The sequence below is a fragment of the Sphingomonas abaci genome, from assembly GCF_014199625.1.
In the GTDB taxonomy this organism is placed as follows: domain Bacteria; phylum Pseudomonadota; class Alphaproteobacteria; order Sphingomonadales; family Sphingomonadaceae; genus Sphingomonas; species Sphingomonas abaci.
On the sequence record NZ_JACHNY010000008.1, the window covers coordinates 1 to 55583 of the forward strand.

The 55583-nt window shown below is 65.6% G+C and carries 58 protein-coding genes (1 of these 58 running past the window's edge); 44 read left to right on the forward strand and 14 right to left on the reverse strand.

What is annotated here, in order from left to right; translation table 11 throughout:
* The coding region (locus tag GGQ96_RS16220) for an IS3 family transposase (RefSeq protein WP_246360682.1) at nucleotides 1–625 on the forward strand (625 nt) is incomplete at its 5' end.
* A gap of 428 nt (nucleotides 626–1053) precedes the next feature.
* Here GGQ96_RS16220 and GGQ96_RS16225 read toward each other — a convergent pair.
* Nucleotides 1054–2028: a zinc-dependent alcohol dehydrogenase family protein gene (locus GGQ96_RS16225; protein ID WP_343059092.1), complete on the reverse strand. Its 975-nt coding sequence runs from the start codon at nucleotides 2026–2028 to the stop codon at nucleotides 1054–1056.
* Nucleotides 2029–2303: 275 nt separating this feature from the next.
* Complete coding sequence (locus tag GGQ96_RS16230; protein ID WP_107327974.1) at nucleotides 2304–3317, reverse strand: AraC family transcriptional regulator; 1014 nt, start codon at nucleotides 3315–3317, stop codon at nucleotides 2304–2306.
* Nucleotides 3318–3736: 419 nt separating this feature from the next.
* Here GGQ96_RS16230 and GGQ96_RS16235 point away from each other — a divergent pair, with 419 nt between their 5' ends.
* The 3 genes from GGQ96_RS16235 to GGQ96_RS16245 are packed head-to-tail and all read left to right on the forward strand — an operon-like array spanning nucleotide 3737 to nucleotide 6671.
* Nucleotides 3737–4561, forward strand: a complete 825-nt coding sequence (locus GGQ96_RS16235; RefSeq protein WP_126013732.1) for a chromate resistance protein ChrB domain-containing protein — start codon at nucleotides 3737–3739, stop codon at nucleotides 4559–4561.
* Complete coding sequence (gene chrA, locus GGQ96_RS16240; RefSeq protein ID WP_126013730.1) at nucleotides 4558–5955, forward strand: chromate efflux transporter; 1398 nt, start codon at nucleotides 4558–4560, stop codon at nucleotides 5953–5955. Before GGQ96_RS16235 ends, chrA begins: the two co-directional genes overlap by 4 nt.
* A 17-nt stretch (nucleotides 5956–5972) precedes the next feature.
* Nucleotides 5973–6671: a superoxide dismutase gene (locus tag GGQ96_RS16245; protein ID WP_116463011.1), complete on the forward strand. Its 699-nt coding sequence runs from the start codon at nucleotides 5973–5975 to the stop codon at nucleotides 6669–6671.
* Here GGQ96_RS16245 and GGQ96_RS16250 read toward each other — a convergent pair.
* From GGQ96_RS16250 to GGQ96_RS16270, 5 genes are read right to left on the reverse strand one after another with little or no spacing between them, the layout of a single operon-like run.
* Nucleotides 6668–9889, reverse strand: coding sequence for an efflux RND transporter permease subunit (locus GGQ96_RS16250; RefSeq protein WP_116463010.1), 3222 nt, complete (start codon nucleotides 9887–9889; stop codon nucleotides 6668–6670). The genes GGQ96_RS16245 and GGQ96_RS16250 overlap by 4 nt on opposite strands.
* Nucleotides 9886–11046, reverse strand: coding sequence for an efflux RND transporter periplasmic adaptor subunit (locus tag GGQ96_RS16255; RefSeq protein WP_116463009.1), 1161 nt, complete (start codon nucleotides 11044–11046; stop codon nucleotides 9886–9888). Before GGQ96_RS16255 ends, GGQ96_RS16250 begins: the two co-directional genes overlap by 4 nt.
* The gene (locus tag GGQ96_RS16260; RefSeq protein ID WP_116463008.1) at nucleotides 11043–12302 is read right to left on the reverse strand and encodes a TolC family protein; all 1260 of its coding nucleotides are present in this window, start codon (nucleotides 12300–12302) and stop codon (nucleotides 11043–11045) included. Before GGQ96_RS16260 ends, GGQ96_RS16255 begins: the two co-directional genes overlap by 4 nt.
* Nucleotides 12303–12355: 53 nt before the next feature.
* The gene (locus tag GGQ96_RS16265) at nucleotides 12356–12691 is read right to left on the reverse strand and encodes a hypothetical protein (RefSeq protein WP_126013726.1); all 336 of its coding nucleotides are present in this window, start codon (nucleotides 12689–12691) and stop codon (nucleotides 12356–12358) included.
* A gap of 47 nt (nucleotides 12692–12738) precedes the next feature.
* Nucleotides 12739–14064, reverse strand: a complete 1326-nt coding sequence (locus tag GGQ96_RS16270) for an MFS transporter (RefSeq protein ID WP_116463006.1) — start codon at nucleotides 14062–14064, stop codon at nucleotides 12739–12741.
* Between the two features lie 88 nt (nucleotides 14065–14152).
* On the opposite strand from GGQ96_RS16270, the gene GGQ96_RS16275 reads away from it, so the two are divergent.
* A complete protein-coding gene (locus tag GGQ96_RS16275) occupies nucleotides 14153–14422 on the forward strand; it encodes a metal-sensing transcriptional repressor (protein ID WP_116463005.1) in 270 nt (89 codons plus the stop codon).
* Nucleotides 14423–14777: 355 nt separating this feature from the next.
* Here the strand turns inward: GGQ96_RS16275 and GGQ96_RS16280 are convergent, their stop codons facing one another.
* On the reverse strand, nucleotides 14778–14960 hold the full coding sequence (locus GGQ96_RS16280; protein WP_018250462.1) for a CsbD family protein: 183 nt from the start codon (nucleotides 14958–14960) through the stop codon (nucleotides 14778–14780).
* A 164-nt stretch (nucleotides 14961–15124) separates the two neighbouring features.
* On the opposite strand from GGQ96_RS16280, the gene GGQ96_RS16285 reads away from it, so the two are divergent.
* The 16 genes from GGQ96_RS16285 (at nucleotide 15125) to GGQ96_RS16360 (ending at nucleotide 30290) form a co-directional block, all read left to right on the forward strand.
* The gene (locus GGQ96_RS16285; RefSeq protein ID WP_184116614.1) at nucleotides 15125–19360 is read left to right on the forward strand and encodes a strawberry notch family protein; all 4236 of its coding nucleotides are present in this window, start codon (nucleotides 15125–15127) and stop codon (nucleotides 19358–19360) included.
* A gap of 69 nt (nucleotides 19361–19429) precedes the next feature.
* Nucleotides 19430–19789, forward strand: coding sequence for a hypothetical protein (locus tag GGQ96_RS16290; RefSeq protein WP_018250460.1), 360 nt, complete (start codon nucleotides 19430–19432; stop codon nucleotides 19787–19789).
* 114 nt (nucleotides 19790–19903) lie between these two features.
* A complete protein-coding gene (locus GGQ96_RS16295; RefSeq protein ID WP_018250459.1) occupies nucleotides 19904–22135 on the forward strand; it encodes a ParB/RepB/Spo0J family partition protein in 2232 nt (743 codons plus the stop codon).
* A 141-nt stretch (nucleotides 22136–22276) separates the two neighbouring features.
* Nucleotides 22277–23227 carry an ArdC family protein gene (locus GGQ96_RS16300; RefSeq protein WP_018250458.1) on the forward strand — a complete coding sequence of 317 codons (951 nt, stop codon included), beginning with the start codon at nucleotides 22277–22279 and terminating at the stop codon, nucleotides 23225–23227.
* 30 nt (nucleotides 23228–23257) lie between these two features.
* Nucleotides 23258–23869, forward strand: a complete 612-nt coding sequence (locus GGQ96_RS16305; RefSeq protein WP_020493463.1) for a DUF6927 domain-containing protein — start codon at nucleotides 23258–23260, stop codon at nucleotides 23867–23869.
* A gap of 44 nt (nucleotides 23870–23913) precedes the next feature.
* Nucleotides 23914–24105 (forward strand): hypothetical protein, encoded by a 192-nt coding sequence (locus tag GGQ96_RS16310; RefSeq protein ID WP_018250456.1) that lies wholly within the window; start codon nucleotides 23914–23916, stop codon nucleotides 24103–24105.
* A complete protein-coding gene (locus GGQ96_RS16315) occupies nucleotides 24096–24629 on the forward strand; it encodes a thermonuclease family protein (protein WP_018250455.1) in 534 nt (177 codons plus the stop codon). The genes GGQ96_RS16310 and GGQ96_RS16315 overlap by 10 nt, the downstream gene beginning before the upstream one ends.
* 106 nt (nucleotides 24630–24735) lie before the next feature.
* Nucleotides 24736–25380, forward strand: coding sequence for a DUF7007 domain-containing protein (locus GGQ96_RS16320; RefSeq protein ID WP_051076120.1), 645 nt, complete (start codon nucleotides 24736–24738; stop codon nucleotides 25378–25380).
* 68 nt (nucleotides 25381–25448) lie between these two features.
* Nucleotides 25449–25928, forward strand: a complete 480-nt coding sequence (locus GGQ96_RS16325; protein WP_018250453.1) for a hypothetical protein — start codon at nucleotides 25449–25451, stop codon at nucleotides 25926–25928.
* Nucleotides 25929–25987: 59 nt separating this feature from the next.
* A complete protein-coding gene (locus tag GGQ96_RS16330) occupies nucleotides 25988–26287 on the forward strand; it encodes a CCDC90 family protein (protein WP_018250452.1) in 300 nt (99 codons plus the stop codon).
* 83 nt (nucleotides 26288–26370) lie between these two features.
* Nucleotides 26371–27012 carry a hypothetical protein gene (locus tag GGQ96_RS16335; RefSeq protein WP_018250451.1) on the forward strand — a complete coding sequence of 214 codons (642 nt, stop codon included), beginning with the start codon at nucleotides 26371–26373 and terminating at the stop codon, nucleotides 27010–27012.
* A 13-nt stretch (nucleotides 27013–27025) separates the two neighbouring features.
* Nucleotides 27026–27322, forward strand: coding sequence for a hypothetical protein (locus GGQ96_RS16340; RefSeq protein ID WP_018250450.1), 297 nt, complete (start codon nucleotides 27026–27028; stop codon nucleotides 27320–27322).
* Between the two features lie 16 nt (nucleotides 27323–27338).
* The gene (locus GGQ96_RS16345; protein WP_018250449.1) at nucleotides 27339–27650 is read left to right on the forward strand and encodes a hypothetical protein; all 312 of its coding nucleotides are present in this window, start codon (nucleotides 27339–27341) and stop codon (nucleotides 27648–27650) included.
* Nucleotides 27651–27728: 78 nt separating this feature from the next.
* Nucleotides 27729–28232, forward strand: a complete 504-nt coding sequence (locus tag GGQ96_RS16350) for a hypothetical protein (RefSeq protein ID WP_018250448.1) — start codon at nucleotides 27729–27731, stop codon at nucleotides 28230–28232.
* 52 nt (nucleotides 28233–28284) lie between these two features.
* Nucleotides 28285–28983, forward strand: coding sequence for a hypothetical protein (locus GGQ96_RS16355; RefSeq protein WP_018250447.1), 699 nt, complete (start codon nucleotides 28285–28287; stop codon nucleotides 28981–28983).
* Entirely contained in the window at nucleotides 28980–30290 is a 1311-nt protein-coding gene (locus GGQ96_RS16360) for a hypothetical protein (RefSeq protein WP_097352037.1), read from the forward strand. Before GGQ96_RS16355 ends, GGQ96_RS16360 begins: the two co-directional genes overlap by 4 nt.
* Here GGQ96_RS16360 and GGQ96_RS16365 read toward each other — a convergent pair.
* Nucleotides 30287–30580 (reverse strand): hypothetical protein, encoded by a 294-nt coding sequence (locus tag GGQ96_RS16365; protein WP_097352038.1) that lies wholly within the window; start codon nucleotides 30578–30580, stop codon nucleotides 30287–30289. The genes GGQ96_RS16360 and GGQ96_RS16365 overlap by 4 nt on opposite strands.
* 125 nt (nucleotides 30581–30705) lie before the next feature.
* On the opposite strand from GGQ96_RS16365, the gene GGQ96_RS16370 reads away from it, so the two are divergent.
* The 5 genes from GGQ96_RS16370 (at nucleotide 30706) to GGQ96_RS16390 (ending at nucleotide 34702) form a co-directional block, all read left to right on the forward strand.
* Nucleotides 30706–31245, forward strand: a complete 540-nt coding sequence (locus GGQ96_RS16370; RefSeq protein ID WP_018250444.1) for a hypothetical protein — start codon at nucleotides 30706–30708, stop codon at nucleotides 31243–31245.
* Nucleotides 31246–31336: 91 nt separating this feature from the next.
* A complete protein-coding gene (locus GGQ96_RS16375) occupies nucleotides 31337–31621 on the forward strand; it encodes a hypothetical protein (protein WP_018250443.1) in 285 nt (94 codons plus the stop codon).
* Between the two features lie 42 nt (nucleotides 31622–31663).
* Nucleotides 31664–32182, forward strand: a complete 519-nt coding sequence (locus GGQ96_RS16380) for a hypothetical protein (protein ID WP_018250442.1) — start codon at nucleotides 31664–31666, stop codon at nucleotides 32180–32182.
* A 22-nt stretch (nucleotides 32183–32204) separates the two neighbouring features.
* A complete protein-coding gene (locus GGQ96_RS16385) occupies nucleotides 32205–33431 on the forward strand; it encodes a helicase HerA domain-containing protein (RefSeq protein ID WP_018250441.1) in 1227 nt (408 codons plus the stop codon).
* Nucleotides 33428–34702, forward strand: a complete 1275-nt coding sequence (locus tag GGQ96_RS16390) for a hypothetical protein (RefSeq protein WP_018250440.1) — start codon at nucleotides 33428–33430, stop codon at nucleotides 34700–34702. The genes GGQ96_RS16385 and GGQ96_RS16390 overlap by 4 nt, the downstream gene beginning before the upstream one ends.
* Here the strand turns inward: GGQ96_RS16390 and GGQ96_RS16395 are convergent.
* On the reverse strand, nucleotides 34684–35037 hold the full coding sequence (locus GGQ96_RS16395; RefSeq protein WP_097352039.1) for a hypothetical protein: 354 nt from the start codon (nucleotides 35035–35037) through the stop codon (nucleotides 34684–34686). The two genes, GGQ96_RS16390 and GGQ96_RS16395, sit on opposite strands and share 19 nt — an antisense overlap.
* An 83-nt stretch (nucleotides 35038–35120) precedes the next feature.
* On the opposite strand from GGQ96_RS16395, the gene GGQ96_RS16400 reads away from it, so the two are divergent.
* The 8 genes from GGQ96_RS16400 (at nucleotide 35121) to GGQ96_RS16435 (ending at nucleotide 40549) form a co-directional block, all read left to right on the forward strand.
* Nucleotides 35121–36797 (forward strand): ATP-binding protein, encoded by a 1677-nt coding sequence (locus GGQ96_RS16400; RefSeq protein WP_018250438.1) that lies wholly within the window; start codon nucleotides 35121–35123, stop codon nucleotides 36795–36797.
* Nucleotide 36798: 1 nt separating this feature from the next.
* Nucleotides 36799–36993 (forward strand): hypothetical protein, encoded by a 195-nt coding sequence (locus GGQ96_RS16405; protein WP_018250437.1) that lies wholly within the window; start codon nucleotides 36799–36801, stop codon nucleotides 36991–36993.
* Nucleotides 36990–37952, forward strand: coding sequence for a hypothetical protein (locus GGQ96_RS16410; protein ID WP_026189049.1), 963 nt, complete (start codon nucleotides 36990–36992; stop codon nucleotides 37950–37952). Before GGQ96_RS16405 ends, GGQ96_RS16410 begins: the two co-directional genes overlap by 4 nt.
* Before the next feature lie 41 nt (nucleotides 37953–37993).
* Nucleotides 37994–38353, forward strand: coding sequence for a DUF3768 domain-containing protein (locus tag GGQ96_RS16415; RefSeq protein ID WP_018250435.1), 360 nt, complete (start codon nucleotides 37994–37996; stop codon nucleotides 38351–38353).
* Entirely contained in the window at nucleotides 38350–39174 is an 825-nt protein-coding gene (locus GGQ96_RS16420; protein ID WP_018250434.1) for a Mom family adenine methylcarbamoylation protein, read from the forward strand. The genes GGQ96_RS16415 and GGQ96_RS16420 overlap by 4 nt, the downstream gene beginning before the upstream one ends.
* Before the next feature lie 18 nt (nucleotides 39175–39192).
* Complete coding sequence (locus GGQ96_RS16425) at nucleotides 39193–39600, forward strand: response regulator (protein ID WP_018250433.1); 408 nt, start codon at nucleotides 39193–39195, stop codon at nucleotides 39598–39600.
* A gap of 190 nt (nucleotides 39601–39790) precedes the next feature.
* Entirely contained in the window at nucleotides 39791–39985 is a 195-nt protein-coding gene (locus tag GGQ96_RS16430; protein WP_018250432.1) for a hypothetical protein, read from the forward strand.
* Nucleotides 39986–40348: 363 nt separating this feature from the next.
* The gene (locus tag GGQ96_RS16435) at nucleotides 40349–40549 is read left to right on the forward strand and encodes a hypothetical protein (RefSeq protein WP_097352040.1); all 201 of its coding nucleotides are present in this window, start codon (nucleotides 40349–40351) and stop codon (nucleotides 40547–40549) included.
* 122 nt (nucleotides 40550–40671) lie between these two features.
* On the opposite strand, the gene GGQ96_RS16440 is transcribed toward GGQ96_RS16435, so the two are convergent.
* Complete coding sequence (locus GGQ96_RS16440; protein ID WP_018250429.1) at nucleotides 40672–41166, reverse strand: hypothetical protein; 495 nt, start codon at nucleotides 41164–41166, stop codon at nucleotides 40672–40674.
* A 42-nt stretch (nucleotides 41167–41208) separates the two neighbouring features.
* Between GGQ96_RS16440 and GGQ96_RS16445 the strand changes: the two genes are divergently transcribed.
* Nucleotides 41209–41643, forward strand: coding sequence for a hypothetical protein (locus GGQ96_RS16445; RefSeq protein ID WP_018250428.1), 435 nt, complete (start codon nucleotides 41209–41211; stop codon nucleotides 41641–41643).
* A 9-nt stretch (nucleotides 41644–41652) separates the two neighbouring features.
* Here the strand turns inward: GGQ96_RS16445 and GGQ96_RS16450 are convergent, their stop codons facing one another.
* Together GGQ96_RS16450 and GGQ96_RS16455 are read right to left on the reverse strand one after the other, a co-directional pair.
* Nucleotides 41653–42228: a Ros/MucR family transcriptional regulator gene (locus GGQ96_RS16450; protein WP_018250427.1), complete on the reverse strand. Its 576-nt coding sequence runs from the start codon at nucleotides 42226–42228 to the stop codon at nucleotides 41653–41655.
* Nucleotides 42218–43150 carry a hypothetical protein gene (locus GGQ96_RS16455; protein WP_145957898.1) on the reverse strand — a complete coding sequence of 311 codons (933 nt, stop codon included), beginning with the start codon at nucleotides 43148–43150 and terminating at the stop codon, nucleotides 42218–42220. Before GGQ96_RS16455 ends, GGQ96_RS16450 begins: the two co-directional genes overlap by 11 nt.
* A gap of 55 nt (nucleotides 43151–43205) precedes the next feature.
* Here GGQ96_RS16455 and GGQ96_RS16460 point away from each other — a divergent pair, with 55 nt between their 5' ends.
* From GGQ96_RS16460 to GGQ96_RS16475, 4 genes are all read left to right on the forward strand, one after another.
* Complete coding sequence (locus tag GGQ96_RS16460) at nucleotides 43206–44282, forward strand: competence protein CoiA family protein (RefSeq protein ID WP_184116615.1); 1077 nt, start codon at nucleotides 43206–43208, stop codon at nucleotides 44280–44282.
* Nucleotides 44283–45071: 789 nt separating this feature from the next.
* Nucleotides 45072–45590 carry a DUF736 domain-containing protein gene (locus GGQ96_RS16465; RefSeq protein WP_018250423.1) on the forward strand — a complete coding sequence of 173 codons (519 nt, stop codon included), beginning with the start codon at nucleotides 45072–45074 and terminating at the stop codon, nucleotides 45588–45590.
* Between the two features lie 81 nt (nucleotides 45591–45671).
* Nucleotides 45672–46736, forward strand: coding sequence for a DUF2493 domain-containing protein (locus tag GGQ96_RS16470; protein WP_018250422.1), 1065 nt, complete (start codon nucleotides 45672–45674; stop codon nucleotides 46734–46736).
* 586 nt (nucleotides 46737–47322) lie between these two features.
* Nucleotides 47323–47904 (forward strand): hypothetical protein, encoded by a 582-nt coding sequence (locus GGQ96_RS16475; protein ID WP_018250421.1) that lies wholly within the window; start codon nucleotides 47323–47325, stop codon nucleotides 47902–47904.
* A gap of 135 nt (nucleotides 47905–48039) precedes the next feature.
* Here GGQ96_RS16475 and GGQ96_RS16480 read toward each other — a convergent pair whose 3' ends face one another.
* Nucleotides 48040–48264 carry a hypothetical protein gene (locus GGQ96_RS16480; protein WP_018250420.1) on the reverse strand — a complete coding sequence of 75 codons (225 nt, stop codon included), beginning with the start codon at nucleotides 48262–48264 and terminating at the stop codon, nucleotides 48040–48042.
* 533 nt (nucleotides 48265–48797) lie between these two features.
* Here GGQ96_RS16480 and GGQ96_RS16485 point away from each other — a divergent pair.
* The 5 genes in view from GGQ96_RS16485 to GGQ96_RS16505 are tightly spaced (at most 8 nt apart) and all read left to right on the forward strand, a layout consistent with a single transcriptional unit that may run on beyond the window.
* Nucleotides 48798–49088, forward strand: coding sequence for a ribbon-helix-helix protein, CopG family (locus GGQ96_RS16485; RefSeq protein WP_066667201.1), 291 nt, complete (start codon nucleotides 48798–48800; stop codon nucleotides 49086–49088).
* Nucleotides 49075–51405, forward strand: a complete 2331-nt coding sequence (locus GGQ96_RS16490; RefSeq protein ID WP_066667199.1) for a type IV secretion system DNA-binding domain-containing protein — start codon at nucleotides 49075–49077, stop codon at nucleotides 51403–51405. Before GGQ96_RS16485 ends, GGQ96_RS16490 begins: the two co-directional genes overlap by 14 nt.
* A gap of 2 nt (nucleotides 51406–51407) precedes the next feature.
* A complete protein-coding gene (mobF, locus tag GGQ96_RS16495) occupies nucleotides 51408–54668 on the forward strand; it encodes a MobF family relaxase (RefSeq protein WP_066667194.1) in 3261 nt (1086 codons plus the stop codon).
* Between the two features lie 8 nt (nucleotides 54669–54676).
* Nucleotides 54677–55081 (forward strand): hypothetical protein, encoded by a 405-nt coding sequence (locus GGQ96_RS16500; RefSeq protein ID WP_022675745.1) that lies wholly within the window; start codon nucleotides 54677–54679, stop codon nucleotides 55079–55081.
* On the forward strand, nucleotides 55078–55583 hold the 5' portion of the coding sequence (locus GGQ96_RS16505; protein WP_022675746.1) for a DUF2726 domain-containing protein. It continues 4 nt past the right edge of the window; the window shows 506 of its 510 coding nt (coding positions 1–506); it begins with the start codon at nucleotides 55078–55080; its stop codon lies beyond the right edge, outside the window. Before GGQ96_RS16500 ends, GGQ96_RS16505 begins: the two co-directional genes overlap by 4 nt.

The following is a 55583-nucleotide window of genomic DNA, read 5'->3' on the forward strand; positions in this document are numbered from 1 at the left end:
GCGTCGCCATGATGCCGCACCGGTGTCTGCCACAGTGCCGCACCTGTGGCTTGCGCATCACCTCGTCAGCAAGGTGGAGAAGACCGGACGCTTACGGGCTTACGACTTCGTCGAGGAACGCACCCATGACGGACGCAAGTTCCGCATCCTTACCATTATCGACGAGGCGAGCAGGGAGTGCCTGGCACTCGTCGTCGCGCGCCAGCTCAAACACGAAGACGTACTGGCAGCGCTGGCCGAGTTGTTCATCGAGCGTGGTCCGCCCGCGCATATCAGGTCGGACAATGGCAGCGAGTTCATCGCCGCCGCCGTCCAGACCTGGCTCAGGCAGATCGGCGTGAAGACGCTCTACATCGCCCCGGGCTCGCCATGGGAGAACGGCTACAACGAGAGCTTCAACGGCTCGCTGCGGGATGAGCTGCTGAACGGCGAGATCTTCTACACCCTCGCTGAAGCCAGGGTGCTGATCGAGGCGTGGCGGCGTCACTACAACACTGTCCGACCGCACAGCAGCCTCGGCTATCGACCACCCGCCCCGGAAGCGGCGACACCGCCATTGCCGGCCTCCGGTTCCGCTTCGCTCCACCTCCGACCGGCAATGGCGGCGGAGACGACAATGCACTAACTATCAACCCGGACCACCCGGTGGGGGCTGCTCATAATCACCACTCCTCGGCGGTCACCCCCTTTCCCTCAAACGATCGAATTTCGGGAAGCTTGCTACTGCGCTATAAGCATATGCGAGCGGCAAGAGAGCAGGACCAGAATCGCTCGACCCATTCCGTGATGCTGCTATGACGTTCCTAGTAAACGATCTGGCGGCCTATGCCGATTATCTGCCGACGATCGGCGCTACCATCGTGCGCGCCATCCAACAGGTGCCAAACGGGCGTAACATGCTGGTGCAGCACCCCGCGCGTGCGGAACTGGCTGCTCGACAGTGCCACCATGACTGGCAGCACCGTCCTCAGCAGCCATTCCTCCACTTGCCCTTGACCGGATCAGGCGATTGGGCGCAACGGTCGGTGGAAAATTCGGCTGACTTTCGAGCAGTCAGGCGTTGATGATGACCTTGATCGCCTTCTCCCGTGCCGCGTTGCCGAACACCTCATAGGCGTGGAGAATGTCATCCATCGCGAAGCGGTGGGTGACGAGCCTTGCCGGATCGAGTTTTCCGCTACTCAAGGTCTTGAGCAGCATCGGAGTGGTGCTGGTGCAGACTAGACCCATCGATATGTTGATGTTCTTGATCCAGAGTTCCTCGATGTGCAGTTCGACGGGCTTGCCGTGCACTCCGACGTTAGCGATGTTGCCGCCAGCCGACACGATCTTCTGACATATGTCGAACGTGGCCGGAACGCCAACCGCTTCGATCGCAACGTCGACGCCCAGGCTGCCGGTCATTTCCAGAACCCGGGCGACGGCATCCTCCGCGCCCACCTGGATGGTATCGGTCGCGCCGAACTGCCGCGCAAGCGCAAGGCGGGAGGGGTCCATGTCGATCATGATGATCCGCCCCGGTGAATAGAATTGCGCGGTCAGGAGGATCGACATGCCGACCGGCCCGGCGCCGACAATCGCGATGGTGTCGCCCGGCTTCACCCCGCCCGCCTGGACGCCAATCTCCAAACCGGTCGGCATGATGTCGGACAGCATCACCAGCGCCTCCTCGTCGGCCCCCGCAGGCACCGGATACAGCGAGTTGTCGCCATGCGGGATGCGGACATACTCCGCCTGGGTACCGTCGATCAGGTGACCGAGGATCCAGCCGCCGTCGGCGCAATGCGCGTAGAGCTGACGCTTGCAATTGGCGCACTTCCCGCAGGACGTCACGCAGGAGACAAGCACGGTATCGCCCGGTTTGAAGTTCTCCACGGCGGAACCCACCGCCTCGACGACGCCGACACCCTCATGCCCGAGCGTACGACCTTCGGTGACCGCGGGCACGTCGCCCTTGAGGATGTGCAGGTCGGTTCCGCAGATCGTCGTCCTGGTGATCTTGACGATCACGTCGGTCGGCTTCTGCACCTCGGGCTTCGCCTTTTCGATCCAGTCCTTCTTTCCAGGACCCTGATATACGAGTGCTTTCATGGTCTTCCTCTGCCTTGTGCTGATAGCGCACCTGAAATCCGGCCAGCGTGTCGCGCTGTCGGATCATTGCCGCCGGCTGGCACCATGGTTAGCCGGTTTTAGGAAGAATGAGCATTTCACAAGTCACTTTCAACTACTTGTTTTCGGAACAAAGTGGTCGAAACCGGCAGCCAAGTGCAGCGGATCGGAATCCGCCTGTGTCGTTGTGACCGTCAGCGCGAACGTGCGCCGACCAGCGTCTGTGTCGGCGTCTCGCCGAACCGGGCGCGATAGCGCGTCGCCATCACACCCAGATTGACATATCCCCAGGACCGCGCGATCGCCGATGCGCTTTGCCCGGCAGGTGCCTCCAGCAACGCCTGCCGCAAGCCGTCGAGACGCCGGTCACCAAGATACTCATGCGGCCTGACCCCACGGAAGCGTCGGAAGCCTTCGGAAAGGCTGCGCGCGCTGATGCCCAGTCGCCCTGCGATGTCGGCGATCGAGGGAGCCTCCCGTGCATGATCGCTCATCAGCCGTTCGGCTTCGCGCACGTAATAAGGCGCAGCCGCCCGCGCCCCGACTTCGAGCGAGAGTTCGGCTTCCCGCGCCCAGTTGTGCAGCAGTTCAAGGCATAGTGCCTCCTCGATGCGCTGTTCGATCACGGAATGGGCGATACCGTCGTGACGCGCCTCCAGCGAGCGCGTGGCATAGTCTACCAGCGAGAGCCAAGCCGACTGACGCCGCCCAAATACCAGTCGCCGACGCCACAGGCTATCGTCCGGCACGAAACCATACCAGCGCGCGGCGACCGCCTCGATCAGGGCATGTGGAATCGTAAGATTGAGCTGGAGATCATGTCCGTCCGCGATGTTCCAATAGTCGATCCGGCTGCAATCGACCACGTAGCTGTCGCCGGAGCGTGTGTCTGCGACGGCGTTGCCATCGAGCGGATGGCGCAGCCCGCCCCGCAACGTATTGACGACGATGATGTTGCCGGCAGCGGGGTCAAAGTCCTCCGCCCTGGTCGGCGTTCCAAAGCAGAAGCGGCTGAATTTGATGCGGCCGATCCTTAACATCCGGATCGTGGCATCGGGATCAGAGCCTCGAATCAACGGTTTTGCGGACAGGCGCGTATAGGTGTCCTCGCAAAAAGCGTTGACGACGTTCCAGTCGCGCGAACTCGTGACCTTGCCGTTTAAAAGCGGCTTGCCATTCGTGTCTACGAGCAGCGCGGCATCCAGCATGGTCTTCTCCTATGACCTCCTTTATAGCACGATCGATTGCCAGCGAAGGTGTTGTCACAGCGTAGCGCGTGCGGTCACAAAAATGCACCTGGTCGATTGCAACAACCGGGCGGTACGGTCACGTCGTGCATAGCGCTGACCACGGCGTCGATAGCGCCACTGCCCAGCCTCATAAATCGGCCTGTAAGAAACGGAACGCAGTATCGTGCATAGGTGGCTACTTGGCCTCCTCGATTGGGATCGAATTGCGGGAATCGAAATCGCTTCTCGAAACTCGTCGGCTACGAGAATTGGGACAGTGGCGACGGTGATTGACATCGCACGGTGAGCATGGCTGATTAAGCGTATGGGGATGGCGATCTCCCCACGAGGCGTCAGCCAGAGAATCGCGTCCAGCACGAACACGCAAGGGACGCGTCATGCCTGCTCCAAACGCTATAACACCGGACAAACTTGCCCGCCTTGTCGCATCGCCCAGCGCGCCGCGTATCATCGATCTGCGCGACGGACCGACAGAAGCCATTCCGGGATCACTGTTTCCAGTTCTCCTTGATCCGACCCAATGGGGATATGCCTCCGGGTCATCAGCGGTCCTCATCGACACCGATGGTAGTGGTCTGGCAGTTGCAGCGGCCGCCATTCTTCGCAGCGAGGGTGTAGCGGCCGAAGTCTTGGACGGCGGGTTCGCCGCATGGGCGGCAAGCGGGTTGCCTACCGTTTCCCTGGTCCATCTGCCGCCACGACATGACGATGGCCAAACATGGTGGGTCACACGAGCGCGGCCCAAGGTCGATCGCATCGCCTGTCCCTGGCTGATCCGACGGTTCGTCGATCCGCAGGCCCGCTTCTTGTTCGTCGCGCCCGGTGACGTGCTGACCGTCGCCAAGCAACAACAGGCCGAGCCGTTCGACGTCGCGGACGAAGGCGTATTCTGGAGCCATCGCGGCGAGCGTTGCACCTTCGACATCATGGTCGAGGCCTTCGGCCTCGACGCGCACGAACCGCTGGTCCGCCTCGCGACGATCGTGCGGGGCGCCGATACCGATCGGCTCGACCTTGTGCCCGAGGCTGCTGGACTGCTCGCCATCTCGCTTGGCCTGTCGCGTATCCACAGTGACGATCACGCCCAGCTCGAAGCCGGCATGGCGGTATACGATGCGCTCTATCGCTGGTGCCGTGACGCGCAGGGCGAGAAGCACAACTGGTCCTCGCATCAGCCGGCGCGCGGGAAGGTGTCGTCATGACCGCGGTGACAGCCGACGTCGCGACGCCGACGCGCCCGGAACCGGTCACGCTCGGCCAGGCCTTCTGGGTCTGGCTGCGCATCGCGATGCTCTCGTTCGGCGGTCCTGCCGGACAGATCGCGGTAATGCACCGCATCCTCGTCGACGAAAAACGCTGGATCGGGGAGCAGCGGTTCCTGCACGCCCTCAACTATTGCATGTTGCTGCCAGGGCCAGAGGCGCAACAGCTCGCCACATACATCGGCTGGCTGATGCACCGGACGAAGGGCGGCATCGTCGCCGGCGTGCTGTTCGTTATTCCCGGCGCGGTCGCGATCATGGCGCTGAGCTGGGTCTATGTCCTCTACGGTCGCGTCGGTATCGTCTCGGCGCTGTTCTTCGGCCTCAAGTGCGCGGTATTGGCCGTCGTGCTTCAGGCGGTCGTGCGGATCGGCGGACGGGCGCTCAAGTCGACGCCGGCAAGGGCGCTTGCCGCGCTGGCGTTCGTCCTGATCTTCTTCGCCGGCGCGCCGTTTCCGCTGATCGTGCTGGGTGCCGGCCTCATCGGATGGTGGTCGACCCGGCAAGGCAGCACGGCCTTCAGGGGCGGAGGGCACGGCGCGTCCAAGGGCACGATCGTAGCCGACGCGGATACACTACTCGGCGAAGAGCTGCCCGCCCATGCCCGGCCGACATGGGCTGAGACGGTCCGCACAGCGCTGGTCTGGCTGGCTCTCTGGCTCGTGCCGGTCGCGGCGCTGTTGATCGCGCTCGGTCCCGATGACGTGTTCAGCCGCATCGCGACCTTCTTCTCGACGATGGCGATGGTGACGTTCGGCGGGGCCTATGCCGTCCTCGCCTATGTCGCGCAGCAGGCGGTCGAGAATTATGGCTGGCTGGGGCCGAAGGAGATGCTGGACGGTCTTGGCATTGCGGAGACGACGCCTGGGCCGCTCATCATGGTCCTGCAATTCGTCGGCTTCCTCGGCGCCTATCGCGGGTCCACCGGGCTGTCCCCGCTGTTGGCTGGGACGCTCGGCGGGCTGCTCGCGACCTGGGTAACGTTCGTGCCGTGTTTCCTGTGGATCTTCCTCGGTGCGCCCTTCATCGAGCGACTGCGCGGTAACGCTGCCGTCGCGGGCGCGCTGTCGGCGATCACCGCGGCGGTCGTGGGCGTCGTACTCAACCTCGCGGTGTGGTTCGCGCTGCATACGCTGTTTCGCGAAACGACGATGGTGGCAGCAGGGCCGTTCCGCTTCGATGCGCCGGTGCTGACCAGCATCGATCCGGCCGCCTTCGTCCTCTCGCTGGGCGCAGCCTACGCGATCTTCATGACGCGGGCGGGGGTCATCACGACCCTGCTGGCGACGTCGGCTGTGGGGCTGGCGCTTTATGGGCTTGGGGTAATCCGATGAATAGCGGAGAGAAGTCGATGGATGCGATCGATCGTCGTGCGGCGCTGGGTCTGGGGATCGCAGCGGGTGCCGCCTCGTTGGGCGGGCCTGTGGCCGCACAAGCTCCTGCCAACCCGGCGCCAGCCTTCACGCCCCGGCCGCTACCGTTCGATGCAGCAACGCTTCCCGGGCTGTCCGCCAAGCTGCTGACCAGCCACCACGACAACAACTATATTGGTGCGGTCAAGCGCCTCGGAGCGATCAAGGCCGAGTTTGCCAGGCTCGACCCGATGACGGCACCGGGCTTCACGCTCAACGGGCTGAAGCGTGAGGAGCTGATCGCCTGGAACTCGATGATCCTGCACGAAATCTATTTCGCGGGCTTGGGCGGTGCTTCGCGGCCGGGCGCACGGCTTTCGCAGGCGATCGAACGCGACTTCGGCAGCCATGCGCGCTGGGCGGCCGAGTTTACCGGCATGGGCAAGGCGCTGGCTGCCGGGTCGGGATGGGTATTGCTCACCTGGAGCGAACGGGACGGGCGTCTGACGAACCAATGGGCTGCCGATCATACGATGACGCTGGCAGGGGGAACGCCGCTTCTGGCGCTCGACATGTACGAACACGCCTATGCGATCGACTATGGCGCGAAGGCCGGCGATTACGTTGATACGTACATGAAGGTGCTGAGCTGGGATGCTGCCAGTCGCCGGTTCGAGCGACTGGCGGCACCGATCTAGGCAAGGACTGGTTCGGCCACCTTGCGGCGTCGCTGAAAACGCGACGCCCATGCGGTGATCGCCGGCAGCACCAGCAGCGTCAGCGCGGTCGACGTGATGAGGCCGCCGATGACGACCGTGGCGAGCGGGCGCTGCACCTCCGCACCCGTGCCGGTGGCGAGCGCCATCGGTACGAAGCCGAGCGACGCAACCAGCGCCGTCATCAGAACCGGACGAACCCGCTCCATCGCACCATCGGCGATAGCCCGATCATCGTCCTCGCCTTCCTCGCGGTGCTTGCGGATCGCGCCCATCATGACGAGGCCGTTGAGGACCGCGACGCCCGACAACGCGATGAACCCGACTGCGGCAGTGATCGAGAAGGGAATGCCGCGCAGCAGCAGGGCGAAGACGCCGCCCGCGAGCGCCATCGGCACCGCGGAGAAGACGATCAGCGCGGGGATGAAGCCGCCAAGCGCCATGTAGAGCAGCGCATAGATCGCCAAGAAGCAGATCGGCACCACCAGCATCAGGCGAAGCCGCGCCGATTGCAGACTCTCGAAGGTGCCGCCCCAACCGGTATACATGCCGGCAGGAAGCGGCATCGCATCAATGCGGGCTTCGGCTTCCTTGACGAAGCCGCCAAGGTCGCGTCCACGCACATTGACCTGAACGGTCATCATGCGCTTGCCGTTCTCGCGGCTGATCTGATTCAACCCTTGCGTATAATTGAACCGCGCCACCTCGCGCAGCGGGATCGAGCGCGCGGTCTGTCCCTCGGGCGTCGGCAGCATGACCGGGATCGCGCCCAGCGTATCGATGTCGTCACGCTGCGCGTCGGGCAGGCGCACCACCACCGAGAAGCGCCGATCGCCCTCGAATAACAGCCCGGCTTCCCGGCCGCCCAGCGCGGCCGAGACGGTGTTCGCCACCTCCTCGACCGAGAGGCCAAGCCGTCCGGCAGCCTGGCGGTCGATCTGCACGTCGAAGGTGGGGGCGCCGTCCGTCTGCTCGACGCTGACGTCGCCCGCGCCCGGGATGGTGCGCACCGCATTGGCGATCTTCTGGGCCTGTGCGGTCATTGCATCGAGGTCGTCGCCATAGAGCTTGATCGCCACGTCGGCGCGGACGCCGGCGATCAGCTCGTTGAAGCGCATCTGGATCGGCTGCTGGATTTCGGTCCGGTTGCCGATGACCCCCTTCATCCGCTCCTCGATGCGGGCGATGATATCCTCCTTGGTCTTTACCTCCGCCGGCCATTCGCTTTCCGGCTTGGGAATGACATAGGTGTCCGACGAGTTGGGCGGCATGGGATCGGTGCCGAGGTCGGCGTTGCCGTTCTTGGAGAAGACCAGCGCCACCTCCGGCAGCGTCTTCAACGCATCCTCGATCCGCATCTGCATCTGCGTCGACTGGTCGATCGAGGCCGAGGGCACGCGGAAGTTGGTGACGGTGATGTCCTTCTCGTCGAGCTGCGGCATGAACTCCTCGCCGAGGAAGCCGAAGCAGAACACCGCCGCGACGAACACGCCGGCACCGGCCGTGATGAAGGGCAACGGTCGGGCGATCGCCTTGCCCAGCAGCGGCGCATACCGCTCCTTGAACCAGCGGATCGGCTTCACCTCCGTTTCGCTGACCCGGCCCTTGATAAGGATCACGATCATCGCCGGCACGAAGGTCAGCGACAGGACGAAGGCGCAGGCCAGCGCGATCATCAGCGTCGTCGCCATCGGCGAGAACGTCTTTCCCTCGACGCCCTGGAACGTGAGCAGCGGGACGAAGACGAGGAAGATGATAAGCTGGCCGAAGACGGTCGGCCGGATCATCTCCTTCGCCGATGCGGCGGTCGTCTCAAGGCGCTCGTCCAGCGTCAGCAGGCGGTTCTCGGCGTGCTGGCGCTCGGCGAGGTGGCGCAGCGCATTCTCGACGATGATGACCGCCCCGTCGACGATCAGGCCGAAGTCGAGCGCGCCCAGGCTCATCAGATTGCCGGATACGCCCAGCGCATTCATGCCCGATGCCGTCATCAGCATCGTGATCGGAATGACCGCGGCGGTGATGAGCGCGGCGCGGACGTTGCCGAGCAACAGGAACAGGACGACGATGACGAGCAACGCGCCCTCGATCAGGTTTTTCTCGACCGTCGCGATCGTCGCGTTGACCAGCTTCGAGCGGTTATAGACGGGTTCGGCGAATACATCGGGCGGCAGCGTCCGGTTGACCTGTTCCAGCTTCTCTCCGACCGCGGTCGCGACGATGCGGCTGTTCTCGCCTACCAGCATCAGCACGGTCGAGATGACCGCCTCCGATCCCATGCGGCTGCCCGACCCGGTGCGGACCGCACCACCGATCATCACTTGCCCGACGTCCTTGACCCGCACGGGCACGCCGTTGCGGGTGGCGACGACCGCCTCCTGGATGTCCTCGATCGACTTCAGGCGGGCATCGGCGCGAACCAGAAAGCTCTCGCCGGCGCGGCGCACATAGTTCGAGCCTGCCGAGACGTTCGCCCGCTCCATCGCATCGGCCAGCTCGGTGATCGAGATGCCGTAGGAGGCGAGCGCATTGAGGTTGGGTTCGATCAGATACTGTTTGACATAACCGCCATTGGAATCGACCCCGGCAACGCCCTTCACGTTGCGCATCTGCGGCCGGATGATCCAGTCCTGCACCGTGCGCAGATAGGCAGCCTTGGCGAGTTCGGTGGTCAGCCGCTCGCCCTCCGGCGTCAGATAGCTGCCGTCCGACTGCCAGCCCGGCTGACCATCGACCGTCTTCACGCCCTTGCCGTCCGGGTGACGGAAGGCGATCGAGTAGAAGAAGATCTCGCCGAGGCCGGTGCTGAGCGGCGCGAGGTTGGGTTGCACGCCTGCCGGCAGGCTGTCCTTCGCCTGGGCGAGCCGTTCCGTGACCTGCGCCCTCGCGAAGTAGATGCTGGTCGCGTCGGTGAAGACCGCCGTCACCTGGCTGAAGCCGTTGCGCGAGAAGGAGCGCGTCATCTCCAGCCCGGGGATGCCCGCCAATGCCGTCTCGACGGGGAACGTCACCTGCTTTTCGACATCGACCGGGCCGAGCGAGGGGACGAAGGTGCTGATCTGCACCTGACGGTTGGTGACGTCTGGCACCGCGTCGATCGGCAGCTTGGTGATCTGCCATGCCCCGAACGCGACGACGACGAGGGTCAGGAACGCGACCAGCCATCGGAGGCGAACCGATGTCGAAAGGATGCGCTCGATCATTCCTCGCCTCCCACGTTCTTTTCGAGTTCGGCCTTGATGAGGAAGGCGTTGGTCGTGGCGATCTGCGTGCCCGCGCTAATACCTTCGGCAACGGCGACCATGCCGCCAGAGCGGTTGGCAATGCGGATAGGCTGCGCCTTGAACCCCTGCGGCGTCCGGACAAACACCACCGTCCTATCGCCCAGCGTCTGCACGGCATCCTGTGGGACCATGACGCCGCCCTTGGTCGCACCGCCGCTGGCCAGGATGCGCGCCTGGACGAGCTGTCCGGGTGCGAGCGTGCTGGTGCCGGCGGTCGGCGTCACCACGATCGTCGCGGTGCGCGACTGCGGATCAACGACGCCTGTTGCGGCACGGACCCGGCCTTCAATGGTGCGGCCATCACTGGTGCTCAGCTCGACCCGATCGCCGGTGCGGACCCGCATGGCATCGGCCGGGGGCACGTTGGCGGTGATCTGGAATCGACGCGGATCGGCGACCCGGAACAGCTCGGTTTCCGCCGCGACATACTGGCCGAGATTGGCAGCAGCAGCAGTCACACGGCCGGCGATCGGGCTGATGATCGCCACGGAGCGTCCGTCGCCGGTAACACGCGCGGCGCCTGCCGCGGCGCTGGCACGGCGCGCGTCGGCCTGAGCCACCGCGAGGTTGGCCTGTGCGGCCTCGTAGTCGGCACGGGGACTGACGCCCTGTGCGAGCAAGGTCCGTTCGCGCGCGAGCTGGCGCTGGGCGAGCGTCACGCGCGCCGATGCCGATGAACGGTCGGCCGCGATCTGCGAGGCGTCCCGGCTTTCGACCAGGGCGAGTGTCTGGCCTGCCCGGACAGGATCGCCGATCCGCGAGAAGATGCGCGTGATCGTCCCCGGTGCGCGGGCCGTCAGCAACGCTTCCGCGTCCGGTGTGGCCTCAACCGTCGCGGAGGCGATGACAGCAGCATCCAGCTCGCCTGAAGCGGCAGGGGCGACGGTGATCTGCGACGTCGCAATAGCTTGCGGCGTGATGACCAGCCTGTCGTTCGACGCTGCCGGTGTGGCGGCTTCTGTCGGGGCCGGTGTCGGAACAGGTGCCTGGGTGAGGCGTGCGACGCCGAAACCGAGCGCGGCAGCCGCGACCAGCCCGATGGCGGCCCCGGCATAGAGACGATGTTTTCCGGTCATTGGACCGCTTCTCCGGTGATGCTGAGGCCCGACAGGCGGGCAAGGTTGGCGCGGGCGTCGAGACGCGCGATGTCGGCGTCGAGGATGACGCCTCGGGCGGCGCCGAGATTGTGACGGGCGGCAAGCAGTTCGATCAGCGGTGCCTTGCCCGCCTCATAGGCGATACGTGCAAGGCGATACGCCTCCTCGGCGGTCCGCATCGTTCGCTGTGCGGCTACCGCGCGCGTATCGGCGGCCTGCACGAGGACGAAAGCGGCCCGCGCGCCGGTCTCCGCTTCGAGCCGCGCCGCTGCGGCGCGGGCTTCGGCTCCCTGAAGATCGGCACGGGCTGCATCGATATTGCCCCGGTTGCGATCGAAGAACGGCAGCGGCACCGATACCCCGGCGACGACGGCGGGGCCGCTGGCGACGCGAAGCTGGCGAACGCCAAGCTGCGCCGTGATGTTGGGAACAGCAAGCCGTTGCTGTACCGTAACGGCTCTTGCAGCTGCCTCCCGTTCCGCTTCCGCGACCTTGACCGTCGTTGCCTGCATCGGATCGACCGGTCCGCTCGACGGTCGCGCGTTCATCCGATCGAGCAGGGATTCCCCAACCCCGGTGAACGTCGTCGGGGAACCTGCCAAGCCTGAAAGCCGCGCGAGCGCCGCTGTCTTCTGGGCACGCGCGACTTCAAGATCGGCTTCGAGGGTCGCGAGTTCGGTTTCCGCCTGAAGCTGGCGCAACCGTGCTTCCTTGCCGGCACCGACAAGGGCGCGAGCGACCTTCAGGTCGGCGGTCGCCTCCTCCACCTCGTCCTCGGCGAGCGCGATCCGGCGTTCCGCTACCTCGGCACTCGCATAGGCGCGCGCCAGTTCAGTGGCGAAGAGCAGACGGCCATCGCGGTTCCGTGCTTGCGCCGCGGCGATGCCCGCCTCCCCGGCCGCGATCCGGGCGGAACGCTTGCCCCCCAGCTCAATCGGCTGATCGATCTGGAAGGTGGTCTGCTGCTGATTGCGCGCGTTGTTCTGCAAGTCGCCGGCGAAGTTCTCGGCGTAGACGTTGATGAAGGGATTGGGCCGCGCGCGCGCCTGTTCGGCAAGGCCTTGCGCGCGGGCCACGTCCGCATCGAGGGCGGTCACGCGCGGAGCCGTCTGCGCCTGACGCAGGAGCTGGGCGAAGGGTGGTGCCGTCTGCGCACCGGCCGTGCCGATGGGGCACAGCATTACGAGCATACCGGCCAGCGCAAGCCTGCGCTGCCGGCGACTGGGGCCGTTCATGATCTTCTTCCTGCAAAGGTGAGCTTGGTGGCGCGGTTGGCGCCGGTGCCGGCTCAGGCTCGTGGAGGTCGAAGAAACTCTGCGGGGTCGATCCCTCCGGGCAGACGAGCGGTGCCGATCATCCATTGCCGGTCGGCAACGAGGATCATCCGCTCGGACGGGAGCGCCCCGTCAAACGCTACCCAATGCCCTGTCGCGTGCGCCAACACATGGATCGGTGCATCGGGATCGGATTTCTCGGGCGTATCGTGGCTATGCTCGATCACTGACGCATGGATCGCATCGTCGTCATGGACGATCGCATTGTGCCACCCCGACAGGCCGATCAGGCCGAGCATGGCGACGAGCGCCAGCACGGCGCCCAGCAGCGCGGATCGAGGATGACGCATAGGCATTCTGCCGAAACTACGCTGACCGCCTGTAACGGACAAGCGCATCACCGGTTCGGCCACTTCGGATGACGGCGATCGATCACGAAAGCATGATCGCCCTTGGCGTGCTCTGCGTGGTGGGGATCGTCGGCGGGTAGATCGGCATGGTCATGCGGAATGACGTCCGGATCATGCGCCGGCCATAGGCGAAGCGCCGCGACGACGCCGATCGCGGACAGCGCCGCCATGCCGACGAAGGCCGCGCTCATGCTGACGCGAGCGCCCAACTGTCCGACGAGCGGATAGCAGATCAGCCAGCACACATGGCTGAGTGCGAACTGCGCCGCGAACAGGGCGGGCCGGTCCTCGGCATTGGCCGATCGGCGAAGAAGTCGTCCGGACGGCGTGAGGCTTGCGGAGTAGGCGACGCCCATGACCAGCCAGCCCGCCAGCAGGACGTGCCAATAGGCAGCGCCCGGCGTCATCGTCGCGCTGATCGCGGCGAGCGCCGCGAGCGTGATCGTCAGCACGGCAGCGGCGACGATCATCACCGTGCGATCGGCGATCCTGTCCAATACCCGCGGCAGGGTCAGCGCCGCGGTGATCGAGCCGCCTCCGAAGGCGGCGAGCGTCAGTGCGACATCGCGCTGGCTCAGGCCCAGGCCCTTCACGATGACGACGGTGTTGACGATGACCATCGCGCTCGCGGCAGCGGCGCTGAGCGTCAGGGCCAGCAGTCCGCGCAGGCGCGGCGTCCTGAGGTAGATGCGCGTTCCCCGCGTCGTTTTGTCGTAAATGCCGCCCTGATCCTCGACTGGTGCGGGCCGGGGCAGGACCGTCGAGACGACGAGCAGCGCCGAAGCGATGAAGCCGATCGCCGTGCCCGAGAACAACCAGTGATAGCTCATCACCGTCAGCAGGCCGGCCGCAAGGATGGGGCTGGTCAGGCTCTCCATGTCATAGGCGAGACGCGACAGCGACAGGGCGCGGGTATAGTCACGCTCATCCGGCAAAACGTCCGCGATGGTCGCCTGAAACGTCGGCGTGAACGCGGCCGACGCCGATTGCAGGACGAAGATCAGGACATAGACCTGCCAGACCTGGTTCACGAACGGCAGGCAGATCGCCACGGCCGCGCGGATCGCATCCATGCTGACAAGCAACGCCCGCCGGGGTACGCGGTTGGCGAACGCTCCGGCGATCGGGGCGACGCCGATATAGGCGACCATCTTGATCGCGAGCGCCGTGCCCAGCACGGCCCCGGCGCTGCCACCAGCGATGTCATAAGCCAGCAGTCCCAGCGCAACGGTCGCAAGTCCCGTCCCGATCAATGCGATGATCTGGGCGAGAAACAGATGACGGTAAGTCCGGTTTGCCAGGACGCTGAGCATGGACGCCTCATATCCCCCTAGGGGGATGCCGTCTATCCCCCTGGGGGGATACTCGACAACATCGGTGCCGGCATCCTACATTGAGGGCATGTCTCATAACGCGCACTCCAGCCACCCGGCGATCATCAAGCGCCTGAACCGCGCAGCGGGTCATCTGCGCAGCATCGTCGGGATGATCGAGGAAGAGCGGCCATGCGTCGACATCGCCCAGCAGCTCCAGGCCGTCGAAAGCGCGATTGCCAGCGCCAAGCGCGCGCTCATCAACGACCATATTGACCACTGCCTCGTTCATGCCGAGGAAGGTGAAGGGACGAAGGTTGCGGTCGAGCAGTTTCGGGCGATTTCGAAATACTGGTGACGCGGCACTCCGCTTTCCCGATTGGGAAGGTTCAGGGAGACGGCTGACGGTCGCAAGGCGCACCGGACGGTAGGGAAATAGCCGTTTTCCCAAAATATGTTCCCGATTGCTCCTTCCCGAAATGGCCGGTTGGAGACGGAGAAATGGGACGATCCCGCCCGTGCAATGAACCCGCCTTTAGCATCCGCCCGGAGCGGATAATGTGAGCAGCCATGTCCGATTGCGAGCAGCCCCGGATGATGGCGAGCACGCTGGCAGATAATTCGAGCAGGATGCCACCCGCCAGTGGCAGAGAGCGTGAGCAGAAAACCGGCTGTTTGCGAGCAGACGCCGCTACGATTGCAAGCGCCTACAACTAGATATCGTCGCCGAGCGCGCCCTTCACCGAGCCCTTGACGTCCTGCCCGGTGCCCTTGGTCTGCTGCGCCTCGCCCTCATCCGCCAGCTGCTCGTTATCGGTCGCGTTGCCGATCGCTTCCTTGGCGCTGCCCACGAGCTTGTTGCCCGCCGCTTTCGCCTTGTCAGTGAACTCGCCCATCGTGTGACTCCTCTTCAACACAACATCAGACAATCGCGCAGAGGCGTCGCCAGGTTCCGGTTTCAGCCACCGGCGCTGCCGGACGGCCCTGGGTGCAATGGAGAGGAGCGAGAGGGGGGAGGCTGAGCTGCCGGACGGGCAGCGATCCTGACGGAGTTTCCTCGATGACCGACCTTCTCGATCTGGCCGCACGGCCTGCCGTCATCCCTGCGCATGTCGCCGCGCACCGGCTGCTCCCCGTCGTCGCGGGCAATGCTCCCGTTACGCGCCGCGACCTCAATAGTGCGATGACGGCCGCATTTGGCGGCAGCGACGCCGAGGGGTGCTGGACCCAGCGCGACAGCTTCGAGATGCTGGAACATGCCGTCGCGCTGCATCTTGCGGCGGCGTCCTGGTCGATGACGTCGCTGATCGATGTCGCCCACGCATCGGCGCTGATGGAGCGGCTGCCCACCCAGACCGTCCGCAGCGAGGAACAGATCGACTTCCAGCAATTCTCGACGCCGGCCGATATCGCTGCGATCGTGGTGTTGCTGGCGGCGATCGACGCCGAAGACGTCGTGCTGGAACCCAGCGCCGGCAACGGCCTCCTCGCGGCGCAGATGCCGGCTTACGCGGCGTTGCAGCTCAATGAGATCGATCCGCGACGCCGCGCGCGGCTTGCCGACATCTTTCCTTCAGCCACCATCACCGGGCATGACGGCGCCGCGCTGGTCAGCCATCATGCGGATCTACCCCAACCCTCGGTCATCGTCATGAACCCGCCCTTTTCCCGCAGCGTCGGGCGGGGCGTCGACGACCTCGCAGCAGTGCGCCACCTCCAGGCCGCGCTGCGCCGCGTCCGCAAAGGCGGCCGCGTCGTCGCGATCATGCCTGACTGGTTCGCACCCTCGGCCAGGATGCAAAAGGCGTTCGATACCGTGCTGACCGGCGTGACGGTCCGCACCTCGATCCGGCTCGAGCATTGCTACAGGAAGCACGGCACCGATATCGCGGTCCGGCTCTACGTCATCGACAAGGCCGCAGGCGGCGCGCCTCCCGTCACCATCCAGCGCGCATCGGTTGCCGACCTGGTGCCGGCGCTGAGCGTGCCGCCACGGCTCGCACTCGCCGATACCCCGAAACTCACCTTTCGCGCGCCGGTCCCCGGCGTCTCGATGTTCGGCGCAGCGCGCGTCACCCGATCCGCGCCGCCACGCCCGGTCCACGCTCCGCGGCGCAACGACGTGCTGCCGGTCGGTTATGCCGCGCTGGACACACCGGCACCGCTTGGCGATCAGGCCGGCGTCTATCTGCCCTACCGCCCAAGCCGGATCGCCTTCACGGCCGCCGGCGAGCATCCGACCGCGCTGGTTGAATCTGTTGCGATGGGATCAATCCCGATGCCGGTCCCGACCCATGTTCCGTCCCTGCCCGAACGCACGGTCACCGAACGGCTGCTATCGGCCTCCCAGCTCGAGACCGTCGTCTATGCCGGCCACGCCTGGACCCGGATGCTGCCCGGCAGATTCCGCCCCGACAAGGAAGGCGTCGGCCTCGCGCTCGATACCGACGACGGCCGCCAGTACCGGCAGGGCTTCTTCCTCGGCGACGGCACCGGCGCCGGCAAGGGGCGGCAGGTCGCGGCGTGCATCCTCGACAATTGGCTGTCGGGCAGACGCCGCCACATCTGGGTCAGTAAGAACGAGCCGCTGCTCGATGACGCGCGGCGTGACTGGACCGCGCTTGGCGGTCTCACCGGCGACGTGCAGCCGCTCTCCAACTGGAAGATCGATCAGCCCATCACGCTCGACGAGGGCGTGTTGTTCGTCAGCTATCCGACGCTGCGCTCCGCTCGAGCCGACAGCACCCGCCTCCAGCAGATCCTCGATTGGGCCGGTCCCGACTTCGACGGGGTGATCGCCTTTGACGAGGCACATGAGATGGGCGGTGTCGCGGGCGGCGAAGGCGCGCTTGGCAAGACCGAAGGGTCGCAGCAGGGCATTTGCGGCGTCCTGCTCCAGAACCACCTACCGCTCGCCCGCGTCCTGTACGCCTCGGCGACGGGCGCGTCCGACGTCAACAACCTCGCCTATGCGGTGCGGCTCGGCCTGTGGGGACCCGAAACCGCCTTTGCCGACCGCACCGCGTTCATCAGCCAGATCCGACAGGGCGGCATCGCCGCGATGGAACTGGTGGCGCGCGACCTGAAGGCGCTCGGCCTCTACATCGCCCGCGCGCTGAGCTTCGCCGGGGTCGAATATGACGTGCTGCGCCATACGCTCACCCCCGAACAGATTGCGATCTACGACCAATATGCTCAGGGTTGGGAGATCATCCATCGGAACATGGAAGAGGCGCTGGCGCTGACCGGGGTGGTCGACAGTCTCGATGGCTCCACCCTCAACAGCGGCGCAAAGGCATCGGCACGCAGCCGTCTGGAATCGACCAAGCAGCGCTTCTTCGGCCAGGTGCTGCTCGCGATGAAGCTGCCGACCGTCATCGCCGCGGTCGAGGAGCATCTGAAGGCCGGTCAGTCGGTCGTTCTCCAACTGGTCACCACGGCCGAAGCCATCCTCGACCGCCGGCTCTCGAGCCTGACGCCGGAAGAACGCGCCGACCTCGACATCTCGCTCAGCCCGGTCGAATATGTCGTCGACTATCTGATGCGCGCTTTCCCGACGCAGCAGCAGGAGAATTATTCCGACGATAGCGGAAATGTCCGGTCGCGGCCGATGCGCGACGAGCATGGCAATCCGGTTCACAACCCAGATGCGGAAGCCGCGCGCGATGCCCTGATCGAGCAATTGTGCGCGCTACCCCCGATCCAGTCGGGCCTCGATGCCGTCATCGACCGCTTCGGCACCGATGCGGTCGCCGAGGTGACCGGACGGACCCGACGGCTCGTGACCGGCGCCGACGGGCGCCAGAAGATCGAGAGCCGCACCGCGCGCTCAGGGCAGGCGGACAGCGCCGCCTTCATGGCCGGGGCCAAGCGCATCCTGATCTTCTCCGATGCCGGCGGCACCGGCCGCTCCTACCATGCAAGTCTCGACGCGGTGAACCGCGAGCAGCGCGTCCACTTCCTGCTGGAGCCGGGCTGGCGCGCCGATCGCGCGATCCAGGGGCTGGGACGCACCCACCGCACGCATCAGGCATCGACCCCGCTGTTCCGCCCCGTCACGACCGACTGCAAGGGCGAGCTGCGGTTCACCTCGACGATAGCGCGGCGGCTCGACAGCCTTGGCGCGCTCACCCGCGGTCAGCGGCAGACAGGTGGCCAGAACCTGTTCGATCCGGCCGACAATCTCGAGAGCGACTATGCCAAGGATGCGCTGGTTACCTGGTTCCACCTCCTGAACCGCGGCAAGCTGACCAGCATCTCGCTCGACGACTTCACCCGCCGCACGGGCCTCGAACTTCACGACAGCGACGGCGTGCTCAAGGATGATCTTCCTCCGATCCCGCGGTGGCTCAACCGCCTGCTGGCGCTGCCGATCGCGTTGCAGAACGCGATCTTTGAGGAGTTCCTGACGCTGGTCGAGACCCGCGTTGCCGCCGCCCGCCAGGCCGGTACGCTCGATGTCGGCGTCGAGACGATCATGGTCGAGCGCGCGGCGCTGATCGATGATGTCGTGCTGCGCACCGATCCGCGCAGCGGCGCGACCTCACACCTCCTCACCATCGAAACCGAGCGAAGGAAGAACCCGCTCACGCTCGAACGCGTTCTCGACTTCGCCCGCTGGGACGACACTGCCCGCTTCGTGCGCAACGCCAAGTCCGAACGCGTCGCGTTGATGAGCAAGGCACGCGCCTGGATGGACGATGACGGGCTGCCGATCGCGCGGCTCGAACTCCAGCGGCCGTGCCGGCGCGAGTATCTGCGCGAGGCCGAACTTGGCGAAACCGCATGGGAAGTGATCGACCACGATACGTTCGCGACGCTCTGGGAAATCGAAGTCACCGAGGCGCTGGTTACCCCTGAGATCGAGACGATCCGGCTCGCAACGGGGCTACTGCTGCCGATCTGGTCGGCGCTGCCCTCCGACCATATGGCGGTCAATCGCATCGTCGATAATGCCGGCAATAGCTGGCTCGGCCGGCTCGTCTTCGACACCCATGTCGCACAACTCTATACCAAGCTGGGACTGGTGACCCCCGATGACCTCCCGGTCGATGCGATCGCGCGCTCGGTGCTGTCGGGTCGCAGCGTCGAGGTGACCCGCCCGTTCGCGATGACGCTCAAACGCTCGCTCGTGAACGGCAATTCGCGTGTCGAGATCGTGGATGCGCCGGCGACCCAGCTTCCCTGGCTGAAGTCGCTTGGCTGCTTCACCGAGATCATCTCGTACAAGACCCGCGTGTTCGTGCCCGCCAACGATGCCGAAACCGTGCTGGCCCGGATCCTCAAGGTTGCTTGAGCGGCACTGCCGGAGTCGTGCTGGGCGCAGGCGGGTGTTCGCCCTGGACCGCTATGATAGGACACCGCCATGGAACGGGAAATCACACACGCCTGCGGTCACGTCGCCACACACCAGGTCTATGGACTATCGACGTTCGACACCGAACGCGAGGCCACCAAACTTGCCCGCCGCAAATGCAAGGCATGCTACACGGAGGTGTCAGCCGCCAGGGCGGAGGCGGCCCTCGCAGGGGTCGCCGACCTTGGTCTCCCCGATCTTATCGGCAGCCAACGCCAAGTGGCATGGGCGACGACCATCCGGGCCGAGAAGCTCGCCGTGCTGCGCACGGCATCGCCGGACAGCATCGAGCGCCTGACAATGATGACGGATGCCAAATGGTGGATCGATCGTCGAGGGGAGAAGCCTGCCGCATTGGCAAAGGACTGACGACAGCCGGTGCCCTGATGCACGGGTTCCCGGGTCAATCCCGGGATCAGGGAGGGAAGGGGGAGGAGTTCTTGTGTCCGGGATTTGGTCCGGGCGCGAGAAGGAGTGTCCTCCATGACCATTCAGAGCGTGAAGCTGGCGAAGCTGGTGCTGTCGCCGATCAACGTCCGCCAGGCGGGCGAGGATTTTATCGAGCAACTGGCCGCTGACATTGCGGCGCGCGGGCTCATCCAGAACCTGATCGTGACGCCGGCGAAAAAGCCGCGCGGCACCTTCGCGGTCATCGCCGGCAGCCGGCGCCTGCGCGCGCTCGAACTGCTGGCACAACGCGGCGACATCGATGCCGCGTCCTATGACGTGCCTGTGCTGGTGTTGTCGGGCAGCGATGCCTTGCTGTCGGAAACCTCGCTTGCCGAGAACTTCCAGAAGCTGGCGATGAACCCGGCCGACGAATGCCGCGCGTTTCAGCATTTCATGGGCACGGGCGGGGATATCGACGGCGTGGCCAGGCGCTTCGGCATCACGCGCCGCTTCGTGGAAGGGCGGCTGCGCCTCGCCGATCTGGCCGAGCCGATCTTCACCGCGCTCGCCGAACGGCGGATCAGCCTCGATATCGCCAAGGCGTATGCCTCGACGGCGAGCCAGGACCGCCAGCTGATGGTGTGGCAGGCCTATGGCAACCAGAGCTACCAGAGCGCGGACTCGATCCGGCGGATTATCGCCAACGAGACGATGAAGTCGAGCGAACCTGTTGCGCGCTACGTCGGCGAGGCTGCCTATGTCGCGGCCGGGGGCAAGGTCGAGAACGATCTGTTCAGCGACGACGGCGATCGCTGGGTCGATCCCGGCATCGCGCAGACACTGGCGGCCGCGAAGCTGGAAGCCGAGGCGCTGCGCCTGGGCGAGGAACAGGGGCTGGCCTGGGTCCGCCCGATCGCCGGCACCAGCACCTGGGAAGCGGCGCGCGACCTGCATCGCATCCACCTCCCGACGCTCCCGCTGACGCTCGAGCAGGCCGAACGGCTCGATACGATCGCGACGCGGCTCGAGGAAATCGAGGACGCGATGCAGGGCGTCGAGGGTGACGAGGACGAGGCGACCTATGCCGCGCTCGAGGAAGAGCATGAGACGCTCTCGGACGAGGCGCAGGAGATCCACGACCGCCCGCAGATCCTGCCCGACGAACTGAAGCAGAAGGTCGGCACCTTCCTGCTGCTCGGCCGCGACGGCACCACCACGCTCGACACGACCTATTATAGCGAAACCCCGATCCGGGTCGTCGCGATCGAGCCCGACGCCGATGGCGATGAAGACAAAGCCGGCGAGGATGGCGGTGAACGCGCACCCCGGGGTTTCCACATCGAGGAGGGTCCGGTGACGACGGGGCGGTCGGCCGCGGCGCCGGTCGCGCCCGAGGCCGAGGCTCCCGGTGGCAAGGCGCTCAGCCAGGTACTGTACGACCAGCTCACGGTGCAGCGGCGCGACGTGCTGGCGGCCTCGATCCTCGCCAATCCCGCGCTGGCGCTCGACTATCTGCTGTTCGCGATGATCGACGGGCGGGTGAACATGCTCTCGCACAGCGGCACCACGATCCGGGCGAGCCACCCGCAGGATCCGATGCTGGCAAAGAGCGTGCCGGCGACCCGTGCGCGCGACTATCTGGCTGAAGCCTATGACGGGCTGGATGCGTCGTGGACGGAGGCTTGCGACAAGTCGAGCAGCGGAGCAGCGACGATCGGGCGGTTCGAGGCGTTCCGGGCACTTGGCGACGAGGCGAAGACCGCGTGGCTGGCGTGGATCGTGGCGGCATCCTTCGAGGCAAAGGACGGCTACACGGCGAAGCAGAACGCGCTGCAGAACCGGCTTGCCACGATCCTCGACATCGATGTGGCAACCTGGTGGCGGCCGACGGCGGAGAACTTCTTCGACCGGGTGTCGAAGGGCGTGCTCCTGTCGCTGCTCGATGAGGTTGGCGGACCGGCGCTGTCGGCTCGCCATGCCAGCCAGAAGAAGCCCGAGATCGCGGCAAGCTGCGAGAAGCTGTTCGCCGGCGAAGCGATCGTCGAGGCCGAGGTGAAGGCTGCGGCGCTTGCCTGGGTGCCGAACGCGATGCGCTTCCTCGACCAGGCCGACGATGCTGACACCGGGAACAACGACGACGCCGATGCGGGCTTTGCCGACCTGATCGTGTCGCAGGATCCCGGCATCGATGACGATGACGATGCCGGTGACGATATCGGGGACGACATCGATATCGCCGACCTCATCGGCAACGATCCCGACGATGACGCGGCGAACATCAACGACGCCGCCAATGACGAGATCGAGATCGTCGCGGCCGAATGACCGGCACACGGCATCGCCGGCAGTGCGCAACTGCCGGCGATGCTGTTTCGACACCTGCGCCCTTCGCAGCCCCCCGCCTTGCGGTGTCATTTCGGCCCGAGCCGGACCGCTGCCCTGCCGCACCCACCGGAGACCTGTCCCATGTCCCGCATCCCGTCCGTCCGCGACATCGCGGGCGAGGTCACCGCTACGATCCTGGCCCGGCTCGAGGCCGGCATCTTGCCATGGGCGCGGAGCTGGTCGCTGACCGGCGAGGGCGGACGGCCGCTGCGCCACGAAGGCACACCGTATTCGGGCATCAATACGCTCTGGTTGTGGGCGACTGCCGACATGCGCGGCTATCGCAGCCGCTACTGGATGACCGCGCGCCAGGCCGGGGAATTGGGAGGGTGCATCCGTCCGGGCGCCTGTCCCTCCATGTCGATCTACGCCTCGGTATTCAGGAAGCCCGGCCAACCCATGCTCACCGGCGAGAGCGCGGCGCGCTTCATCCGCTTCCTGCGCAGCTACGCCGTCTACAATGCAGACGAGATCGACGGCCTGCCGGCCTGGTATTATCCGCGTGACGTTCCCCCGACGCCGGCCCTGCTCTCGCAGCGGCAGGACGCGATCGATGCCTTCTTCACCGCGATCCCGGCCAGGGTACGCCACGGCGGGGACGAAGCATATTACTGCCCCGGCACCGACCGCATCCAGCTGCCGCATCCCGGCAGCTTTGCATCGGGCGACGCCTACGCCTCCACCAGGGGCCATGAGACGGCGCATTGGTCGGGCGCTCCGGCGCGGCTCGCGCGCACCTTCGGCAAACGCTTCGGCGACCGTGCGTACGCGATGGAAGAACTCACCGCCGAACTGACCGCGAGCATGATCTGCGCCGACCTCGGCCTGCCGACCTCGCTCCACGACAGCCACGCGAGCTACGTTTCGCACTGGATGACCGTGATGCGCGCCGACACGTCGGCGATCTTCACCGCCGCTGCCAGGGCCGAACAGGCGTTCGCCTATCTGCGCGGCTTTTCGACGCCCGCAGCAGGCGAGCAGAAAGCCCCCGCCGCAGGCGAACCGGAAATACCGGCCGCGATCGCGGCCTGACCCTTTCCACCCCCAACAAGGAGACCCGTCATGGGATGGTTGTTCATGAGCCGCTACGCGATGGGCGGACACGAGACACCCAAGGCCTATCTCGACGCGCAATTCACCTATGAGCGCGAACAGCCCGAGGGCACCGCCACCGGGCTGCGCATCCTCGACAGCGCGATCGTCGGCATGAACACCTATTACGCCGCGGCGCAGGTCATGACCGACGGCAAGGGTAGCGAGATCTTCGCGGTCGTCTGCCTGATACGCTGGAACCCGCGCAACAAGGATGGAGAACATTTCGGGTACAAGGACATGGAGGAATCGATGGGGCCGTGCGAGGACGATTGCCCCGAACGCATCCTGCGCCTGCTGACTTCGAGCGATAATGAAAACGCGCTCCAGTGGCGACGCCGCTGCCTTGCCAATCTGCGCCTGCGCGCCCGCAAGCTGACCGAGGGCATGCGCATCCGCCTCGCCGTACCGCTTACCTTTACCGATGGCCATCACGGCACCGACTTCACCGTGGTGAAGCACAGGCGCGGGATCGCCTTTCGTCCGGTCGAGGGCTTCGGCCTCTACCACATCCGAGGGGTCCGCACGCTGGCATGGCAGGCGTTGCCGCAAACCCGCGTTCACAAGACGCTGTTCGCGTGAGCGCGCCGTCATGCGACACCTGCACCGAAATCACGAGGTCCGCCATGTCCGAAGCCCTGTCCCCGCTACGCCGCCTGCTGTGCTGCCGTTCCAACGCGGTCCGCGTCGCAGTGCGCCTGACCGAGGCCGGCGAGCACGTCGCCGTCGTCGCCACGTCCGACCCGTTGCAACCCTGGCGGGTCATCGACGTCGCCCATCCCGGCATTGAGCCGCGAAAGCTCGACCGATGCGCCTGACCCTCTTTGGTGCGCTGGCGCTCGCCACCGCCTGTTCGGCAGCCGCCCCGAACGATGCCGCATCGCCTGCCTCTACCATCGCGGCACGCGGCCGCGCGCTCGATGGCGACACCGTCACGATCGATATCCGCCTGTCGGGCGCCGATGCCTTTGAGAGCCGGCAATGGTGCCAAGGCAACACGGGTTGCTGGCAATGCGGCAAGGCAGCGCAGGACCGTGCCGCCCGGATGCTCAAGGGGGGCGAGGCCACGATCCGGCTGACCGGGAGCGCCAGCTACGGTCGCCCGGTCGGCACGGTTACGGTCGATGGCCGCGACCTTGGCGAGACGATGATCGCCGCGGGCCTTGCCCTGCCGGTGACCGGGTATCTCAGGGCCGATCCCGCACGCGCGGCCCGCTACGTCGCCGCCTATGACCGCGCGGTCGCGGCTCGTATCGGCGCGCACGAGGGCAGCTTCATCGAGCCGGCTCGCTGGCGGCGCGGCGAGCGCCTGTCATGCGAGCCACGCGGATCCTCGCGGTAACCGCGAACACCGCGATTACGGCGAACATCGCGATTACCGCGATTACCGGGTCATGGGAGCGGAGGGGGGGGGAGACGGGCGTATCCGATCAAGGGAGCCGACCGCCATGACCCTCTTCGCTTCATCCCCACGTCCCGACCACAGCCCATGGGGACCGTTGCAGACCGCCGACCAGCGCCTTCCCGGCATCTGGCATGTCACCACCGCCAGCCATGGCGGTTTCCTGCTTTCCGACGAGCGCCAATCGGCGATGCCCGCGCTTTTACGGCGTGACGATGCCGCATATGAGGAGGATGTCGACTGGACCCGCGTGATGCTCGCCTTCGAGCCTGAATGGCGCGCTACCCGCGATCCGCTGCGTGATCTCGAACTGCCGCTCGCCCACGACATCGCGCGTAACTGGCTGCCTGACGCCTATGGTGCCTTCACCGGCAAGGCGGTGACCCCGCGCGACAGCAATGTCTCGCGCCGGCGCGCCGCGTATCAAGCCGTCATCGGGGGTTATGTCTCGACCGCCGCCTATGGCGATTGGGCCGACTGGGTGCCTACGGGCAAGGTCGGGGTGGTGTTCCGCCAGCTTGCCGGCGTCGATGCGCTGGGGTTCGCCAACTATACCGGCGAGGTACGCTACGGCCTGGTCGACAAGGCCCGCTATGCCGAGCGCACCGAGGTCGAAACCTTCGAGAGCCTCGGCGCGGTCCAGGTCGAGAGCATGGCTCCCATCACCAAGCAGGTCGCCGCGCTCGCCTGAACGCGTGTCGCCTTGCGCGCGAGCGGACAGTGCCGTCGCGCTTTACCCTGACTGAAAGGATTCCGACGATGAGCGTCTATCTCCACCTCTTCCACGGTCGCGATGCCCTCGAGCAGGACCTCGACACCTGGGGCCGCGAAGGCCCCACCATCGGCCCCCTCAGCTACGTCCACACCACCTATGGTAGTGACGTGAAGCTGCGCGGCGCGCGCGAGGTCATGGAAAAGCATTTTCCCGATGCCCAAATCCATTTCCACGACGGGTATGGTGAGCACGCCATCCAGCTCGACGGCGACTGCCTGCCGCATGGCGGTACACTTTATGGTGACTGGAGCATCTGCGGCGCCGAGCCGCTGCGCGCGCGCGGTACGCCATGCGTGACGCCGGTCTGCGACAAATGCGGCAGCGATGACCTGGTGAAGGATGCCGCCGCGGTGTGGGACCGCGAGACGCAGGCCTGGTCGCTTGCCTCGACCTATGATGCCACCACCTGCCAAGTCTGTCTGCGCCAGGGCGACGACATGGAAAAGTGGGTGCCGGCCGCCTGAGCACGCGAGACTTTGCGCATTCCCGACCGTTCACCCATATGATAGAAAGATCGACGACGATGGCGACCATGTTCAACAGCATCCGCGCTTCACGCGACCTCGAAACCGCCGGTGCGGCCAAGCCGCTCGCCGACGCCATTGCGACCATTCTTGGCGACACCATGGTCACCTCGCGCGAGGATCTGGTCACCAAGGATTATCTCAAGGCCGAGATCGCCACGGTGCATACCGAGATGGCCAAGGTGCGGACCGAGATCGCGTCGGCCAAGAACGATACGATCCGTTGGCTCATCGGCAGCCAGGTCGTACTGATCGCGGCACTTGGCGGCATGATGAGCCTGATGCGCGCCTTCGGCTGACGCCGAACGGCAGGGCGACCGGAGGGGAGAGGGGACGGGAGGGCGAGCGCGATGGTCGCGCTTCCGACCCGGAGACGCCCCCCATGTTCGACGTCGCATTCCGCCACCAGCAGGCGCTCGATCCCAGCGCGCTGACCACCATCCCGACCACGATCCACGCGATCGAAAAGGCGATCGAGGACTGCCGGCATGCCGGGCTCGATGCGAACAGCGATCCCGCGATCGTGCTGCTCGCCCGCCATCTCGCCGCCATCTGCGCCGCCCGCCCCGACGACACCGTGCTGCGCGGCACCTGCGCCGACCGCGTGGCGGCACTGCGACGCTTCCCCCCGCTGCTGTCGCTCGCGATCCGCGGCGTTGCCTATGATGCGGTCGCCAAGGAGCGTTTCCATATCGATGGCCGAAAGGCGCTGCGCCGGCTTGCCGCCGCGCTCGACGTCGCGCCCGATGCCTTCGATATCCATTCGCTGCCCGGCGAGGTCTCGATGGCGGGTGAGATCGTGCTGCGCACGTCCGATCTTCATCTCGAACTGACGATCGGGCGGCTGCGCGAAGGTCGCGAACTGCTCTACCGCCGTGCCGGCGTGACGCGCGATCCGGCGGGTCCGCCCAACCATTATGCCGCGATGCGCGAACTCATCGACCCCGAACGGCTTGCGCGCCGCATCCGCCGCGACCTCGAGCTGACGGCGCCTGTGGCGCTGCCGGCACTGATGACCGCCTGACGGGAGAGCGCCCATGGACATCGATCCCGCCATCGCCGCCGCGCGTGCCGAGGTCGCGCGGCTGACCCGCTACCTCGAGCGACGCAAGGACTTCCTCGACGCGCTCGACTGGCACGCGCTCCCGGACGAGATCGCCCGCCAGTCCGCGATGCTCGACGATCTGCTCGCCGGCGATCTTGCCGATGCCGTCCTTTACCGCGACTGGCTGGAGAAACGCGCGGCCGATGGTCATCACCTCGCCACCGGCATCCTACGCTTTGAGCCAAGGCCGCGTCCGTGGCACCCTGAATGGAACACGCTTGCAGCCTGACCAGGAGGTTATCACCATGAGCCGCCACCAGTTCCCCGGCCTCGATGGCGCGTCCACCGTCTTCATCGGATGGGACAGGCCGATGCAGACCTTCTTCGTACAGGTGCTGCGTCCGCATCCCCACCTCGCCGGCGAGGAAGAGACCGTGGCATGGCACGGCACCGCGATCGGCGAGCTTGCCAACGCCCGCGAGGCGGTGACGATCGCGTCGCGCTGGGCCAGCCTTCCATCCGACCTTGCCATCCGTCTCGAAACCGACCGGCTGAAGACGCTCGGGCAATCGGATGGCGAAGCGCAGCTTGCTGCCAGGCGGTTCATTACCCGCTGATCCAGCCTGCCCCGGGGTAGCGAAGGGGAGGGGGAAGGGATGGTCGATCCGGTACTGGATCGACGGAGAACCCCCCCCATGTCCTACACGATCGACCTTGGTGCCGGTCCGGCCGAAGAAGATTGCGCGCAACTCGGCCGGTCGCCCGACTTCGACACGCTGAATGCGCTCGAGATCGAGGCGTATCGCTGCGCGCTGATCGCGCGCCACGGCGCGCCGCCCGCAGGGTGCCGCTTCAGGACCATCGCCAACCACCACGACTTCGGCTGCTACCGCACGCTTGGGTTGCGCATCACCGATGAGGATGACGCCGCGGTGTCAGCCTATGCCGAAGCCGTTGAGGATGGGCTTGCCACCTGGATCGAGGCGGGTTTCCGCGCGCCGGTCAGCTACGCCGGACCTGTGCCGGTCGTCGATCATATCGACACCGCTGCCATCGTCATCGGCGCGCTGATGACGACGCGTCCTGCCTGCGACGGCACTTTCCCGGTAGCCGACTTCGCCGTCCTTCATGCCAACCTTGCCGCCGCCTTCCCCGCCGAGGCCGCGACTGCCCGCGCACGGCTCGCCGCATCCGCCTGAACGGCAGACTTACGGCGCATGGCGCCGATCCATCCGAAATGGAGAAATCCCCATGGCCAACAGCTACACCAAGGCCGCGTTCGCGCTCACCGTCACTGCCGGGGAGGCGAACATGCTGCGGCTCGCCGAGCGCGCGGTCGACATCCTCGACACCAATGGCGCCGACGAGGATCTCGCGCTCGGCTACGACAGTCTCGGCACCGCCTTCCATGCGCTGTTCCCGCCGAAAGGAACGAGCATGTTCGAGAGCTTCCTCGACCTGTTCGACGATTGGAGCTTCCCTTACCTGGACTGCCGGATCGACCTGTCCGAACCCGACGCGAACGGCCTGGTGCAGGCGCTGTTCTCCGGTGACCAGTTCGGTGTCGAGCCGGTCGCCAAACTGATCCGCATCGCCTGTCCCTCCGCGCTGCCGTGCGGCTTTGCGTGGTCGAGCGACTGCGACCGGCTTCATCCTGGCGAGTTCGGAGGCGGGTGCGTCGTCATCACCGCTGACGGTATCGACTGGCACAGCACGACCGGGATTCTCGAGCACGCGCTGCTGCGTGCCGAAAACCGCCACGACGGCATCGACGGCCATGTCCTCGCGGTGCGCAGTCCCGAGGGCGAGATCGCATTCTGGAACCGGACGGACGGTCTGGTCGGGCTTGACCGCGCCACGGTGTGCCGGGGCGACGAGGCGGCTGAGGTCGATCTGTCGGCGTTCGACGCGGCACAATGGATGGCGCTGCCCGCGCCCTTCCACGGATGAGCGCCGCAGCGCAGCCGGTAGAACCACCGTTCGACCCGGCCGATCCTGCGTGCTGGCTCGAACGCGGCCGCACGCCTGCCCATGCCGATGCCATCGCGCGCGCGTGGCGCGACTTCCCCGATCTGCCGGCACAGGCGCCGGTGGAAGCGCGCATGGCGCGCGGCCGCGAGAGGATCGCCGCGATGCGCGTCGTCAACGACGCGATCGCGGCCGAAACCAGGGCACAGCGCGAGGCGACCAACTTCGCCTTCACGCAGGCCCAGGTCGAGCAGGGACGCGGTGACGATCGCGACATCGCACTCCTGCAGGGGCGCGACGACTATGGCTATGTCTGGGATTGTGCGTGCCGCTATGCCGATGGCTGGTATGCCGCACACGCGGGCTGGCCGCATCATTACCCGGACGGCATCCCCTCGGACGTACCGCTCGGCGAACGCCGTGCCGCCTATGACCGGGGCTTCACCGATGGCGGCGGGGACCGCACCGACCTGTTCGATGCCGCGAGGCGCGCCTTCACCGCCGACCTGCGCCGCCACAATCTGCCGCCCGCGCCGATCGCGACGGTGACCGGCAGGCCGCTTCCAGGAAGCTGGCCCAAGCCGAGCGACGAGCCGCGACCCGCGCGCTGGTCGCGCCGTCTCGTGGTCCTGTCGGCCAACGATATCGGCGGTGATCCGGCATGGGACTTTCTCGACCTGATCCACGCCCATCCCGGCTCCGAGGCCGCGACGATCGTGGTGCTTACCGAGGGCGGGTTCGTCGCGGCGGATCGCCTCGATAGCGGCGTGCACATCCATGCCGATCGCGAACACCTGCACCGGCAGCTCACCGGGCTTGTCGGCGAGCGTGACTATGACGACGTGCTGGTGACGCTACAGGGCCATGACCTCGACCTGCTCGACGGAATCGCCGGCGCGCTGCCGCTGACGCGCACGATGGAACGCACCCGCAACACGCGGCTCCAGCAGCGCAGCCACCTGCGCATCTGGCTGGCTCGCGGGCGCTGCGACCACGAAACGATGGCAGCGGGGCATATCCGCTGGGGCAAGGCGATTACCGGGCTGACCGGGCGGCTTGGCGAGTTCACCGCGCGCCATGTCGGTCCCGCACCGCACAAGGGGCATCTGATCCGCGTCACGACCGGCGACCTGACCGCGACCGGCTACGCCGCACCCGACGGGACACCGCTTGCACCCGAGATCACCGTGTCGAGCAAGGCAAAGCTTCGCCCGGCTATCGCCTCGACGTTGCGCACCTTCGCCGCGGCGACGCCGCTGATGGCGCAGGCGGTGCGCCGGGCCGCTTAATAGCCGGCCCGCCGGCAGGCAGCGGCGAGCTGCGCGACCCTGGGGTTCCGGGCGCCCAGATCGGCGCGTGCCATCGGCAACGAGCGCGTGCAGATCGTGCGTTCGTCATCATATTTCGCGCTGCGCTGCATCTCCCTTGCATGCGCCGACCTCGAGTTCGCCCGCCGTTCCTCGGATTGGGTGACCGCGTCCTGCGAGAGCGTGCCGGTCAGCCCGCCCATGTCAAATACCTGCGCCGCGGCCGGTGTCGCCGCCATCGCGCCGATAACGCTCAGAATTGCCAGTTTCATGCTCGGTCTCCCGTTCTGGTCGACCGGCTTCCTACCAGATTGCGCGGTCCGGGTCGAACGAGGCCCGGACGAGGCTCGCAAGTGCCGCGCCGCTGGCTCGTGTTTCCCAAGCTGAAAGGATCCCCATGGCTGACATCACCGACCTGCCCGTCATGACCCGCGACGATGCCGTCTCGATCGGTTTCGCGGGGTTCAACGACGTGCCCCACAAGCCCGTCGAGATACCCGACGGCGCGTTCACGATCACGGCGAAGACGAGCGAGGGACGCCGCATCACCTTCTCGTTCATGGGCAAGGGCTATGATGGCCCGGCGCGCTTCGTCGACATCCAGTTCCACGATCGCGGCACCGTCATCCCAAACGCCGATAACGGGGTATCACCCACCTTCAACGCCTTCGCGATCACGCGCGGCGGACGGCACATCATCGACAGCCGGCCGCTTGACGAAGACGAAAAGCCCTCGATCGTCGTCGTCCTGATGGACAAGGCGGGAGACGAGCCGTCGCGTCCGAACCGAACGAGCGCTCCCAACAAGGACCGTGTCCTTGCCGACCTGCTGGACCGCGCAGCGACCGTCATCTCCGATCCCCATGACAACATACTCGCCGACCACAGTGATCTGGTCGACACGCTGACCGCCGAGGCCGCACGGCGCCGTCGATGACCGGCCTCCCCTTCTGCACGGGGAGCGGAGGGGGAGGGCAGGGGAGAGCGGATGGAATCGACCGTGCGCTCGAACCCGAAAGCACCGTCCCATGCGCAGCATCCTCGCTTTCTACGAAATCGACCGCGAGTACGGAGGTCCAGAAGAGGGGGGCTGGTGGTACGACAGCGGCACCTTCGTCCGTGCCATCGCCCTCCACTTCGACGATGCCGCCGCGATCGCCGCGCAGCAGCGCGCCAACCGGCTTCTCGAACGCCTCCAGCGGCATCGCCCCACCATCGATTCCTGCCTCTATGCGGGCGGTCGATACCGGGCTTTGACCTTCACCGGCCTGCCGCCGGAGCGCTTCCCGGCCGAGCGCCCACGCTACGCCTGAGCCCGGCCACGGTCATTCACCACAGTCACGAAAGGATCGGTCATGCACCGCGTCCATTATTTCGCCACCAGCGCCGACGCATTCGATGCCTGCTTCGAGACACATCCGGGACTTGCCGAAGGCGATGTCATCGTCGCGCTCGCCGAAGGTGTCGTCGGCCTCGCCTCGGTCTATCCGATCGCGGTGACGCGCCAAGGCGGTGCGCTGCACCACATGCCGGCAATGACGCGCGAGGTGCTGCTCGGCGAGATCGTCCACGATGCCGCGCAAATAACCAACGCCGTCGAAACCGCGCTCGTGCACCGTCTGCCCGTCGAACCTCATTACCTCCCGTTCGCCAGCAGGCGGCATATCCTGCGCGCCGGCGAGGCCGCCGTCGCCTTGCGGCCCGATGACATCCTCGCGGTCGCCGACGCGATCGACCACCGCCTGCGCGCGCTGCGGACACGCCTCGATGGGGCCGTACCCGACAGCTCGCAGGCGCTGTTCCTCGAACGCGGCATCGCGCAGCTCGCCGAGGCTCGCGACCGCCTGGCGGCTTATGCCCGCGATCCGCGCTGACCGCTCGACCAGGGAGCCCGCCATGCTCGATACGCTCGACCCCACCGCGACCCGAACGGGCGAACCGCCGCGCACCGCGACGCGCGTGCCGATCGGCCGTCACGCGACCGGCACGCTCGATCTCGATCTCGACCGGCTGCTTGCCGGGCGGATGTTGCTCCAGGGCGGTTCGGGCGCCGGCAAGAGCCGCACCATGCGGCGCATCGTCGAGGAAGCGTTCGATTACGTCCAGACGATCATCGTCGATCCCGAAGGCGAGTTCGGCAACCTCGCCGCGCACATCGGTGCGACGACCCTGAAAGCGGTCGAGATCGCATCGGACGGTCTGACCGCCGCGGCACTGCGCGCCCGACGTCACCGGATCGCGCTCCACCTCGACCTTACCGACCTCGATCCCGAACAGCGCATCGTCAAGGCTTCGGCCTTCTTCGCCGGACTGATCGGGGCGCCACGCGAGGACTGGACGCATACCGTGCTGGTCGCGATCGACGAGGGGCATCTGCTTGCCCCGCATATCGCGGGCTCGGCGCGCGATGCCGAAACCCGCCGCCTCGGCGTTGCGACCCTCACCGATCTGTGCGCGCGAGGCCGCAAGCGGGGTATCGCGCCGGTGATCGCCACCCAGCGGCTCGCCAAACTGTCGGCCTCGGTCATCTCCGAGCTTCAAAACTTCCTGATCGGCATCAACGTCTTCGACCGCGATATCGCGCGCGCGGCCGACATCCTCGGCTTCGGCGCGCGCGAGGCAGACCGTCTGCGGCTGCTCGAACCAGGTGAGTTCTACGCCTTCGGCCCGGCGCTCACCGCCACGCCGACGCTCGCCCGGATCGATCCGACCATCACCAGCCATCTGGGGCAAACACCCGCCCTGCACGGTGCGGCCGACATCGAAGCGGCCGAGGCGGAACGGCTGCTCGACCTCGATGCCTTGCGCGAAGCACCGGCTCGCCGCGATACCGCGCTCGCCATTCGCGGCACCCGCGCGCTCGATACCTTCCTGCTTGACGATGCCGCGCCGGTCGCGGCCGCGATCTGTCTTGCGCTGCGCCGGATCGCGCCCAACGCGACGACCGCGACCGAGCTTGCCCGCCACCTCGCGCTGGACGCCGAGGCCGTGGATGCCGCGCTCGACCTTCTGGCACTTCTCTCCGCGATCGACACCATGCCGCGCGGCACCGACCGCATGGCGAGGCTTCATGCGCGGCTGCGCGCCCGCCTCGGCGACGTGCCCGTGGTCGGTCTGTCATGACCCGCATCGCCGCCTTTCCCGACGACGCGGAGGCCCACGCTCCCGTCATCGTCGAACTGGTCGCCTGCCCGGCGCCGGTGATACCGGCCGAGGGGACTGCCCTTGCCGAGGTGCCGTTCAGCCAGCACGCCTGGCTCCCGGGCGAGATCGACACGCTGCGCCATCTGTTCGCCGGGGATGCCACTATCCCCGATATCGCCGCTGCAACCAGGCGATCGATATGGGCGGTACGTGAGCGCCTGGCAGTGCTCGGGCTTCGCCGCGCCAGCAGCCGGCCTTGGGGCGAAATGGAGGACGATGAACTGGTCCGGCGCTACGGGCAGGATGCGACCGCGGACATCGCCTCGGACTTCGGGCGAAGCTGCGGGGCGGTCTATGCCCGTGCCGGATCGCTTGGCCTGACCGAGAGCCATCCGCCACCATGGACACCATGGGAAGATGCCCAACTGCGCACCGGGTATCTCGCCGGCGTCGCGCTGGTCGCGATCGGGGAGATCATCGGGCGTTCGACCGGCGCGGTGTCCGCGCGTGCCGGCGCGCTCGGCTGCAAGCATCCCGCGCGCAGTGCGCCGTGGCCGAGCGATGAACTCGCCCATGCCGTCACCCTGATCGTGGCGGGACACCGCTACGAGGCGGTGCGGGGAATGCTCACCGCCGAAGGCTATGCCGAACGATCACTATCCGCGATCAAGCAGCTTGCGGGTCGCCTCGGGATCGGGCGGGGCTGGGGCCGGAACTGGACCCGTGAGGAGGACGATCTGCTGCGCGAGGCGTACAGGGATGCGGCAAGCCTCCCGGCCGTCGCCGCTCGCCTCGGTCGCCCCCCCGGATCGGTGCGCTGGCGTGCCGGTCACCTCGGCCTGCGCGGCACCCATGCGAAGGCTGACGGCTTTCGCGCCGGCCCGGTATGGACCAAGACCGATATCGCCACCCTGCGCGCGCTCTACGGGACGATGCCGATGGATGCGCTCGCGCACCGGATGGGACGGACCAGGGCCGCGCTGTTCACCCGCGCCAACCTCCTTGGACTGGTACACGGTTACCACCGTGCCTTCACGCCTGACGAGCGGGCCGCGGTGCGCATCGCCCATGCCAATGGCATTGCGCTCGCCGACCTCGCGACTGCGCTCGGGCGCAAGGCGGCGACGCTCAGCAAATATACCGGGAGCCACGGGCTGTCGTTCGGTCGGCGGGAACGGCTTGTACCTCCGCCGACGCTTGCGACCATCCTCGCCCTTGGAGCATCGGGCGATCAGGACCCTGGCTCTTGACGCGTGCCGAACTGCATTGCCGCCAGATGTAGCTCCTCGCGCCACTTCTCCTCGTAACCTTCGCTCAGATCCTGTCCCGAAAGCCGTTCGAGGTTCCTCGTGACCTTCGCCGGATCGAAGGTTTCTCCGGTACGGTCGGCGAACACCATCCGCATCGTCTGAAGATGCTGTAGCTGCGCGGCGGTCCGCAACGCGGCGCGTATCGCTTCCTCGCCTGAATCCCGATCCGGCCCGAGCATAGCGTTCAGCCGGCCATAGTCCGACAACGTGAGCGGTTCGGGCATCGGCACCATGTCAAACTCCTTCGGGTTCATCACGACAGCATCAACGATCACGCGCCGTCATCGGTGCACGAGGCAGCAAAGGGGAGCGGGATGGGGAAGGGCGGGCCGAGAGCCCGCCAGAACGGAGCATTCCCATGATCCCAGCCACCATCGCGACCGCGGTCGCCCCCGAGACGATCGCCAAGGTCACGCGCCTGTTCAACAACACCGCGTATGACGTGATCTGCGAGCTGCTCCAGAACGCGCGGCGTGCCGGCGCAAGTGTCGTGGCCATTGCGCTCAACAGTGCCGGCAGCGAGCACTTCCTGCACGTCACCGATGACGGTCACGGCATTGCCGATCCCGCCAGCATCGTGACGCTCGGCCGTTCGGGCTGGTCCGATGAGACTCGCCGCGCCGAAGATCCCGCCGGCATGGGCGTCTTCAGCCTCGCCGGGCGCGATGTCATCATCCGCTCCTTTTCCAAGCCCGACCGGCAAGGCTGGATGGCGCATATTCCGGCCTCCGCCTGGGAAACGAGCCGCCCGATCGCGATCTCGTCCGATCCGATCGCGCGCGGCACCGCCATCACCGTCCGCGTTCCCGACGAATGGCTGAAAACCCTCGAACGCGATGTCGAGAAGGCCGCCAAACACTATCCGGTGCCGGTCACCTGGAACGGCAATGACCTGGTGCAAGAGGACTGGCTGAAGGACGCCAATCATATCGAGGAATGGCAAGGCGTTCGCATCGGCGTGTTCCAGAAACACCCGTCGCATTATTCCTCGCGCGACGGCCGCCTCAATTTCCACGGCCTGACCATCCCATGCGACCTGCCCTACGTCCAGGAGGTCGATCGGGGCGGCCACTGGATCGCGCGGGTCGACATCTTCGACGCCCCGCAGATCCAGCTCGTGCTCCCGGCGCGCAAGGAAGTCGTCGAGAACGACGGCATCGCCCGCCTGCGCGATGCGGTCCGCGTCGCGATCTACCGCGCGATCGAGGCCGCGGGCACGCACCGGCTGTCGGCGCATGACTGGCGCGAGGCGTGCTCGCTCGGCATCGTGCTCCCCGAGGCCGCGGCCTATCTGCTGTCCTGGACGCCGAACGCGGCAGATTCCTCGCGCAACTACGAGAGCGGCCAGCATATCACCGATCCCGGCATGGTGCTGATGCCGGACTTCGACGCCTTGGTCGGCCAGCCCGCCAACGCAGCGATCGCGAAGCACAACCCGTTCGGCGGACCACTGGTCGAAGCGCAGGACGCGTTTCAGGGCTATGGCTGGTACGACATCCTCGCTCAGGTCGAGGATCTGCGCTTCCGCGTGACGCAAGGCGACCGCACCTTCGTCGTCTCCGATACCCAAGAGGCGCCCGCCGAGGCGGAGAGCGGATGGGTTGAGGCGATCACGCTGGAAGCGACGATGCGCCACGCCGGCGCGTTCATCGAGGTGTCGACCGAGGCCGACGTCGCCTTCGCACCCGATCAATGGTCGTGCAACTCGGTCGATGAGACGTCGGTGTTCGTCTTGCGCGGCAGCGACCAGACCGCACTCGGCGTCGTCGACCTCCTCGAAAGCGCGATTTTCTACGCAAGTGACGATAGCGACGCCGATAGCTACAGCACCCAGCTCGAACGCTTCCAGGCCGATGCCGCCGAGCGCATCATCGGCATGCTCGAAGGTGACGACGCCGCGCTGAAGAACCGGGTCCGTGACCTTCTGGCGAGCCACTATTTCGTGGTTCCCGAGGATCGCAGCGTGTCGATCGTGATGACGCGTCGCGGCGTCGAGATCACCGTGTCACCCATCGCCGCGCCCGAGGCCGCGTGACATGGCCCGTTACAACCACGCCTATACGCTCGCGTTCAGCCTGGTCTCGAACGACGACAAGGGGCATGACGTCGATGCCCGCCAGCTGCGCGCCGCGCTGCTGGCGCGCATCATCGATCTCGACAACGAAGGCACCTGGATCGAGGCGACCGGCGCGCCCTTCGACAGCTATCTCGAACCGGAGGAGCCGTCATGATCCTCCCAACAGCCCCGTCGACCGTCCTCCCGCCGCCCCCGGTGGTTCTCGCCTATGGCGTCGGCGTCGACAGCACCGCGCTCCTGATCGAGAAGCACGCCCGCGGCGAAGCGCCCGGCCTCGTGCTCACCGCCGATACCGGCGTCGAGAAGCCGGCGACCTATGAGTATCTCGACGTGATCCGGCCCTGGATGCGCGATCGCGGCATCCGGTTCGAGCTGGTCAGCTATGTGCCCAGGCGCTTCAAGCACTGGCCGCCCTATTTCGGCCTCCTCGAAATGTGCCTGACCAACGCCACGCTGCCGTCCAAGTCGCTTGGCGGCTCGTCGTGCAGCCTCAAATACAAGAAGGCACCACAGGACAGGTTCCTCAGCCTCTGGCAGCCGGCGATCGATGCGTGGGGCAGGGGTCAGCGGGTGACGCGGCTGATCGGTTACGACGCCGGCCCGCGCGACACCGCGCGCGCCAATCACGCCATGAGCATCGACGATCCGCTCTACCATTGCGAATATCCGCTTCGCGAATGGCGCTGGGACCGGCCCGCCTGCGTTACCCGGATCGAGGCCGAAGGCCTCCCCGTACCGCCCAAGTCGGCGTGCTGGATCTGTATCGCCAACCACCCGGACGAGATCCGCGGCCTGCCGCAATGGTGTCTGCGCCTGATCGTCCTGGTCGAGGCGCGCGCTGCGCCACGACTCCATACGGTCGAGGGACTGTGGCGACGCGGCACCCGTGCGCGGCCCGGATCGATGACCGCGTTCATCCGCGCCGAGCATCTCCTCCCCGGTGACGAGATCGACCGCATCATGCGCGACGCGCCGCTCGACCTGATCCGGTTCCAGGACGTCGCCGCTGTGATCCCGGTGACCGAACGGCCGACCATGGCAAGCTGGCTCGACCGCTTTCACGCGGCTTTCCCCGACCGCCGCCCGCGCGATGTGATCTCGCTCGCCGCCTGACCAACACGATCCATCATCGTATCGAACAAGGGAGCATCATCATGATCGCTGTCACCGACGAGACGCGCACCGAGATCATCGGCCGCCTCAACGACCGCTGCCGCCAGGGGCTCGACCGCACCGCCCGCATCGTTGTCACCCGGACCTGTCTCGCCACGCTGGCAGGCGACACGCTCGCCTCGCGGGCAATCGCCCAGGCCCACCTCATGCAGGCGCTACGCCGCTGCACCTTCGATCCGCGCGATACCGAACGCAACCGCGGCAGTTTCACGGTGCGCGACACCGAGGTGTTCTTCGCGATCGACTATTACGATGCCGCGCTCGAATATGGTTCGGAAGATCCCGCCGACGCCGGCGTCACCACCCGCGTCCTCACGCTCATGCTGCGCGAGGATCTGTGATAACCGCCCGCTCACAGCGCTGGCGTGACCGCCGCGCCTCGTTCGTCTCCGACGACACCGTTATCGACCCGCGCCGCTACGCCGTCGATGTCATCGACCATGCGACCGCGCGTGCCTTCATCGCCGACCACCATTATCTGCCCCGCTATCCCGCCGCTCAGCTCGCGGTTGGCCTGTTCGGACCCGGTGCGGGTGAGCGCGCATCGCTGGTCGGGGCTATCGTCTTCGGCGTTCCCGCGACAGGGGCGGTCATCACCCGCCACACCGGCTTCGCCGATCCGGCGCGCGGCTGCGTTCTGCAACGCCTGCTCTGCCTGCCAAGCGTCGCGGCCAACGGGGAAAGTTACTTCGCCTCACGCGCCTTCCGGCTGTTGCGGCAGGCTCGATCCCGCATCGAGGCCGTGGTCAGCTTCTCCGATCCGGGCTTTGGTCACTGCGGCTGTGTCTATGCCGCACTGTCAGGCGCCTATCGTGGTCGGACGCGCGCCCGCAACGTCCTTCGCATCGCCGGCGAGACGATCTCCGAGCGCACGCTGTCGAAGATCCGCAACCTCGAAACCGGCCATGCCGGTGCGATCGACCAGTTGGTCCGCCTCGGCGCCCGCCGGCCCGCGACCGGCGAGCATCCCCGCGCCTGGCTCGATACGCTCAAGGCAAACGGGGTGCTTGCGGCACAGCGCCAAAGCCCGCTGTTCACCTATTGCTTCGAACTTACCCGCCGCGCGCGCACGGCCGGGCAAAGCCTGCCACGGCTCGCCTACCCACGCCGCAGCGACGCCATCGCCCAATATCTTTTAGCGCCGCATCAATCACATCGCTGACCGGGGAGTTATATCACTATGACCCTTTCCACCGTCCCCTATGCCCTCGCCGTCGATGACGATCCCCTGATCCTCATGGATGCCCGCTCCATTCTCGAAGATGCCGGCTATCGCTGCCACGAAGCCGACGACGGCGATGGAGCCATCGATCTGCTTGGCCAGAAGGCCGAACAGATCATGCTCCTCTTCTCCGATGTCGAGATGCCCGGCAGCCTCGACGGCTTCGAGCTTGCCCGGAAGGTTTTCGCCACCTGGCCGTGGATTGATATCGTCATCGCCAGCGGCCGCATCACCCCCGAGCCTGGCGACATGCCCGAGAACGCCACCTTCATCTCCAAGCCGTTCACCGCCCGGCTCGTGCACGACCATCTCCGCCAGACCCTGCCCGACGGCAAGAAGCCCGAACCGCTCAAGGAAAAATCCTGAGCCGCCTTGGCGGCTGTATCAAAACGAAACGGGGCGGCACCCTTGCAGAGATGCCGCCCCGTTCCCGAAGGATCCTCCATCCGGACGGATCAACCACTCGAACGCCACAGCGCCCGTTCCGGTCCCGATCACTCTTATACGATCGCTTCCTGATTTTCCATGAACGAACCCGCTACCCAAGGATTACGCCATGACCGACACCGCTTTTTCCGCCCGCCGGGGTCGCCTAGCCTCGTTCGAGAACGCCTATGCCGTCGCCGTTCAGCGTCGCGAAGACACCGGCGCCGACCAATATGTCATCGCCACCGGCAATCCCGTCCAGCCCTTCCGCGTCTCCCGGCACGAACCAGCCCCGACCGACACCGTCTATGCGATGGTCGCCTGAACATTCGTCGGGCAACCTCGCTGCCGGAATCATGATCTTCGCCGATGCGGCCTCACATCGTCGCCATGAACAACCCGGCCGCCGGCCTATTCTCAAAATGTTCGATCTGAGCGTGCAACGATCCGCACCGTTCGCGTTATGAGACACTTACCCAAACCAGGGAGTATCATGATGCGATTTAGGTCAGGATTGTTGATCGCGTTTCTGGTCAGCAGCGCCGCGATGCCGGCCAATGCTCAAAGCCTGCTCGGCAAGCTTCGGGACGCCGTCAAGGCACCATAAAGTCAGAGCGACGACGACTATGATCCGGTTCGTGCCGACCGGGAGCGTCGCGAGCGCCAGGACGCCCAGTATGAGGCCGACATGCAGCGTCGTCGCGCCAACCCTTGCGTACCGGGCAACATGGCTGCCGATGACACCCGCGAGCTATGTCTCCGCCGCGAGCGCGCCAATGCAGAAACCGACCGCGCCAGCGCGGAATCCGACCGTATCTATCGCGCCAACATGGCCAAGCGTGATCGCGAAGCGGCGGCAGAGCGCGCACGGTACAAACGGCGCAAATAGAACCCGTCGTCATGTGATGACCGTTCGGGTCAGGCCGGTTTCCATGCCTGTATCAAAGGCTGGAAAACCGCCCTGACCCGCATCGGTCGCATCCTCATGTCAGGAGCCGGCATCGGGATCGGTCACAGCCAGACGCTGTTCACCCGATGATCCCGCGCGGTGCGATCCGTACACCCCATGATATCCGCCGCGTTCGGCTCCTCCAGCGCATCCTCATGCGCCCAATGGATCTGCGGCACGCCCGCCTCCCTCAGCGTCACCGACGCCCGGCCACGCGCATATAGCAGCCCCTTGAGCCACCCCAGCATCTCCACCGCCGCCTCGATCGACGTGTCGCTCAGCAGATACCACAACCGCATCTGGAACGGGTTCGCATCGGTGATGATCGCATCCAGCGCCGCATAACCCTCGCCACGCTTCACCCCGCGCGCCACATCACCCTGAAGCGCCTCGAACGCCTCCAGCAACTCGCCCGCCGACAACCACGCAAGGTCGATCTCGACCCCGACCGCCGCACCCGCCAGCACCCGGCGTTCAGGCGCAAGCTCCACGTCGTTCATCACATCGACCAGCGCCAGGTCATAGTCATGCCGCTTGATCGTATCTGTCCAGTGCATCGCCCTCACTCCCTTGCCCGAATATCCTTCAAGGACAACACCTTGAATGAGGCTGCCGTTGCCAGCAAACAAGTCGATGAAAACTTCTCCCCGGCGTCGCGCAGCCGCGCGCGCGCCGGGATCCGCGCAAGCTATCGCGAGGGGACGCCACGGCTCATGAACTGGAACAAGGGCGGCGACAGCCGCGACGAACGCCTCGCTGCCATCGACACCCGCGCGATCCTCGCCGCCGTCGGCGACCTCGAAGACCTTCGTGACCACCTCGCCGACGGTGACGATGACGAGCCGCCCGAAATGCGAACCGACATCCTCAACCTCCACCGCCTCGCCATGGCCGCCGCAAACGGCGCGAGCGACAACGCCGAACTCTTCGACCTCGCCATCGATCTCGCCGATCGCCTCGACGACATGGCCGATATCGTCGATCGGCTCTCCCGAACCGTCAACGCCATCGCCACCCTCGCGCCTGACGACTGAAGCCGCCGCCTACGACCCGAGGTGCGCCTTTGCCGCCGCGATCCCCAGCTTGCGCCCGCGACGCGGCCTCTCCGCCGATCCCTCCGGCCCGCCATCCGACACCTCTGCCGTCCCGACCGCTTCCGCTTCGGCCTGGCGCGGCTTGCGACCCAGCCCGATCTTCTTCGCCATGTCCCGGCGCGCCTCGCTATAATCCGGCGCCACCATCGGATAATCCGCCTTCAGCCCGTACCGCTGGCGATACTGCTCCGGCGTCAGACCATGACCCTTCAAATGACGACGCAGCGTCTTGTACGGCTTCCCGTCGATCATGCTGATGATCGCATCGCTCCGCGCCAGCGACTTGCGCACCGACACCGCCGGCGCATACGCCTGCGGCGCTTCTGTCGCATCGCCCGTTCCCGTCACGCTCCCCGATGCCTCCAGCGCGCTCACCGCCTCGTGCATCCGCTGCAGAAACACCGGCACATCCTCGCTCGACACCCGCGTGTTCGGGTTCGACAACCACGCAATCGTCAATTCCGTCGCCAGCTCGACCGGATCATTCTGCGCAACCATCGACATCTTCTCACCGCTATCGTTCATAAAGCCACCTGCCTTCCCCCGTTGTATGATCGAACGAGAACAGATGTTCCATCGGATTGGACCGGCACTCCCCGACAATCCGTCCCTTGAACCCATGACGTCCATGCTCGAGATCAACAAGATCCCCGCAGATCGGGCAACTCGCCTCATACCCATACAACCGGAACAACGGGCGACCGTCACTCCTTGCCCGGGTATGAATTACGCCAAACTTCCCGTCCCCCCTCACATACGGCCATTCCACTCGCCATGCCTGGTTCACCGGCAGGCTCAACCTGTGGAACACCACCCACACCAGATTGGCGAATATGGCCATTGACAGCACCACCAACCACGCGTTCGCCGTGAACAACCCATGGTAAAACCCATAGAGCGACAGGAAGAACGGCACCGTTACCAACAACGTCGGGTAAACACCCGGGGCCGACCACCGGCTACGCGACGGCAACCGACCGTAAATTAGCCGACCCAGCCACGTCATCTCGACCGGCCTCTCCGTATACACGATCCCACTGGCATCGGGTGCCGGTTCAGGCGGCACCTCGAACGACAGCCATAGCGCTGAGCGCCCGCTATGATGCACCTGCATCACCTGGTCCGCCCCATGCTGCTCCCGCAATCGGCCCGAAATCACCCGTAGCCGCTTCGCCAGATCCGTCATCGACCGAAACTCGGGCACGCCCGGCAACCGGCGGACCTCGTTCCACGAATACGTCCGACCGAAATCCTCCAGCAGATCGTTGAGCACCGCGCCCGCCGCGGCCTCGATCGCCACCACCGCCCTGCTCGACTGGTGATCCCGTACCCATGCCTCGATCGCTGACCGGGTCGCCTCGGACGGCTCGCGCGATGGCGCAACCAGCGCCGCTACGACGCTTCCCGGCTCCTGCATTCTCTCGTTGCAACTGTCGTCAATAGACACGGACCCACCCCCCGGCGCGGCTTCGATGGACCATCAAGCCCTATCGGAACCTGCAATGAAAGCCCTCCCGCAGCGCCAGCTCGCCATCCCCTTCGTGCTCGATCGACACCACCGCCATCACGACGTCGATACCCTCAACCTCCGCGACATCCACGCCTTGCCCGATGGCCGACACGCCTTCCGATGCGCAGCCTGCCTCGAACCCGTCGGCGTGCGCGCCGGCGTCATCCGCCAACCCTTCTTCGCCCACTTCCCCGATGACGACGCCACACCACCCTGCCCCTGGCGGACGAATATCACACCCGCCGCCTTCCACGGCCGCAACCCCACCGGAGACGACGGCAAATGGCACATCGATGCCCAATGCCAGATCATGACCATCCTCGAAGCCATGGGCTGCCACCCCGCTCGCAACGCTTCGGCTCATACACCATCGGGCCTCCGTAAACCCGACATCGCCGTCACCATCGATCGCCAGTTGGTCCACTTCGAGGTCCAGGCCTCTCCCACCAGCGCCTGGTGCGCGGAACGGCGGATCGACCGCGACCATGACCACCGCGCCGTCACGATCTGGATCGTCAGCGCCGATGCCTTCGACACCGCCGTCGATGCCGGTACGCTACCGACATGGGTCGACACCCTCGCCGCCATGGGCAACGGGCAGATCTGGCTCTGGAATGACGACTGCTACAACAAATCACGCAACGCCGGTCGGCTCAACATGCTCCGATCCACCATCGACAAACCCGGGACAATCGAACCCGCGTCGTTCCCGGATGATCTGCCGCGCCTCTTGCCCGTCGCCGTCCGACGATCGCACGCAGGTCGAACCCGCCTGCAATATCCCAACTGTGTCCCGATCGACGATCGCGGTCGCGATAACCTCTCCCATCTCCGTAGAATGCTTGCCGACGAGCTGAAGATAATCGCCGATCGGCTCGGCCAGTCATTCCGATTCAACTATGCGATAGCCTGCATCAACACCCCCGTCCCCTCCTACCGTATCGCCGACGGTGAACGTCATGATGATCTCCGGCGATGGTTCGACCGGCAACCGCGACTTCACCTCGCCACCATCAATGAACCGACAGCCTCGGGGCCACCCCGCCCGATGGGCGGGGCCGGGCTCTAGTCGGCTAAAGCCGACCGGAGCCACGCTGAAGCGCGTCTCCGCCCCTTGCGGGGTCACGATCCCTTGTCCGGGGTTTCCGCCCCCTACGGGCCTCCTGCGCGCCTCCACGGGCATGATGACGCACCAGCCTCTTCCACCCTGAACGTCACACCCAGATCCACGCGCATCGCCAGCAGCCTGCGGCTGTGGAATCATGCGCTGGCGCGCATGATGATTGTTCGTGGGGCCAATGATCTCATCGCACCCTTCGCCGCCTCTCAGTGTCTCCGCGTTGCAGACCCGCCCGCCGGGGTCGGCGTCGCGATGGTATTGCCAGCAAGGCTGGCAATGCTTTTGTTTGTTTGAAGACGCCTCAACAAGAATACCGGACCGCTGATGGATTGTCCGCGATGCGGACAATGCTTTTTGCTGATTGGTCCTACGGTTTCCACCGCTAAAGCGGCGGAGCCTCCGTCATTCATGTTGACCCCGCCGACCGTGCCTGCGCCTTGAGCCCCTGCGAGGACGGCTCCGGGTGCGATGAGATCACAGGCCGGGGCTACGCCCCCCGAACATCGTTCCTGTTCATCTGAATTGCTCGCTACCGCGATCAATGCTTCTTTGTTTGTTTGTTTACGCTTGCTGGACGCAAGCTCTTTAGATGCTCGGACTCACCGTGTACGATAACTTGGTGTCAAGAAATCAATGCGCTTCAATACTTGGGGGGGAGGGGGTAAAAGAAAGATGTCGGGAGGGGAAAGGCCCCAAGCCCTGGCAAAGAGGGGGAACGGCCCCCACGGAGTAAGTCACATGAACATCGGTTCCTTCAAGAGCACCAACGGCCAGCTTCTCGGTTCGATCGCCACCGCGCACATCGACCTTCCCCGCCTTGGCCTTCGCCCGGTCGAGAGCGACAGCGACAAGGCACCCGCGTTCGAAATCATGGCGCTGAACGTCGCGCGCCGCTGGGTGCAGATCGGCGCTTTGTGGGAGCAGACCAGCAATTCGAGCGGCGAGGTTTTCTATCAGGGACGTTTCGACGACCCCAGCCTCACCGCCCCGGTTCAAGTCATGCTTTTCCGCACCGACGACGAAACCGAAACCTACAACGTCGTATGGAACCGCCCGCTGCCCCGCCGCGAGAACCTCAACGGCAGCCGTCAGGGACGCGGACGCCGCACCATCGATGACGGTTTCGGCACCGGCAACGCCGACGCCAACGGCCAGATGGTCGAGGAAGGCGCAACCGACGCCGACGCCATCCCGCCGATGACGCCGACCCGCCGCCGCAAGAGCGAGACGACCGCCGACGAGACGGTCGCCGCCTAAGACCACCGAACGGACGGGGGGAAGCGACTGAAACGCTCCCCCCGGTCCTAAGACGCCAACCCTGCCAGAGAGTATGAACCAATGACCAAGCAAACGCCCTCCCGCCGCTATACCAGCCTTTCGCAGCTTGGCGAAGCCATGGGATCGACCCCGGGGGAAATCGCCGCGCAGGACCGCGCCGACGCCATCCGCGAGGAAATCGCCAACGACACCACCAGCGACAGTTTCAACGCCGCGTTCGGCGACGTCGGCGCATGGTCGATCATGGGTCCGGGCGAGATCGCCCAGCAACTCGACATGCCCGAACCCGCCGAAGCGCAATTCGATTGCCGCGCGATCATGGCGACCCTGTTCGACCTCTTTGCCGATACCCGGCTTGAGACGAGCGCCCAAGCCATCGCATGGGGTTTCGTCAATTCGTTCCACTACGAGGCGCAGAAACTGGCGCGCGAGGAAGACACGCTGGCCCGCGACTTGGGCGAGATGGCCCGCCGCCCCGATCCGTCAGAGATTTACGCCGTCGAACTGGAGGAAATGCAGCTACGCACCCAAACCAAGATGGAGCAGCGCGCCGCCATCGAATGTATGCGCGCCTATGCCGCCGATTGCTACCATGCCCACACCGGGCAACCGTGGAGCAGCGCGCGCGGCTCCGTCGTTTCCAGCGCCACCACCGCCAGCCAGATCGACAGCCTCGACTTTCTCAAGGCGCGCGCCGAGGCGATCCGCGAAAAGCGCAACCCGACCGGCCCCATCGTCGTCTTTTCGGGCGGTCAGGAATGGCACGACTTCCAGATGCTTTACGACCGCCTAGACGCGATCAAGGCGCGCGTTCCCCACATGACGCTTTGCACGTCCGGCCAGCGCAAGGGATGCGACCTTATCGCCGCCTCTTGGGCCGCGAGCCGCAAGGTTCCGCTAGTCGCCTTCGCGCCCAACGTCCGCCGCTACGCGGCAGCCGCAGGCTTTCGCCGCAACGACCAGCTTGTCGCCCTCGCGCCGGTCGAAGCCATCGTGTGTCAGGGAACCGGCATCCAGTCGGGCTTGCTGGACGAACTGAAAAAGGCAGGCGTTCCGACCCAAGCCTATCGCATTTCCGATCAGGGACCGGCCCCCGCCGCAACCAAGCGCGCGGCTTGGGGTTGACCCTCTAGGGACGGCGCACCCCCCCCTGCGTCGTCCCGCCCACCCGTTCCCTTGGCAGGGATGACTAGGCCAGCCCCGGACGCTCCCGCCGGGGCTGGCCGCTTGTCGCCACCGGCGCTTTGTGGGGGGAACCCTACAGGTTCCCCCCACGCCAGGCGAGCGGACGCGCGGCCGCCCTGGCGCGGCCCCGACGGGCCGCGCGCGGACACCCGCACGCCCGCTCGCCTTCCCCCTTCCGGTAATGCGCTGCCGCCGCCTTTCCCGGCCCGCCCGACCAGCTCGCCAGCGCCGGAGAATGCCGCGTGCCGGGAAAGCGCGGTCGCGGGCATCGAGCCCGCGCCCGCGCTGCTGCCGCGCGACTGTCCGATGCGGTATCGAGTACCGCTGAACAGGAACCCATTTTGTTGGCGGGGAAGCGCCGGGCCGGGCATCGAACCCGGCCCGGCGCTGCTGCCGCTGGCAGATCCTTGACGTCACCTCGCACGATGTCGGCCATGCCACCCCTGCCGACCAGCGACGTGCCCGTCGCACGGCATGTTGGAGAGGAGCGGGAACGGGAAGAGCGGTTCCAACGAAGGAGGTCGAGATGACCATCACGTTCCGCATCGATGACGGCCATGACGTACACGCCGTCCCGCCCGCCGAAATCACCCGCGACCAGCTATCCGTCCTGTGCGATTACCTGCGCGCCCAATCCGAGCGTCTCGGCTACCCGCTTATCGCCCACGAATGGGGCACGACCGATGAACCGGAGTTCGCGTTCGAGGCGCGCGTCTGCCCCCTTCCGCTCGCTTCGCTCAGCGCCATCCTCGACCACGGCGAAGCCGCGATCGCCGTCCTCGACGAAGCCCAATTCGCCGCGCGGCGCATCCGCGTGCGGCGCGAGGAGAATATCGGGCTGGTGATGATCGAGGTCGCATGGACCCATGACAGCGCACCAGCGCTCAACGTCGCCAATGGCAATGCCTATGCCCTGCTTGAAAGCCTCGGCCTCGATGCCGAGTCCTTCGGCGAAATCCCGCTTGCCGAACTGCGCCGGCGTCTCACCGATCCGGTGATCCACGACCGCCTTACCGCCGACCCCCATCTGTCGCGCTACCTGCCCTCGCTGGTCGCCATGGCCCGGACGAAAACCAATCCGCCTGACGCCAGTCTCGCATGGGCATGAACGCCCTGCCAAACCCCGACTAACCCGTCTTCATTCCGACCCGATACGGGGCGCGCGGCTTCGCCGACGCGCCCCTTTTTTTGCCTGACACCTTTGGAGAACCGACCGGCTACGCGCCGATGGTCCCGGCCGGCTTCAGGCTGACGCCTTCAGCCGCTTCTCGACTTCTTCGACGCCTAGCGTCTTCACCACCCTCATCAAGCCATCGAGCCGGTCGAGCGGCAGCTTGAGCAACCCCGCTTTCTCGACCGACTGGATCGCGGCCTCCCGCAACCTGCCCTGATGCGCCTTGCGACGCTCCGACAGCTTGCGTTCCTCGGCCTCGATCGCGGCCAGTTCGGCGTCCAGTGACTTTGCCATTTCCATCGTCCTTTTCGTCAGGCTGATCGGGCTCTGAACACAGCCACTCTACCCCCGACAATTCACAACGCCAAGCAGCCTCTCGGACCCCAGCGAAAGACCCCACGATGATATCGGCCGACGCCATAAACCCCGGCGTGCGAAGCACGCCATCCAGCACCCATTTCCGCCTCACGTCGGACCCGATCCTCGGTGAAACCGGGACACGGCCCGGAGCTACCCGGAGCACCAACCAGCACCGATACAGCACGGAGGATATGGGACTACAGTAGTGCACACCCTACGCAAGCTTCGCTTGCCTTTTCCCGAGCAATTTCAACAGGTTAGCAGATGACGAATGAGGGTCACAATGTGTTACGCTTTGTGGCACAACGTAACACACTCAGAAAACCGCAGAAAACCGCGCTTTTTGCGTGTTACGATGTGGCACGATTTCGAGGCGCAAATCAACGAGCGGCTTGAATGAGCATTGAAGACCCGCTAAAAACTACACCACGGAGTGCCCACCAGCCCCCCTGCTAGGGAGCTGGTTCTTGAGTACCAAAACACACTGCACGGTCCGGATCCCGCGGGATCTACGTGACCAGGTCGATGCGGTAGCGGCACGCCAAAATCGCAGCACGTCAGACGTGATCCGATTGGCGATCGAGCAATTCGTCGCCGGTGCGAAGCGTGCCGACGACAGCCAGCTCCGCCACATGCGCGTGACCGAATATACGCAGATCGCGCTCGACGCGATCATTCGCGAAAACCACCCCGAATTGCGCGACCATTTGATCGCCCAGACTGACCTTCGGATGGAGCAGTATCATGGCGCGCGATGACCCCAAGGCCATGCGGCGTGACATCCGCAATGACGGCCGTCCTATCCCTCAGGAACACCACTCGGCGCGAGGCGAACTCCCCCGCAATTCGGGCAACTTCACGCGTGGTTCGCAGCTCCTAAACACTCAGGTGCTGATGTGGCTGCAGGGGGCCAAATTGCCGATCCTGATGTGGCTCGGCGTGTTCGCTCTCGCCTACGTCATTATCCTGTCCATCACCCTCGATGAAAACAACGTCCAGCTGATCTGCATGCGGGTTCTAGCGGGTCTCTGGAATTGGGTCGCCCTGGACAACCTGAAGCAGGTCGATTTGCGGATGCCCGACAACAGTCTGCACCGCACGATCATGGGCTATGTGCCCTACGTTCCGGAAGTCGCTCGGGCTTGGACGAAAGCCGTCCGCGGGGTGATCGGATCGGCCATGATCGCGTCCTGCGTCACCGTGCCCCTTGCCATCTGGTACGTCGACTTTTCCAAGCGGCGCGGCAAGGCAATGGTTCAGGAGCGTCACGAGCGCGGAGCCATGCTGGTCGAGCGCGATGTCCTCTATGCCGAGATCGTCCAGCACAACAAAATCGAGTTCGTGAAAGAGGCTCAAAGCCTGTTCCCGAACAAGACGCCGGAGCAGGTCCTGAAGCTGCCGTTTGGAGCCCGCAAAGCGGGAGGCATCCACCATCCGTACACGATCGCGGGCATCCCCTACCCGCACCGCCTTGAGCAGTCCCATTCCCTGCTTCTCGGCACGACCGGCGCCGGTAAGACGACCGCCCTCCGCAAGACCATCGCACAGATCCGGCAGCGCCAAGACAGCGCCGTCGTGTTCGATCTGACAGGGGCTTATGTCGAGGCGTTCTACGACCCCGAACGGGACACGATCCTGAACCCGATGGACGCGCGCTGCCCGGCCTGGTCGATCTTCAACGACTGCCGGACCTACAGCGAGTTCACGGCCGCTGCCGCCGCCCTCATTCCGTCCGATGGCGGCTCCTCCGAGCCCTTCTGGGCGCTCGCCGCGCGGACCCTGTTCATCGAGATGTGCATGAAGCTCATCGAGAAGAAAATGACAACGAACCAGGCACTGGCGGACAACCTCATGACGGCCGACCTGAAGCAGGTTCACAAGCACCTAGCCAAGACGATCGCAGACCCTCTGACGGCGCCTGAAGCCGCGCGCATGGCGGAGTCGATCCGCGCCGTCTTCAACACCAATGCGCAGGTCCTGCGCTTCCTCCCCGACGAGGGGCGCACCTACTCGATCAAGGACTGGATGACCGGCGACAAGAAGCCCGGTTCGATCCTCTTCATCACCTCAAATTACACCGATCTCGAGATGAACCGGGCGCTGCTCACGCTGTGGTCGAACCTCGCCATCCACTCGCTCATGACGATGCCGAAAACCCGGTCGCTGCGGACGTGGTTCATGTTTGACGAGCTCGGTGCCCTTCACCGGCTCCCGGCGATCGAAAGCGGCCTGCAGACCGCCCGAAATTTCGGCGGGGCGATGATCCTTGGGCTCCACTCCTTCGACAAGCTGGTGCAGGTCTACGGCGAGGAAAACGCCCGCAATCTGTCGTCGCTCGCGCGCACCAAATTGATCCTGGCTGCGGCCGATCTCGATACCGCGGAGCAGTGCGCCAGATACATCGGCAACCGTGAAATCCGGCAGATGGATGAGGGGTATAGCTACGGCTACAACAACACCCGCGATGCCTCGACCCTGACGCCTCGGAAGCAGGTCGAGCCGCTGGTCATCCCAGACGACATTACGAACCTTCCATCCATGCACGGCTTCGTCAAATTTCCTGACGGCTTCCCTGCCGCGCGCATCCAGCTCGAGTGGGAGCACTACCCGAAGGTCGCGGAAGGTTTCGTCCCGCGGAAACCGCGCGATCCTGACGCGCCTGCGGCGTCTGGTCGCGGAGGTGGTGGAAAGCCGAACAGCGGTGGTGATGACGGCGGGCGTGGGGAGTCGCTGGCACTGTCGGAGGAGGAGGTAGAACCGGCCAACGTCGCGAACAATCTCGCCGCGAATATCCTCTCCCAGCCCAGCGAAGGGGAGGTCGATAACTCCCGTGACGGCCCATCGTCGGAGGCGACGGTGGTGAGCAGCACCGAAGCGGGATCGCCGGCCGATCGCGGCCGGACCAGCGATGATGAGCGTGACGACCGGGCCCGGTCCATGGATGGGCGCAGCGCCCCTGCGCGCAGCGACGAACGGTTGCGTGACGATCCGACACCGACCGCGGAGCGGCCGGAGGATCTGTCCGTCCGCGAAGCGCGTGACGCCTTCCCTGAAGACGACGGGATCGGGCTGTAACGATGCACTCGATCGCTACCGTGAAATCGGCCTCCGGCGCGGCGAAGTATTTCACCAAGGACGACTATGTCGCAGGTGATTATTACACCGACGAGAAGGCTGGAGACGTCAGCCTTTGGGGCGGGGAAGGCGCCGCCACGGCAGGCCTTACCGGCGCGGTCAGCCAAGAGGCTTTCGCGAAGGCACTGCATGGCGAGCTGCCTTCAGGAGAGAAGGTCGACCAACGAGAGGGTCGGCGGCCGGGGTACGACCTCACCTTCTCGGCACCGAAGTCAGTCTCGCTCATGGCCTATGTGGCAGGGGACAAGCGTATCCTCGGCCCGGACGGAGCCCATACCAAGGCGGTCCAGCAGACGTTGTCATGGATCGAGAAGAACCTCGCTGAAACGCGCATCACGAAGGACGGCAAAACGGAGGCGGTGAAGACCGGCAATTTGGTCTACGCACTCTTTCAGCACGACACGAGCCGCGCGCTCGATCCCCAGCTCCATATCCATGCGATCCTGGCCAACCTGACGAAGGGGCCGGATGGCGAGTGGCATGCGCTCCACGCTGACAAAATCTGGGCGAACAACACCGTGATCGGCGCAATCTACCATGCGTATCTCCGCAATGAGTTGGAGAAGCTCGGCTACCAACTTGTAGCGACCGGAAAGCACGGCACGTTCGAGATTGTCGGGGTGCCCAAGGACGTCCTCGAGACCTTCAGCCAGCGCCGTGAGCAGATCCTCGAGAAGGCGGCCGAGCTGGGTATCGTATCACCTAAGGGGCGAGACGGTGTCACCGTCACAACCCGCGATCCCAAACTCAACCTCGAGGATCGGGACGGCCTGGTCCTCGACTGGATGAAGGATGCAGCCGCAGCCGGTTGGGACGGAAAGGCGCTGCTTGAGGGTGCGATGAACGCCGCCGCGAAGATGGAGCAGCGTGAGAACGCCGGGGCTATTGGCCGCAGCTACAATGCCATCGCAGACGCCGTGAAGGTGGCGAGAGAAACGGTGTCGGGCTTGATGCGTTCGCCCGACCCGCTCGTCGACCGCGGTTTCGTGCGAATGGCGCAGAGCGCCGGGCAAGCCAACGCGCAGCTCGCCGTTGCCTCGGCGATCCGGACCTTGGGCCAGCGCGAGGCGGCATTCGAGAAGAACCAGGTCGCCAAGAAGGCACTCGACTTCAATTTGAAGGGCGTGACGATCGATCACGTCGAGGCGCGCATCGATCAGCTGACCGAGAAGGGCAAGCTGCTTGCCGGCGAGATCCGTAGCAGCGCCGGGATGGTGGCCGCCGTAACGACGCCGGAATCCCTCAGAACCGAGGAACGGATCCTTGAGCGAGTAGAGGCCGGCAAAGGCACTGCGACACCGCTGGTTGCCCCTTCGGAGGCACCAGACCGCCTACAGGCCGCCTCCCCTCACGCGCTGAACGAAGGACAGCTTGCAGCCGCAACGCTGGTCGTGTCCTCGCCTGACAAGATCGTCGCGGTGCAGGGCATCGCCGGCGCGGGCAAGTCGACGATGCTCCAAGCTGTCGCACGCGTGGCGGAATCTGAAGGCAAGTCGGTGCTAGGCCTCGCCTTTCAGAACAAGATGGTCGCCGACATGAAGGAGGGCATGGCCCGGCCCGATGCGATCCCCAATCGGGAGATGTCGGTCGACCAGATGCAGGCCGCCGGCGTCAGCGCCGAGACGATCGCGCACTTCATCTGGCACAATGAGAAGCACGCCATAAACCCGAACACGCCGGCTGCTCAGGCGCGGCGGGACGAGCTGAAGGACACGGTCATCGTCGTCGACGAGACGTCGATGGTCTCCAACCAGGACATGTTGAAGATGCTGACGATCGCAGAGGCGCTCGGCATCGAACGTATCGCGCTCATCGGCGACCGACAGCAGCTGCTCCCGATCGACGCCGGCAAGGCGTTCGCGATGATGCAGGCGGCGATGATCGGCATGGCTCGGATGGATGAAAATCTGCGACAGCAGACCGACCAGCTTCGGACGGTTGCAGCACTCGCCAACGTCGGAAAGGCGGGCCAGGCGCTAAAAGTGCTCGGTGACAAGGTGGTCGAACACCAAGACCCGGCCGCGCGTGCGGCGGAGCTATGGCTCGACCTGTCGCCGGAGAAGCGCGCTGAAACGGCGATCTTCGCCTCCGGGCGCGAAACACGAGCGGACATCAATGATGCGGTCCAGAAGGGCTTGCGGGACGAGGGCACGCTCAAGGGCGATGGCTTGTTCGTTACAGTCCTGCAGAACATCAATTTGACCCGCGAGGAGCTGCGGTACGCCCAATCCTACGAGAAGGGTCAGCAGCTTCAGATACAGGAGGTGATCCCGGAGCTCGGCCTGCGCCGCGGCGTGGCGGAGGTCAGACGCACTTTCGCCAACGGCAGGGTGGAGGTGGTCCAGAATGGGCGCGCCATCAAATTCAATCCCCAGCGCATGGACCCCATGATCGGCAAGGATCGCATGTCGCTCGCGACCTTGGAGACGATCCGCATCCATGAGGGCGATCGCATCAGGTGGACGGATAACGACAAGGACCGCGGGATTTTCAACGCCTCGCTCGGCACCATCACTCGGATCGAGGACGGGAAGGTCACCGTACAGCTGGCCAACAAAGACGAGGTCACGCTCGAGAACGGTGACCGGATGATGCACCGCATGGATCTCGCATACGCCCTGAACATGCACATGGCACAGGGCGTCACGACCAACGACGCGATAGTCGCCATGCGCAGCTTCGAGCGCAACCTGTCCAACCAGCGCCTTTTCAACGTCGCCGTCACCCGCGTGCGGTTCGAGCTGACGATGGTCATCGACAACCTTCAGAAGCTGGACCGACAACTCGACAGCAACCCCGGCAACAAGACGGCGTCGCTCGAGACCCTCGGACGCCTCGATATCGACGGCCCGGGGCGACATACCAAGGCGGCCGACGACGCGCTTAGCGCAGCAGCAGCGACACTCGATCGCGATGACGGGCAGCGGATCATCTTCGACGCATCGCTGACGTCGGCTGACGACCTCCCACCCATGGGCAAGTCGGAGAACGACTACTCGGATCCGAAGCAGATGGAGCGTGACGGCCTCGCGCTCGACCGCAAGGATGACGAGGATCGCCAGAAGCGCCCGGAGACGCGGAAGGACGACGAGCTGGGAATGCGCCCGCTCGACATGGACGATTTGAGCTCCCTGCCCGCGATGCCTGGCCACGGCGACCAGCTGCCGGGGCTCCCTCAGAAAAATCTAAGCCTGGATATGTGAGGAACGCCATGAGCCCGATATTTCAGAGCAAACCCACGTCCGAAGAGTTGCGCAGGCTCGCGCATGATCTGCTCGCTATTCGAGCCAGTCGGTTTTCGAGTGGCGACGCCACCCTGTTTGACGACGAAACCCAAAATGCTCGTATCCTGAGTGACGGAGCGCTCGCCTGTCTGCAGGGTGCAGCCGAACTGGAGAAGAAGGACGATGCGCGCCGATCGATCGATCGGCGCATGATCGTTCAACTCGCCCGGGTCCTAGTCATATTCGCGATCATCGTCGTCGCCGCGCAGCTCATCCCCGGAAGGCCAGCATCATCAAAAGAGGTGCAGTGGCTTTCTATGTCCGAAAACCGGCTATCAGCGGCTGAGAGCGGCAAAACATCGGATTCGATCCCTCTGAGTGCCGTCCGATGATGGACAAGCCCCTCCCCCTCCTGATCGCATTGGTCTCGGCCGTCCTCATCCTGAAGGCGCTAGGTGTTCGAAACATATTCGGTCCACCGCGCCCGGTTGCGAAACGCTTCCTGACCCCGCGCGAGACGGCCATGCTCAACGTCCTCGAGCGCGCCCTGCCGCACTGCCGTATCCATGCGCAAGTCGCGATGGGAGCGCTTCTGCGCGTACCGCAAAGCCCAATGCGGAAGAGCAAGATTTCCGACCGGAATGCCTTTTCGCAGAAGATCGTCGACTTCGTGGCGCAGGATCGTGCGACGGGCCTGATCGTCGCGCTAATCGAGGTCGACGACTGGTCGCATAACCCGTTCAAGGACCGCGTTCGCGACGAAATGACGGCTTATGCGGGATATCGCACGATCCGCGTGCCCGGGCGCGTGCAGCCCAACTTCAACGACGTCATGCCGATCGTCGCGTCGCTGCGACCCCTCCCCGCACAGAACCTTCCCCGCCACGAGGTCAT

Excerpts from the sequence above, each read along its gene's own strand:
- GGQ96_RS16275 (WP_116463005.1), top strand. The coding sequence starts at position 14,153 with ATGTCTCATAACGCGCACTCCAGCCACCCGGCGATCATCAAGCGCCTG.
- GGQ96_RS16260 (WP_116463008.1), bottom strand. The coding sequence starts at position 12,302 with ATGAACGGCCCCAGTCGCCGGCAGCGCAGGCTTGCGCTGGCCGGTATG.
- GGQ96_RS16355 (WP_018250447.1), top strand. The coding sequence starts at position 28,285 with ATGGCCAACAGCTACACCAAGGCCGCGTTCGCGCTCACCGTCACTGCC.
- GGQ96_RS16350 (WP_018250448.1), top strand. The coding sequence starts at position 27,729 with ATGTCCTACACGATCGACCTTGGTGCCGGTCCGGCCGAAGAAGATTGC.
- GGQ96_RS16315 (WP_018250455.1), top strand. The coding sequence starts at position 24,096 with ATGCGCCTGACCCTCTTTGGTGCGCTGGCGCTCGCCACCGCCTGTTCG.
- GGQ96_RS16360 (WP_097352037.1), top strand. The coding sequence starts at position 28,980 with ATGAGCGCCGCAGCGCAGCCGGTAGAACCACCGTTCGACCCGGCCGAT.
- GGQ96_RS16490 (WP_066667199.1), top strand. The coding sequence starts at position 49,075 with ATGGCGCGCGATGACCCCAAGGCCATGCGGCGTGACATCCGCAATGAC.
- GGQ96_RS16250 (WP_116463010.1), bottom strand. The coding sequence starts at position 9,889 with ATGATCGAGCGCATCCTTTCGACATCGGTTCGCCTCCGATGGCTGGTC.
- GGQ96_RS16460 (WP_184116615.1), top strand. The coding sequence starts at position 43,206 with ATGAAAGCCCTCCCGCAGCGCCAGCTCGCCATCCCCTTCGTGCTCGAT.
- GGQ96_RS16300 (WP_018250458.1), top strand. The coding sequence starts at position 22,277 with ATGTCCCGCATCCCGTCCGTCCGCGACATCGCGGGCGAGGTCACCGCT.
- GGQ96_RS16265 (WP_126013726.1), bottom strand. The coding sequence starts at position 12,691 with ATGCGTCATCCTCGATCCGCGCTGCTGGGCGCCGTGCTGGCGCTCGTC.
- GGQ96_RS16245 (WP_116463011.1), top strand. The coding sequence starts at position 5,973 with ATGGATGCGATCGATCGTCGTGCGGCGCTGGGTCTGGGGATCGCAGCG.
- GGQ96_RS16405 (WP_018250437.1), top strand. The coding sequence starts at position 36,799 with ATGGCCCGTTACAACCACGCCTATACGCTCGCGTTCAGCCTGGTCTCG.
- GGQ96_RS16385 (WP_018250441.1), top strand. The coding sequence starts at position 32,205 with ATGCTCGATACGCTCGACCCCACCGCGACCCGAACGGGCGAACCGCCG.
- GGQ96_RS16305 (WP_020493463.1), top strand. The coding sequence starts at position 23,258 with ATGGGATGGTTGTTCATGAGCCGCTACGCGATGGGCGGACACGAGACA.
- chrA (WP_126013730.1), top strand. The coding sequence starts at position 4,558 with ATGACCGCGGTGACAGCCGACGTCGCGACGCCGACGCGCCCGGAACCG.
- GGQ96_RS16285 (WP_184116614.1), top strand. The coding sequence starts at position 15,125 with ATGACCGACCTTCTCGATCTGGCCGCACGGCCTGCCGTCATCCCTGCG.
- GGQ96_RS16425 (WP_018250433.1), top strand. The coding sequence starts at position 39,193 with ATGACCCTTTCCACCGTCCCCTATGCCCTCGCCGTCGATGACGATCCC.
- GGQ96_RS16440 (WP_018250429.1), bottom strand. The coding sequence starts at position 41,166 with ATGCACTGGACAGATACGATCAAGCGGCATGACTATGACCTGGCGCTG.
- GGQ96_RS16235 (WP_126013732.1), top strand. The coding sequence starts at position 3,737 with ATGCCTGCTCCAAACGCTATAACACCGGACAAACTTGCCCGCCTTGTC.
- GGQ96_RS16380 (WP_018250442.1), top strand. The coding sequence starts at position 31,664 with ATGCACCGCGTCCATTATTTCGCCACCAGCGCCGACGCATTCGATGCC.
- GGQ96_RS16500 (WP_022675745.1), top strand. The coding sequence starts at position 54,677 with ATGAGCCCGATATTTCAGAGCAAACCCACGTCCGAAGAGTTGCGCAGG.
- GGQ96_RS16390 (WP_018250440.1), top strand. The coding sequence starts at position 33,428 with ATGACCCGCATCGCCGCCTTTCCCGACGACGCGGAGGCCCACGCTCCC.
- GGQ96_RS16400 (WP_018250438.1), top strand. The coding sequence starts at position 35,121 with ATGATCCCAGCCACCATCGCGACCGCGGTCGCCCCCGAGACGATCGCC.
- GGQ96_RS16375 (WP_018250443.1), top strand. The coding sequence starts at position 31,337 with ATGCGCAGCATCCTCGCTTTCTACGAAATCGACCGCGAGTACGGAGGT.
- GGQ96_RS16470 (WP_018250422.1), top strand. The coding sequence starts at position 45,672 with ATGACCAAGCAAACGCCCTCCCGCCGCTATACCAGCCTTTCGCAGCTT.
- GGQ96_RS16450 (WP_018250427.1), bottom strand. The coding sequence starts at position 42,228 with ATGAACGATAGCGGTGAGAAGATGTCGATGGTTGCGCAGAATGATCCG.
- GGQ96_RS16270 (WP_116463006.1), bottom strand. The coding sequence starts at position 14,064 with ATGCTCAGCGTCCTGGCAAACCGGACTTACCGTCATCTGTTTCTCGCC.
- GGQ96_RS16280 (WP_018250462.1), bottom strand. The coding sequence starts at position 14,960 with ATGGGCGAGTTCACTGACAAGGCGAAAGCGGCGGGCAACAAGCTCGTG.
- GGQ96_RS16340 (WP_018250450.1), top strand. The coding sequence starts at position 27,026 with ATGGACATCGATCCCGCCATCGCCGCCGCGCGTGCCGAGGTCGCGCGG.
- GGQ96_RS16410 (WP_026189049.1), top strand. The coding sequence starts at position 36,990 with ATGATCCTCCCAACAGCCCCGTCGACCGTCCTCCCGCCGCCCCCGGTG.
- GGQ96_RS16475 (WP_018250421.1), top strand. The coding sequence starts at position 47,323 with ATGACCATCACGTTCCGCATCGATGACGGCCATGACGTACACGCCGTC.
- GGQ96_RS16335 (WP_018250451.1), top strand. The coding sequence starts at position 26,371 with ATGTTCGACGTCGCATTCCGCCACCAGCAGGCGCTCGATCCCAGCGCG.
- GGQ96_RS16230 (WP_107327974.1), bottom strand. The coding sequence starts at position 3,317 with ATGCTGGATGCCGCGCTGCTCGTAGACACGAATGGCAAGCCGCTTTTA.
- GGQ96_RS16415 (WP_018250435.1), top strand. The coding sequence starts at position 37,994 with ATGATCGCTGTCACCGACGAGACGCGCACCGAGATCATCGGCCGCCTC.
- GGQ96_RS16325 (WP_018250453.1), top strand. The coding sequence starts at position 25,449 with ATGAGCGTCTATCTCCACCTCTTCCACGGTCGCGATGCCCTCGAGCAG.
- GGQ96_RS16290 (WP_018250460.1), top strand. The coding sequence starts at position 19,430 with ATGGAACGGGAAATCACACACGCCTGCGGTCACGTCGCCACACACCAG.
- GGQ96_RS16435 (WP_097352040.1), top strand. The coding sequence starts at position 40,349 with ATGCAGCGTCGTCGCGCCAACCCTTGCGTACCGGGCAACATGGCTGCC.
- GGQ96_RS16330 (WP_018250452.1), top strand. The coding sequence starts at position 25,988 with ATGGCGACCATGTTCAACAGCATCCGCGCTTCACGCGACCTCGAAACC.
- GGQ96_RS16255 (WP_116463009.1), bottom strand. The coding sequence starts at position 11,046 with ATGACCGGAAAACATCGTCTCTATGCCGGGGCCGCCATCGGGCTGGTC.
- GGQ96_RS16295 (WP_018250459.1), top strand. The coding sequence starts at position 19,904 with ATGACCATTCAGAGCGTGAAGCTGGCGAAGCTGGTGCTGTCGCCGATC.
- GGQ96_RS16430 (WP_018250432.1), top strand. The coding sequence starts at position 39,791 with ATGACCGACACCGCTTTTTCCGCCCGCCGGGGTCGCCTAGCCTCGTTC.
- GGQ96_RS16345 (WP_018250449.1), top strand. The coding sequence starts at position 27,339 with ATGAGCCGCCACCAGTTCCCCGGCCTCGATGGCGCGTCCACCGTCTTC.
- GGQ96_RS16365 (WP_097352038.1), bottom strand. The coding sequence starts at position 30,580 with ATGAAACTGGCAATTCTGAGCGTTATCGGCGCGATGGCGGCGACACCG.
- GGQ96_RS16465 (WP_018250423.1), top strand. The coding sequence starts at position 45,072 with ATGAACATCGGTTCCTTCAAGAGCACCAACGGCCAGCTTCTCGGTTCG.
- GGQ96_RS16310 (WP_018250456.1), top strand. The coding sequence starts at position 23,914 with ATGTCCGAAGCCCTGTCCCCGCTACGCCGCCTGCTGTGCTGCCGTTCC.
- GGQ96_RS16320 (WP_051076120.1), top strand. The coding sequence starts at position 24,736 with ATGACCCTCTTCGCTTCATCCCCACGTCCCGACCACAGCCCATGGGGA.
- mobF (WP_066667194.1), top strand. The coding sequence starts at position 51,408 with ATGCACTCGATCGCTACCGTGAAATCGGCCTCCGGCGCGGCGAAGTAT.
- GGQ96_RS16480 (WP_018250420.1), bottom strand. The coding sequence starts at position 48,264 with ATGGCAAAGTCACTGGACGCCGAACTGGCCGCGATCGAGGCCGAGGAA.
- GGQ96_RS16370 (WP_018250444.1), top strand. The coding sequence starts at position 30,706 with ATGGCTGACATCACCGACCTGCCCGTCATGACCCGCGACGATGCCGTC.